The 45,321-nt window shown below is 58.9% G+C and carries 41 protein-coding genes; 27 read left to right on the top strand and 14 right to left on the bottom strand.

Annotated elements, in window-relative coordinates; all coding sequences use genetic code 11:
* The 4 genes from OKB81_RS05000 to OKB81_RS04985 all read right to left on the bottom strand — a co-directional run.
* The coding region (locus OKB81_RS05000; RefSeq protein WP_270805140.1) for a restriction endonuclease subunit S at positions 1–1,111 on the bottom strand (1,111 nt) is incomplete at its 3' end.
* Positions 1,111–2,598 carry an N-6 DNA methylase gene (locus OKB81_RS04995; protein WP_270805139.1) on the bottom strand — a complete coding sequence of 496 codons (1,488 nt, stop codon included), beginning with the start codon at positions 2,596–2,598 and terminating at the stop codon, positions 1,111–1,113. The genes OKB81_RS05000 and OKB81_RS04995, both read right to left, overlap by 1 nt.
* Before the next feature lie 120 nt (positions 2,599–2,718).
* Positions 2,719–5,184 (bottom strand): EcoAI/FtnUII family type I restriction enzme subunit R, encoded by a 2,466-nt coding sequence (gene hsdR, locus OKB81_RS04990; protein WP_270805138.1) that lies wholly within the window; start codon positions 5,182–5,184, stop codon positions 2,719–2,721.
* Positions 5,185–5,969: 785 nt separating this feature from the next.
* Positions 5,970–6,593, bottom strand: coding sequence for a recombinase family protein (locus tag OKB81_RS04985; RefSeq protein ID WP_158198436.1), 624 nt, complete (start codon positions 6,591–6,593; stop codon positions 5,970–5,972).
* A 446-nt stretch (positions 6,594–7,039) separates the two neighbouring features.
* On the opposite strand from OKB81_RS04985, the gene mntA reads away from it, so the two are divergent.
* The 4 genes from mntA (at position 7,040) to OKB81_RS04965 (ending at position 9,654) form a co-directional block, all read left to right on the top strand.
* Positions 7,040–7,489, top strand: a complete 450-nt coding sequence (mntA, locus tag OKB81_RS04980; RefSeq protein ID WP_103243990.1) for a type VII toxin-antitoxin system MntA family adenylyltransferase antitoxin — start codon at positions 7,040–7,042, stop codon at positions 7,487–7,489.
* Entirely contained in the window at positions 7,482–7,910 is a 429-nt protein-coding gene (gene hepT, locus OKB81_RS04975; RefSeq protein WP_075112289.1) for a type VII toxin-antitoxin system HepT family RNase toxin, read from the top strand. The genes mntA and hepT overlap by 8 nt, the downstream gene beginning before the upstream one ends.
* Positions 7,911–8,080: 170 nt before the next feature.
* Entirely contained in the window at positions 8,081–8,335 is a 255-nt protein-coding gene (locus tag OKB81_RS04970) for a helix-turn-helix domain-containing protein (RefSeq protein WP_017410478.1), read from the top strand.
* Positions 8,335–9,654 carry a type II toxin-antitoxin system HipA family toxin gene (locus tag OKB81_RS04965; RefSeq protein ID WP_017410477.1) on the top strand — a complete coding sequence of 440 codons (1,320 nt, stop codon included), beginning with the start codon at positions 8,335–8,337 and terminating at the stop codon, positions 9,652–9,654. Before OKB81_RS04970 ends, OKB81_RS04965 begins: the two co-directional genes overlap by 1 nt.
* A 420-nt stretch (positions 9,655–10,074) precedes the next feature.
* Here OKB81_RS04965 and fhuB read toward each other — a convergent pair whose 3' ends face one another.
* The 5 genes from fhuB to OKB81_RS04940 are packed head-to-tail and all read right to left on the bottom strand — an operon-like array spanning position 10,075 to position 17,605.
* Positions 10,075–12,057, bottom strand: coding sequence for a Fe(3+)-hydroxamate ABC transporter permease FhuB (fhuB, locus tag OKB81_RS04960; RefSeq protein WP_053288930.1), 1,983 nt, complete (start codon positions 12,055–12,057; stop codon positions 10,075–10,077).
* The gene (locus tag OKB81_RS04955; RefSeq protein WP_053288975.1) at positions 12,054–12,947 is read right to left on the bottom strand and encodes an ABC transporter substrate-binding protein; all 894 of its coding nucleotides are present in this window, start codon (positions 12,945–12,947) and stop codon (positions 12,054–12,056) included. Before OKB81_RS04955 ends, fhuB begins: the two co-directional genes overlap by 4 nt.
* Before the next feature lie 31 nt (positions 12,948–12,978).
* Positions 12,979–13,743 carry an ATP-binding cassette domain-containing protein gene (locus tag OKB81_RS04950; RefSeq protein ID WP_010672275.1) on the bottom strand — a complete coding sequence of 255 codons (765 nt, stop codon included), beginning with the start codon at positions 13,741–13,743 and terminating at the stop codon, positions 12,979–12,981.
* Between the two features lie 46 nt (positions 13,744–13,789).
* Positions 13,790–15,436: a multidrug ABC transporter permease/ATP-binding protein gene (locus OKB81_RS04945; protein ID WP_053288929.1), complete on the bottom strand. Its 1,647-nt coding sequence runs from the start codon at positions 15,434–15,436 to the stop codon at positions 13,790–13,792.
* 60 nt (positions 15,437–15,496) lie between these two features.
* Positions 15,497–17,605, bottom strand: a complete 2,109-nt coding sequence (locus OKB81_RS04940) for a TonB-dependent siderophore receptor (RefSeq protein WP_029313364.1) — start codon at positions 17,603–17,605, stop codon at positions 15,497–15,499.
* A gap of 371 nt (positions 17,606–17,976) precedes the next feature.
* Here OKB81_RS04940 and mioC point away from each other — a divergent pair, with 371 nt between their 5' ends.
* From mioC to glmU, 15 genes are all read left to right on the top strand, one after another.
* Positions 17,977–18,426 carry an FMN-binding protein MioC gene (gene mioC / locus OKB81_RS04935; RefSeq protein WP_039040628.1) on the top strand — a complete coding sequence of 150 codons (450 nt, stop codon included), beginning with the start codon at positions 17,977–17,979 and terminating at the stop codon, positions 18,424–18,426.
* A 508-nt stretch (positions 18,427–18,934) separates the two neighbouring features.
* Positions 18,935–20,824, top strand: coding sequence for a tRNA uridine-5-carboxymethylaminomethyl(34) synthesis enzyme MnmG (gene mnmG / locus OKB81_RS04930; RefSeq protein ID WP_010672271.1), 1,890 nt, complete (start codon positions 18,935–18,937; stop codon positions 20,822–20,824).
* 20 nt (positions 20,825–20,844) lie between these two features.
* Entirely contained in the window at positions 20,845–21,471 is a 627-nt protein-coding gene (rsmG, locus tag OKB81_RS04925; RefSeq protein ID WP_053288974.1) for a 16S rRNA (guanine(527)-N(7))-methyltransferase RsmG, read from the top strand.
* A gap of 27 nt (positions 21,472–21,498) precedes the next feature.
* Positions 21,499–22,302 (top strand): ParA family protein, encoded by an 804-nt coding sequence (locus OKB81_RS04920; RefSeq protein WP_029313362.1) that lies wholly within the window; start codon positions 21,499–21,501, stop codon positions 22,300–22,302.
* Complete coding sequence (locus OKB81_RS04915; protein ID WP_053288928.1) at positions 22,299–23,207, top strand: ParB/RepB/Spo0J family partition protein; 909 nt, start codon at positions 22,299–22,301, stop codon at positions 23,205–23,207. The genes OKB81_RS04920 and OKB81_RS04915 overlap by 4 nt, the downstream gene beginning before the upstream one ends.
* A gap of 190 nt (positions 23,208–23,397) precedes the next feature.
* A complete protein-coding gene (locus OKB81_RS04910; protein WP_048209371.1) occupies positions 23,398–23,808 on the top strand; it encodes an ATP synthase subunit I in 411 nt (136 codons plus the stop codon).
* An 8-nt stretch (positions 23,809–23,816) separates the two neighbouring features.
* A complete protein-coding gene (gene atpB, locus OKB81_RS04905; protein ID WP_010672266.1) occupies positions 23,817–24,599 on the top strand; it encodes a F0F1 ATP synthase subunit A in 783 nt (260 codons plus the stop codon).
* A 58-nt stretch (positions 24,600–24,657) separates the two neighbouring features.
* Positions 24,658–24,897, top strand: coding sequence for a F0F1 ATP synthase subunit C (atpE, locus tag OKB81_RS04900; RefSeq protein WP_010672265.1), 240 nt, complete (start codon positions 24,658–24,660; stop codon positions 24,895–24,897).
* Between the two features lie 51 nt (positions 24,898–24,948).
* Entirely contained in the window at positions 24,949–25,419 is a 471-nt protein-coding gene (gene atpF, locus OKB81_RS04895; protein WP_010672264.1) for a F0F1 ATP synthase subunit B, read from the top strand.
* Between the two features lie 13 nt (positions 25,420–25,432).
* Positions 25,433–25,966, top strand: a complete 534-nt coding sequence (gene atpH / locus OKB81_RS04890; protein WP_010672263.1) for a F0F1 ATP synthase subunit delta — start codon at positions 25,433–25,435, stop codon at positions 25,964–25,966.
* Positions 25,967–25,981: 15 nt separating this feature from the next.
* Positions 25,982–27,523 (top strand): F0F1 ATP synthase subunit alpha, encoded by a 1,542-nt coding sequence (gene atpA / locus OKB81_RS04885; protein WP_010672262.1) that lies wholly within the window; start codon positions 25,982–25,984, stop codon positions 27,521–27,523.
* 42 nt (positions 27,524–27,565) lie between these two features.
* Entirely contained in the window at positions 27,566–28,432 is an 867-nt protein-coding gene (gene atpG, locus OKB81_RS04880; RefSeq protein ID WP_010672261.1) for a F0F1 ATP synthase subunit gamma, read from the top strand.
* Positions 28,433–28,465: 33 nt separating this feature from the next.
* On the top strand, positions 28,466–29,854 hold the full coding sequence (gene atpD / locus OKB81_RS04875) for a F0F1 ATP synthase subunit beta (RefSeq protein WP_010672260.1): 1,389 nt from the start codon (positions 28,466–28,468) through the stop codon (positions 29,852–29,854).
* 18 nt (positions 29,855–29,872) lie between these two features.
* Positions 29,873–30,301, top strand: coding sequence for a F0F1 ATP synthase subunit epsilon (locus OKB81_RS04870; RefSeq protein WP_010672259.1), 429 nt, complete (start codon positions 29,873–29,875; stop codon positions 30,299–30,301).
* A gap of 93 nt (positions 30,302–30,394) precedes the next feature.
* On the top strand, positions 30,395–31,756 hold the full coding sequence (glmU, locus tag OKB81_RS04865) for a bifunctional UDP-N-acetylglucosamine diphosphorylase/glucosamine-1-phosphate N-acetyltransferase GlmU (RefSeq protein ID WP_053288927.1): 1,362 nt from the start codon (positions 30,395–30,397) through the stop codon (positions 31,754–31,756).
* Positions 31,757–31,807: 51 nt separating this feature from the next.
* Here the strand turns inward: glmU and creD are convergent, their stop codons facing one another.
* From creD to blrA, 4 genes are all read right to left on the bottom strand, one after another.
* Complete coding sequence (gene creD / locus OKB81_RS04860; RefSeq protein WP_053288926.1) at positions 31,808–33,199, bottom strand: cell envelope integrity protein CreD; 1,392 nt, start codon at positions 33,197–33,199, stop codon at positions 31,808–31,810.
* A 121-nt stretch (positions 33,200–33,320) separates the two neighbouring features.
* Positions 33,321–34,115, bottom strand: a complete 795-nt coding sequence (gene blaOXA / locus OKB81_RS04855) for a class D beta-lactamase (protein WP_124812916.1) — start codon at positions 34,113–34,115, stop codon at positions 33,321–33,323.
* Between the two features lie 99 nt (positions 34,116–34,214).
* Positions 34,215–35,636 carry a beta-lactam sensor histidine kinase BlrB gene (gene blrB / locus OKB81_RS04850; protein ID WP_069784381.1) on the bottom strand — a complete coding sequence of 474 codons (1,422 nt, stop codon included), beginning with the start codon at positions 35,634–35,636 and terminating at the stop codon, positions 34,215–34,217.
* A 34-nt stretch (positions 35,637–35,670) separates the two neighbouring features.
* The gene (blrA, locus tag OKB81_RS04845) at positions 35,671–36,345 is read right to left on the bottom strand and encodes a beta-lactam response regulator transcription factor BlrA (protein WP_010672254.1); all 675 of its coding nucleotides are present in this window, start codon (positions 36,343–36,345) and stop codon (positions 35,671–35,673) included.
* Positions 36,346–36,467: 122 nt separating this feature from the next.
* Between blrA and OKB81_RS04840 the strand changes: the two genes are divergently transcribed.
* Both OKB81_RS04840 and glmS read left to right on the top strand, forming a co-directional pair.
* Positions 36,468–37,241, top strand: coding sequence for a DeoR/GlpR family DNA-binding transcription regulator (locus tag OKB81_RS04840; protein WP_010672253.1), 774 nt, complete (start codon positions 36,468–36,470; stop codon positions 37,239–37,241).
* A 55-nt stretch (positions 37,242–37,296) separates the two neighbouring features.
* Entirely contained in the window at positions 37,297–39,129 is a 1,833-nt protein-coding gene (glmS, locus tag OKB81_RS04835) for a glutamine--fructose-6-phosphate transaminase (isomerizing) (RefSeq protein ID WP_270805136.1), read from the top strand.
* A gap of 60 nt (positions 39,130–39,189) precedes the next feature.
* On the opposite strand, the gene OKB81_RS04830 is transcribed toward glmS, so the two are convergent.
* The gene (locus OKB81_RS04830) at positions 39,190–39,966 is read right to left on the bottom strand and encodes a LuxR family transcriptional regulator (protein ID WP_010672236.1); all 777 of its coding nucleotides are present in this window, start codon (positions 39,964–39,966) and stop codon (positions 39,190–39,192) included.
* A gap of 211 nt (positions 39,967–40,177) precedes the next feature.
* Between OKB81_RS04830 and OKB81_RS04825 the strand changes: the two genes are divergently transcribed.
* Genes OKB81_RS04825 through OKB81_RS04800 form a run of 6 tightly spaced genes read left to right on the top strand, consistent with a single transcriptional unit; the run spans position 40,178 to position 45,008 of the window.
* Positions 40,178–40,939: a DUF3450 domain-containing protein gene (locus OKB81_RS04825; RefSeq protein ID WP_053288923.1), complete on the top strand. Its 762-nt coding sequence runs from the start codon at positions 40,178–40,180 to the stop codon at positions 40,937–40,939.
* The gene (locus tag OKB81_RS04820; RefSeq protein WP_270805135.1) at positions 40,936–42,243 is read left to right on the top strand and encodes a MotA/TolQ/ExbB proton channel family protein; all 1,308 of its coding nucleotides are present in this window, start codon (positions 40,936–40,938) and stop codon (positions 42,241–42,243) included. The genes OKB81_RS04825 and OKB81_RS04820 overlap by 4 nt, the downstream gene beginning before the upstream one ends.
* Complete coding sequence (locus OKB81_RS04815) at positions 42,240–42,770, top strand: MotA/TolQ/ExbB proton channel family protein (protein WP_010672233.1); 531 nt, start codon at positions 42,240–42,242, stop codon at positions 42,768–42,770. The genes OKB81_RS04820 and OKB81_RS04815 overlap by 4 nt, the downstream gene beginning before the upstream one ends.
* Complete coding sequence (locus OKB81_RS04810; protein WP_010672232.1) at positions 42,767–43,168, top strand: ExbD/TolR family protein; 402 nt, start codon at positions 42,767–42,769, stop codon at positions 43,166–43,168. Before OKB81_RS04815 ends, OKB81_RS04810 begins: the two co-directional genes overlap by 4 nt.
* Positions 43,165–43,827, top strand: coding sequence for an energy transducer TonB (locus OKB81_RS04805; protein WP_053288921.1), 663 nt, complete (start codon positions 43,165–43,167; stop codon positions 43,825–43,827). The genes OKB81_RS04810 and OKB81_RS04805 overlap by 4 nt, the downstream gene beginning before the upstream one ends.
* Before the next feature lie 2 nt (positions 43,828–43,829).
* Positions 43,830–45,008, top strand: coding sequence for a hypothetical protein (locus OKB81_RS04800; RefSeq protein WP_053288920.1), 1,179 nt, complete (start codon positions 43,830–43,832; stop codon positions 45,006–45,008).
* Positions 45,009–45,321 lie beyond the last annotated feature (313 nt).

Here is a 45,321-nt window from a genome sequence, read left to right as displayed (position 1 = left end):
CCACAGGTGGTTTTTGACGAACTTCTGAAAGCAGCCTGATTTTTAATCGGGAATTGCACTTCGAAGTTGAATTCGCGACCAGCTTACCCATTACTGCCAGTTGCAGGATGGTCTGTTTCAAGGCGTCGATGCTGGCCTCAGTGGTAAAGAGGGTATCGAAATGAGTGCTTAGCCGCGCCCAGTTTTGCGCCAACTCGTCGGCATCGCTGGAATCGGTCAGGGTCGCGAGTAGCGTATCCACCAGCGTCTGATGGGCCGCCAACTGCGATTCGCTGCACTGCTCCAACTGGTCGCAGAGGGCCATAAGCTCATCCACTTTGGCAACGATGCGGTGCTGTTCTGCAAATGGCGGAATTGGCAATGGATAAAATGAGAAAAAGTCCTTGGCAAGTCGCTTTTGACCTGCGGTTCCGGTCATTCCTGCCTCACCTTTTTTGAGATATATAGGCGATTTTATATTTAATAATATAAAGAATGCTGAAACATAATCTGTATATGGTCTAGCTATATGAAGCTCTGTCGTTCCTGCGCCTATTCCATTAATTAAACCACGAAAAACTGCAGCCTTACTATTCTCAAAACATGGTGTTATTTTTGCTATGCCAATATCCCCATTAGCAAAATGGGTAAAACCTTTCTTTATCTCGCCCCACTTCCTTGCTTCAAATTCATGCTGCCCGTTATATGCGGTGCTGATTAAAGACATGGGTACAAATGATGCGTCAAAAGCATCATCGCTTTCATTACGTGGATTGATCTCTGCGATCTCTGCAAGCATTGACCACTCCCACCCATCCGGTAATTCAAACGGCTTCTCTTCCTCGCTAATTTCCGGCAAGGCCTTGGGCTTTTTAATTTTCCCCTCTTTCACCAACCGCGCCTTTTCGGCGGCAATCCGTTCCAACAGCACGGAGGCCGGTTCATCGCTGGGGTCTTGCGGCACCAATTTGCCGCGCACGGCCAGCTCCAGGATCAGCTCGCGCAGCTTTTTGATGCCGGTGAGTTCCAGCTTGCTGCTGCTACCGCGCCCGGCACTGCTTTTGGGGCGCACCGCCGCAGTCCAGAGATCCAGATGGTCGGTAATCAGATTTTCTATTTTCAGAGCCGCCATTATGCCTGCCCCCCTTGCTTGGCCGCACCTTTGCCCAAAGCGTCGCCTAGAATGGCTTTTAGCTGGTTACGCAGGTTCTGAATTTCAGCCTGTTCTTTGGCATAGCGCGCCAGCAGCTCGTCCGGATCGTGGCTTATCTGCTCACCGACATGGGGGTTTTTGATATCGAGGTTAAAGTTGCGCTCGATAATGGTCTCGATGCTGACCTTCCAGGCTTGCTCGGTCTCTACCCGGGCGGCAAAGCCGTCCGCCTCATAGCCCCACCAGGCGATCTCGGCTTCGAACTCCTCGAACTTCATCGGTTTGGTCTTGCTGTAGTTCTTCACCCCAGCCGGATAGGGGTGCTCATAGAACCAGACATCCTTGGTGGGCTGGCCCTTGGTAAAGAAGAGGATATTGGTCTTGATGCCGGTATAGGGGGCAAACACGCCGTTGGGCAGCCGCACTATGGTGTGCAGGTTGCACTCAGCAGTGAGCAGTTGCTTGATCTTGGTTTTGACCCCTTCGCCAAACAGAGTTCCATCAGGCAGCACCACGGCGGCGCGACCACCCTTTTTCAGAACTTCGATGATGAGCTGCAGGAACAGGTCGGCGGTTTCGCGGGTGCGCAGGTCGGCGGGGAAGTTCTGCTCGATGCCATCTTCTTCGGTGCCACCAAAGGGCGGGTTGGTGAGGATCACGTCGATATCGCTATCCCAGCTCGACAGCGGTTTGTCGAGGGTGTTGCCGTGGCGGATCTGCACCGGCACCTCGATACCGTGCAGCAGCATATTGGTAGTGCAAAGGAGGTGCGGCAGCTGCTTCTTCTCGACCCCCAGGATCTGCTGCTGCAGGGTCTGATGGTCGGCTGAGGTCTCGACATAGTGCTCTTTGACATGATCAAAGGCGCAGGCGAGAAAGCCGCCGGTACCGCAGGCCGGGTCCATGATCCGCTCGCCGAGTTTGGGGTCGATGCGGTTGACCATAAAGCGCGTGACGGCGCGGGGGGTGTAGAACTCGCCCGCGTTACCGGCGCTTTGCAGGTCACGCAGGATCTGCTCGTAGATGTCACCAAACAGGTGGCGTTCGCTGCTGTCGGTAAAGTCGATCTCGTTGAGCTTGTTGATCACCTGCTTGAGCAGGGTGCCGTTCTTCATGTAGTTGAAGGCATCGCTGAATGCCTCTTTCACCACATAGCCACGAGGGTTGAGACTGATATTGGCTGGCTGGTTTTTCAGGCTGTCGAACAGATCGTTGTTGACGAAATCGAGCAGGGCATCGCCGGTCAGCCCTTCGCTATCGGCCGCCCACTTGCGCCACAGGAAGCGTTCGGGGATGGGGCAGCGGTAGTTATCCTGCTCAAACTCCAGCTCCTCTTCCTGGGCGTCGAACACTTTCAAAAACAGCAGCCAGGAGAGCTGACCGAGGCGTTGGGCATCACCGTCAATACCGGCGTCCTTGCGCATGATGTCCTGAATGGATTTGATGACTGAGCTGATGGATGACATGGAATTCTCTGCTTTTTACAAAAATGGTGACGAATACAGGGGCGAATGCGTCAGGAGTATCGATAAAACAAGCGGCCATCATTGGAATGGCCGCATGGTAGTTCAGAAGCCGTCAGGTCGTCAGGCGCTCTGCTGCTCACGGTAAATTTCTTGCTCCAGTTCGGTGATGGCCTGCTCGAACTGTTTGGGGCCACCAAAACCCTTCTTGGCCAACTCCAGCGGGCGCCCCAACTCGGTAAAGGGGGCGACCTTTAGCGCATCCTTGGTCTCAATCTCGGTCACCCCCTGATCGGCATACTTGTCGAGCAGGCGGGTTAATACCTGCTGGGCGGTGTCGTTGTACTTGGTGAAGTAGTTGCGCTTTTTGACGTTGTTGGCCCGCTCGCGGCGGGTCAGTGGCGGCTGATCGTATACCACGTGGCAGATAAGGTCGAACGGGTCGAGCTCCTTGCCCACTTCCTGCTCCAACACCTCCCACAGCACGCCCGCCTGAGCCAATTCATCCATGATGGCTTGCTTGCGCTGCGCGCCTTGCCAACGTTTGGTGAAGGCATCGAGGGTGGCAAACTCTTTGAGCAGGGTCTTCTTGGTGTAGTCCTTGAAGGATTCGGTCACCAACTTGCCATCGGCATCGTAATACTGCACCCGCTCGGCGATGACGCTGACCGCCACGCCGTTGACATAATACTTGCTGACCCCGGGCTCGGGGCCACCCAGCGGACCTGTGCCCTGGCCACCAGCGCCACTCTGACCACCATCACTACCGGTTGTGTAAGTGTTGGGCTCTTCATCGACCCCGGTGGCAAACAGATCGTCATTGTCGCCGGGTTCATCGGTTGGCAGCAGATCGGCATCGCCGATGATATCGCCCAAGCCTTCATCCGGATTGTTGATGTCTGCCGGTTTGATCACCATGACGCGCTCCGGCTCGCCGTCGAAACGGGGATCGGCAAACAGTTCGGTGGCCTTCTTGAAGTCGAGAATGGTGAACCAGAGCTTGCCGTACTTGTCGTCGATACGGGTGCCACGGCCGATGATCTGTTTGAACTTGGTCATGGACTGGATGTTTTGGTCCAGCACCACCAACTTGCAGGTTTTGGCATCGACGCCGGTGGTCATCAGCTCGGAGGTAGTAGCGATGACCGGATAGGGCTTTTTCGGGTTGATGAAGTTGTCGAGCTGGGCTTTGCCAAGGTCATCGTCGCCGGTGATTTTCATCACATAGCGCTCATCCTTGGCCATCTGTTCCGGGTTGAGGTTGACCAGCGCCCGTCGCATCCGGTCGGCATGATCGATGTCGTTGCAGAACACGATGGTCTTGGCCATCGGGTCGGTTTTCTTGAGGTAGTTGGTGATGGTCTCGGCCACTAGCTGGGTACGCTCGTCGATCACCAGGGTGCGGTCGAAATCCTTCTGGTTATAGATGCGGTCTTCAATCAGGTTGCCCTGTTTGTCCATCTGCCCTTTGGTGGGACGCCACCCCTGCAAATCCACATCGATATCAACCCGCACCACCTTGTAGGGGGCAAGAAAGCCATCTTCGATCCCCTCTTTGAGGGAGTAGGTATAAACAGGGTCACCGAAGTAATCTGTGCTGGAGACGGTTTCGGTCTCTTTGGGCGTAGCGGTGAGACCAATCTGGGTGGCCGATGAAAAGTATTCGAGGATCTCGCGCCAGGCGCTGTCTTCGGCGGCGCTGCCCCGATGGCACTCATCCACCACGATCAGGTCGAAGAAGTCGGGGGAGACCTGCTTGAAGGCTTTCTGCGACTCTTCCGGCCCGGTGAGCGCCTGATAGAGGGCAAGGTGGATCTCATAGGCAGGATCGATCGTACGTCCGGTGACCTTGGTCATGGCCGAGCCAAAGGGCTGAAAGTCATTGATCTTGGTCTGATCTACCAGAATGTTGCGATCGGCCAGAAACAGGATTCGCTTCTTGGCGCCCGCCTTCCACAAACGCCAGATGATCTGGAATGCAGTGTAGGTCTTGCCGGTGCCGGTGGCCATCACCAGCAATACCCGATCCTCACCTTTTGAGATGGCTTCTACGGTCTTGTTGATGGCCTGCAGCTGGTAATAGCGGGGAGATTTGCCGCTGCCATCCGAGTAATAGTCCTGGCTGATGACAGGCAACTGTGCCTGGGTGTAACCCTTCCAGGTACAGAGTTTGTCCCAAAGCTGACCCGGGCTGGGGAAATCCTCCAGCGCAATCTCGGATTCCAGCTTGGCCGGATTGGTCTTGTCATGAAATACGAAGCCATCGCCGTTGCTGGCAAATACGAACGGCACATCCAGCAGACGGGCATAATCGAGCCCCTGCTGCATCCCCTTGCCAATCTCATGCTTGTTGGCTTTGGCCTCGATCACCGCCAGTGGCAAGCCCATCTTGTGATAGAGCACGATATCGGCCGATTTGACCTTTTTGCGGGCCGCCATCTGGCCGCGAACCACCACCTTGCCATCCCGCAGCTTCACCTCTTGGCGAACCTGGGTCAGGTCATCCCACCCCGCCGCCTTGATGGCAGGCAGCAGGTATTTGGAGATGATGTCGGCTTCAGTGAGGGTTGCTTTGTTGATCTCGGCCATGAGCACTCTTCCGGTCGGGGACAATATTGCTCAAGATTCTCTCATAAAATCAGCCGAGTTTTGTTGATTTCAGACTCATAAAGCAACATGGGAGGCTGCTCTTGATAGCGTACCTTCTGGCCAAGGATACGTCAGGCAATGGCATAACTAGGTCGTAGTGAATGCTTGTTGAAGGGCATCGCTTGAGTTAGTCCCATAGCCAGTCAGCCGGCTTGGCTCCCGCTGAATGCACAGGCCAAGATTCCAGATAGATAGGAATCCGCCCCATCAATTCCAGCTCACCAAGGTCCATCATCCCTTCAAACAAGATGACCAATATTCCAAAGAGAAAAACGGCACGAAATTTCCAGATAGATAGGAAGTCTTCGATCAGGATTCCACATAACTCGTTCTGAACTGGCATTCCACTATGTGGAAAATTCGCACCACTTTTCCAGATAGATAGTTATGTGGAAAGAAACTGGACGGGAATTGGCTGGGGATGACAAGGCTCATTTCATGGCCCCACATCCTGCGTGATTCCACACAATCATGTTTGTCGCGAGCGAACAAACTTCAATACTTTCAGCGCGTTGTTGATTTTTTCCTGAGCAGAGTCCATGGTGATATGGAGTTTGGTCACACGATCACCTGATTGCATCCTTTATCCGCTACACCTGAGGCCATCACCATGAACAGCATCGTCATCCTGACCCTCCTGTTTTCATTCCTGATAGGGTTTGGCGCCTTTGCAGCGTGGCTGTATATCGAGAAGCGTCGCATGGGTGCCTCGGATAAATGACCCGCTATTTTGCTGAACGGACCTCTTTTGCCACGCACGAAATCAGATGGCGGGAGCAGCCCAACATTTCCTGGATCACCGAGTAGCTGTGTCCGGTGCTCAACAACTGTGCGATGTGCTGACGCTTCTTTTCATCTTTCTGGCGACCGCGATATTTCCCCTCATCCCTAGCCTTGGCAATACCCTGCTGTTGCCTGCGTCGGCGATCTTCATAATCCTTGCGAGCGACGGCTGCGAGCATATCCAGCAGCATGCCATTTACAGCCTGCAAGATGGCGCAGGTGAACTCGGAGCGGCTGTCCCCCTGTAACGCTACCCAGGAAGTCGGAAGCTCCGGAGAAACGATTGAGAGCTGTTTCTGAGCCAGCAACTGCTTCAATGTTTGCCAATCCGTCTGATTGAGGCGGGCCAGACGATCAATCTGCTCTACCAGCACAATGTCACGATCTGCAGCATCGCGGATCAGCCGCATAAGCTCAGGCCTGTCCAACGTCGCACCAGACTCATTCTCCACATAGAAACTGGCTATCTGATTGCCATGCTCTGCAGCAAAACCAATCAGCAGCTCTCGTGCCCGCTCAGCATCCTGCTCCACTGTCGATGCACGTAAATACGCCCGTATGAACACTGAAACCTCCATCGGTCTGTTTAAACTGGTTCTGAATTTTCGGTTCAATATAAGTGGTTTCAATATTGTTTTCGAGAGGGTATTGAGTGGTTTTAATGGGGTATACCTTTTTAGAACCACCACATGACGATCGAAACACAACCTTTCGATAGCCTTTTGATCTGACAGCACAAACTTTAAGTGTGATCCGTCATCACAAAGTCGCTTTTGAGTTGTATTTGGGTATTTAAGCGACGTTGCTCACCATTCCTGATCTGCTGAATGGGATGCCAAAGGAGGAAATCTACAGAAGCTGGGCTTTGAGGTGAGTCATTTTTTCGACTCACCGAACAAGCCAGCAGCCAAGCGCAGCGCGGCAGGCTACTGGAAGTTACGTACAAAAGCCCAACCATGTGGCACCATACTAACCAGAACTCTGTCTCAAGCGACCAAATGGCCGTACCAATATGAAACCCGACAGCGATGTTATTCACCAGCTGATTACCCTAGCCAACAGCAACCCCCAGGTGCAGGTGCTTTGGCTTTACGGCTCCCGTGCCAAGGGGACTGCAGGTCCTGCCAGCGACTGGGATCTGGCGGTGGCCTTTGATCCAATCAAACAGAATGGACCACTGGGTACTGCACTGGAAAACCGCTTGCGCCCTGAACTGCTCGCGCTGGAGTGGCAACGTGCCATGGGGTTGGCAGAGGGGAAACTTTCGGTCGTCGATATCAATCAGGCCCCGATTCCGTTGGCTTTTGCGGTAGTAGATGCAAATCGTCCTCTCTATAGCCGTGATGAGGGGCGGCGTTTGCAAGAGGAGGCGCGGATAATGTCGCAGATGGAACTTGGTTATCACCATCGCCAAGCCTATATCAGCAAACATCATTCTGAGGAGTGGAGTAAAGATGAGTGATAACGCCTATATAGGAGCTTTACGCATCAGCCTGTCGCGCTATAAGGCCGAGTTGTCAGAGATACGGGCTATTCTGGCGCTGCGTGCACTTTCCAATCTGGAGTACCGCGCAGCTGAGCGAACTCTACAAGTGTCTATCGAAGCGTGTATTGGCGTGGCAAAGCACTGGGCTAAAGCATTGGCAAGTCATACCCCACAGGATGCCTATCAGGCATTCGAAATCCTGGCCCAGCGTGGTGAGCTATCCCCCGACACCTTAATCGGCTGGCGCAAGATTATTGGCCTTCGCAATGCGCTGGTGCACGACTATCTGAATATTGACCCCGAGATCATCCGTAGCGTCATTGCTCAAGGCTATAGCGACCAGCTGTTCACGTTTGCAGATCAAGGTCTCGACTGGTTGGCTGCCCACATTGATTGAAACTTCGACGTCATATCTCCGCTTACCGTTCTCTTACCCGCTATGGGGGATAAATGTTTAATACCGGCTATAGCGTGTGAGTTATATTATACCTCCTATAACAGGTAAACATTGATATACCTGCCACAGCGTGTAAATTGGAAGAAGGCACGCTACCAGGTTGTCGAATCATGAAAGTAACCAGCGCCAAGCAGCTGAGCGCCTGTATCAAGGATGCCAGGCTTTCTCAAAAGCTCTCTCAAGGCAAAGTGGCCGAGAAAGTGGGGATTAGGCAAGACACAGTCTCCAGCTTCGAGCTCAATCCTGAGTCCACCAAGCTGGAAACCCTGTTCAAGATCCTCGCAGCACTCGAATTGTCAGTGGATATCAAACCCCGCAATGAGTCATCCGAGAGTCCGGCATCGGGCTGGAAGGAGGAGTGGTAATGGCCAATCTGGCTGTCTACATGAACGGCTATCGGGTAGGCACATTCACCAAAACTACCAGCGGTGCCCATCAGTTTCAGTACCATGAGTCATGGCTAGCACAACCGGGCAGTCGTCCGATCTCACTCTCCATGCCATTGCGCCATCAGGCCTACCGGGGCGATGAAGCCTATAACTTCTTCGACAACCTGCTGCCAGATAATACGGAGGTGAGAAACAGGGTTGTAGCACGCTATCAAGCGGCATCAACCCAGCCCTTCGATCTGCTCAGTTGCATTGGCCAGGATAGCGTAGGGGCATTACAGCTGGTTACCGAAGGGCACGATGTTCCAGATGTCAGGCGAATCGACTACAAGGCACTTTCCGATGACGAGCTCGAGCAGATCCTGACCAGCTACAAATCAGGAATCCCTTTGGGGATGGTCAGGGAGCAAGAGGAGTTCCGGATCTCTATCGCCGGGGCGCAAGAAAAGACTGCGCTGCTCTATATCGATGGCCGTTGGTACTTGCCACTCAAAGCAACGCCGACAACCCACATTATCAAACTCCCTATCGGCAAGATTGAAAGCCACTCCTACTCGATAGACCTCTCCCAGAGCGTAGAAAACGAATATCTCTGCACTCTGATTGCCAAGGAGTTTGGTCTACCCGTACCTCACTGCTTCATGATGCAGGTTGGCCAGGTCAAAGCACTGGCTGTGGAACGCTTCGACAGACGTTACGCTGCCGATCGCAGTTGGATCATGCGCCTTCCCCAAGAGGATTTCTGTCAGGTATTGAATGTTCCGTCAGCACGGAAATACGAGAGCCATGGAGGACCAGGGATCACTGACATCATGAAAACCTTGCTGGGCTCTGCGACACCAGAACAGGATCGCTACCTGTTCATGAAATCTCAGGTCCTGTTCTGGCTGCTGGCGGCCACCGATGGTCATGCAAAAAATTTCTCGGTCTTTATTGAACCGGAAGGGCGTTTTCGCCTGACCCCTTTTTACGACATCCTATCTGTCTATCCAGTGTTTGGCGGCCGAGGCCTCAACCGAAGGGACGCCAAGCTCGCTATGGGCCTAGCAAGCAGCAAGGGAAAGAAGTACGCCATTGAGCAGATATTCCCGCGTCATTTCTTCCAAACGGCGAAAACTGTGGGATTTGAGCGTTCTGCTATGGAAGAGATCCTGACAGAACTGGCCAACTCCGTTGATGATGTTATTGAGCTCGTTACCCAGCAATTGCCAGCAGACTTCCCCGATACCATCAGCAGCACCATTCTAGAGGGCCTAAAAGCCCGCTCAGCCAGGCTGATAAAGGGCTGGGATTAAATTGGCGGTATGTGGGATGATTGCACGGTTAGCCAAACTACCTATTGGAAGCTTGCACGGTTCGAAGAGTAAAAGCGGCTTTCCAAGTACCAAGCGATGCTATAGTCGGTTCAAAATACGCTCAAAACTCACCTAAAAGGCGGCTTTGACTGCATGTGGGGGCCTCGCATTGATTCATATGGGGAGGCTGCACGATTGAGAATGGACTATGTGGGAACGCTGCACGATAGCAGAAACCCGTGAGCGGCCTCTCAATATGCTGTTTTAGTTACTTTTACCCCAAACGGCCCCCGAAAAGTCACTAACATATTGAAGATAATAGATTATTTACATTCTGCATCGGCAAGTAAGTCCGCAGAACAGGCAATGATAAGCCCGGGTTCATCCCGGGCTTTTTTTGTGCGCTTTTCATCCATCAACCTAGAGACGGCGCAGGCACCACATGAAGTAAGCGCCCCCTAACAGGGTGGAGACCAGACCGACGGGCACCTCCTGGGGAAAGAGGATCTGCTGGCCGATCCAGTCCGCCGACACCATCAGCAAAGCACCACAGCCTGCGGCGCCGAGCAGGTGCCAGCGCGCCCTCACCAGCCCCATCAATCTGGCCAGGTGCGGCGCCAGCAGACCGGCAAAGGAGAGCGGGCCTATCACCATGGTGGCACTGGCGGTGAGCACGGCCACCAGCAGCAGGATGGTGAGCTGGGCACGGCCGAGATGGATCCCCAGAGCCGTCGCTACCGCCGGCCCCATGGGCATGAGATCGAGCCAGCGGCTCACCAGCAGGCAGGCTGCCAGCATCAGCAGCGCCAACACCACCAGGGCAAGGGCCACCGGCTGGGTGACGTAATAGGTGGAGCCGGACATCCAGGAGAGCAGTTGCTGCACCCACAGGTCGCCGTTGGCCAGGGCGATGGCCTGCAACGGCTCGAACAGCGCCGTGATGGCGATGCCAGACAGCAGTATCCGCTCCGGCTGGAAGCCGTTGCGCCGGTTGATAAGCACCAGCAGCAACAGGCAGGCGAAGGCGCCCACCAGCCCCCCCAGCAGCATCATGGGCAGCGGCAAGGCGGGCAGCAACAGGGCCGCCGCAATCACCCCCATGAAGGTGCCACCGCTCACCCCCAGCAGTTCGGGGCTCGCCATAGGGTTGTTGCTGACTCGCTGCAACAGGGTGCCTGCCAGCGCCAGCAACACGCCTGCGGCACCCGCTGCCAGCGTGCGCGGCAAGCGCCACTCCAGCTGGACCTGCCACCGCAGCCAGCTCGGCCAGCCCCAGCCGCCCATTCCCTGCCCAAACAACAGGGAGGCGATCACCGCCGCAGCCAGCCCCAACACCATCAGGCCGACAAGGCGAGTTGGCGCCGGATGGCGGGCCAACTGCAGGGAGGAGTTCGCCTTAGGCGCACTCTGCTTGATACCAAGACGCGGGATCAGCCAGAGCAGCAGCGGCGCCCCCAACAGGGCCGTCATGGCGCCGGTCGGGATCAGCACAGGCCAGAACCGGCTCAGGGTCTGCAGCAGCAGATCGGTGGCCGCCAGCAACAGGGCGCCGAGGATGGGCGCCCACAGCAGCCGCTGGGCCAGTTTTCTGACCCCCAGCAGCCGCACCATGGCGGGCGCCGCCAGCCCGATAAAACCGATCAGCCCCACCACGCTCACCACGCAGGCGGTGATGAAGACCGCGAGGCCGAGGCCGGCGAATCTCAGGTGCTTGAGAGAGACCCCCAGGCTGCGAGCGCTGGCATCGTCCAGCTCCAGCACTGCCAGCGGGCGCACCAGCACCGCCGCCAGCATCGCGGCCAACAGCAACCGTGGCAGCAGATAGCCGACGCCGCTCCAGCTGTTCTGGGCCAGAGATCCGCTCCCCCACACCAGCAACCCTTTGAGCTCCTCCTGGAAGAACAGCAGCAATCCCATGCTGATGGCGGCCAGATAGAGGTTTATCACCAGCCCTGCAAAAACGATGACCACGGGATTGAGCTGACGGCGCCAAGCCAGGGCGAAGACCAGCCCCATGGCCAGGCTTCCCCCGGCCATGGCGATCCACTCCCGCCCGATCAGCAGCCAGGAGGGGGCGAGCAGGGTCACCATCATCAGCGCCAGCTGGGCGCCAGAGGCCACCCCCAGGGTGGTGGGCGAGGCCAGGGGATTGCGCAGCACCTGCTGCATCAGGGTACCGGTGAGCCCGAGGGCGGCACCGGCCAGCAGGCAGATGGCAAGGCGCGGCAGCCAGCTGAAATGGACTACCGCCTGGCGGGCATCGTCCAGCTCGGGGGAGAACAGGGCCTGCCACCAGAGCGCCCCCGGCAGTTGACGCGACAGCTCGGCGCAAGCCAGCCCCAGTGTCAGCACCAACAGGCAGAGACCCGGGCGCAGCAGGGGCGAAGAAAGAGAAGAGCTCATTGATTTGATCCCCCGGTTGCTCTGTGGACAGCCTGCTCCCGCAAGGCACCGTCCAGCAGGGTGGCGAAGCGGCGGGCCGCCAATATGCCACCAAAACTCCATGTCGCAGGCAGATGGATCACTGGATTGTTCTGTACCAGCGGGAGATGCTGCCACAATCCAGGCTCCTGAAGTTTTTCACCAACTCCTACGGGCACGGGGTCCACCACCACCAGCCTGGCATCCGGCATCCCGAGAAACTGCTCCAGGCTCGCGACCGAGAATCCCCATGCATTGGTCTCTCCCTGCCAGGCGTTGCGAAGACCGAGGCGCTGCATCACAGCCTCGAACAGGCTGCCATGGCCAAACACCCGCACATGGCGCTCATCGATGAATTGCACCACCAGCAAGGGGGGCATATCGGCGGGCTGCGCCGCCTGCATCTGTGCCAGATCCTGCTCCAGCGCGGCGAGCTGGCGTTCGGCCTCCGCGGTCTTGCCCACCAGGGCGGCGATGGTCAGGGTCGCTTCCCGCAGTCGCTGCCACAGATCGGTGCCCGGTTCATACAGAGCGATGGAGTGCACCGGCGCGATGCGGGAGAGGGTCGGCGCCAGGGGGGCCGCCAGCGGCGAGATGAGAATAAGATCCGGTTTGAGCTCCGCCAGCAGTTCCCGGTTGGGTTGGGCACGCAGCCCGATATCGATCACCCCGGCAGGAAGCTGGGGTTCACCGACCCAGGCGCGATAGGGGGCCACATCCCCCACCGCCATCGGTGTCACTCCGAGCGCCAGCAGGGTTTCGGCTATGGTCCAGTCCACGGTGGCGATGCGGGGCGTGGCGCTGGTGACGGTGACAAGCTGCCCGGCCTCCCCTGCCAGGGGCAGCAGCAGACTGAGCAAACAGGGCGCCATCTTCAATAAACGGTTCAAGAGCGGCCCCCGGTCAGACGATGGCGATGGCGTGGTCATGGGCCGGATGGCGAATGACCTCCATGGGGATGCCATAGATGGCGTTCAGGGTCTCCCCTGTCATGATCTGTTCGGGCTCGCCGTGGGTCAGCAGACGGCCGGAGTGCAGCGCCACCAGCCGATCGCAGAAACGGGAGGCCATGTTGATGTCGTGAATGACGATGATGACCCCGAGGTTGAGCTGGCGGCTGAGCTGCTTGACGAGCGTGAGCACCTCCACCTGATGGGCCACGTCCAGGGCGGCCAGCGGCTCGTCCAGCAGGATGAAACGGCTCTCCTGAGCCAGCAGCATGGCGAGCCAGACTCGCCCCCGCTCACCGCCGGAGAGGGTATCCACCAGCCGATCGGCAAAGCGTTCGGTGTGGGTCAGGGCGATGGCACGCTCCACCTGACGGTGATCTTCCGCTCCCATCCGGCCCAGCAGTCCGCGCCAGGGGTAGCGCCCCATCTCCACCAGCTCGCGGCCGAGCAGGTTTTCGGCACTCGGCAGGTGCTGGGGCAGATAGGCCACCTGACGGGCAAACTCCCGGTTGCCCCAGGCAGACAACGGCTGGTCATCGAACAGGATCTCCCCGCCGCTGTGGGGTTGCTGGCGCGCCAGCAGCTTGATCAGGGTCGATTTTCCCGACCCGTTGTGGCCGATGAGGCCATAGACCCGACCTTGCTCGAAGCGAAGGCTGGTGGGGTGCAGCAGCGTGCGGTCATTGACCGCGAAGCTGGCGGATTTCATCTCGAACATAAGCAATTCCTGTGCTGGCTTGCTGCCAGTCTCATCGGTGCCAGCATCAGGTCGGCACCTTGCCATCCAGATGGGCGACCGCATCCCGGCTCACCTGCTCGCGCTGCTCGCCGGTCAGTTCGGTGAGGCGGCCCTGGCGCATCTCCAGCAGGCGATCGGCCAGAGAGAAGTAGTGATCGTCGTGGCTGATGGCGATCACCGTCTTGCCCATCTCCTTGAGACGCGGCAACAGCACCTGATAGAAGATGCGGCGGAACTGGGGATCCTGATCCGCGGCCCACTCGTCGAACAGCATGATCTCGCGCTGCTCTGCCAGGGCCAGCAGCAGGGCGACCCGCTTGCGCTGGCCCTGGGAGAGGTCGATATCGGCGATGAAGCCATCCTCGATGGCAAGCTTGCTGCCCATCTGCAACCGCTCAAGCCACTCGGCGACCAGCGCCTCTTTCGGCTCGGGCCCCAGCAAATGCTGGAACAGGTGGTAGTCGGTGAAGATGGCGGAGAAGAGCCCCAGATAGCCGTTGCGATCGGTGACCGGCTCCCCATCCAGCAGGATCCGGCCAGAGACCGGTTGATAGAGCCCGGTCAGCAGCATGGCCACGGTCGACTTGCCGGAGCCATTGCCACCGATGAGGAATATCTGCTCCCCCCGCTCGATCACCAGATTGATGGGGCCCACGGAGAAACCGCCCTCCCCCTGGTAGTGAAAGCTCACCTGATCCAGCTCGATGCGCTGCCAGGGGCGAGGCGCAGGCGGCAACGGGAACGCCTCGTCCGGCTCTGCCAGATTGAGGGCAGCTATCTTGTCGAACGCCACCTGGGCGGCGATCAGGGTCGGCAGGGCTCCGATGCCTTGCAGCAAGGGAGTGCGCAGGAACAACAGGGTCAGGGCGAAGGTGGCGGCCACATTGGTGTTGGCCCAGCCCAACCCGTTGGCCAGGAAGAAGACCAGGCCGATGGCACCCAGCATCATGATGTTCGACCAGTTCACCGCGCTCAGGTGGTAGGTATCGGCGCGGATGATCTGCTCCCGGTAGTCCCGGGCATTCTGCTCATAGAGCTGGTGGTAGACGAAGTGGGCACGCTCGCGGTTGAGCGCCAGCTCCTTGCACCCGGCGATGATGGACTGGTAGTTCTGGTAGAGCCTGTCTTCGGCCTGGCGCATGTGCGCCAGGTGGCGATAGACCCGGTTCACCAGCAGCCAGCCCACCACCATGGTCACGGTGACCCAGAGGGCGGTAACACCGAGCAAGGCGGGAGAGAGCAGGCCAAGGTAGATGATGGAGCCCAGGGTGAGCACCAGACCCTGTACCAGTTCCGGCAGGCGCACGAAGGCGATGGTGATCTGACCGATGTCGCTGGAAAGGGAGGCCAGGAGCGGCCCCTGCCCTATTTGACGCAGACGGGCGACGTCGGTATCCAGCAGTTGCTTGAGCAGGCGGCCACGCAACCGGTAGACGAAATGGTGACCCAGGGTGGTCAGGGCCAGTTGGGATCCGAGCGTGATCACCAGCAGCAGCAAGACCAGGCCGACAAGCTGACCCAGGATCGGCAGCGGATCCCCGACTGATTCGATAAGTGATTGATTGATGAAGGCAATGACGCCTATCCCGCTGACAGCACTCAGCAGGCTGAGCAGGGTAATGGCGATGAAGGGCCAACGGTATTGGCGATAAACCAGTGACAAGAGTTCCATGACAGGCCTGTAGATGAATGGAAGGAGGGCGGGAGCCTTCGCCCCCGCCCGGCCTGTCGCTTACCAGCGGTAGTTGACGGTGCCGACTATGCTGCGCGGCTCGCCGTAGTAGCAGTAGTAGTCGCAGCTCGCCACATAGGTGTCGTTCAGCAGGTTGTTGACGTTGATCTGGGCACGCCAGTTCTTGGCAAAGTCATACCCGATCATCGCATCCCATACGGTGTGTGCCGGTACCTGGGCGGAACCATAGATGGGGGTGTAGTCCGCATTCACCGCGCCGATGCCGACGCTGGAACCCACATAGCGCACGCCGGAACCCAGCTCAAGACCGGATACCGGGCCCTGCTGCACCTTGTAGTTGCCCCAGAAGGAGGCCTGGTGGCGCGGGATCAGGCTCGCACGACGATCGCCGTTGCCGGTGTCGTTGGTCTTGGCATCGGTATAGGTATATGCAGCGGTCAGGCGCAACGCCTCGGTGGCCTGCACGCTCCCTTCCAGCTCGACCCCCTGAGAGGTCACTTCACCGGCCTGGGTCTGCTGGCCGGAGCCGGTAGAGACCAGGGAGTTGGTCTGCTCCAGATCGAACAGCGCCAGGTTGATGTAGCCATCGAGGAAGCTGGGTGCGTACTTGACCCCGGTCTCGTAGAGCTTGCCTTCCAGCGGCTTGTAGGAGTTGCCGGTGTTGGGGTCTATCCCCGGCAGCACTTCGAAGGATTCCGCATAGGCGAAGTAAGGGGAGAGACCGTTGTCGGCCAGGTACATCAGGCTGCCGGAGAGAGAGAGGTTGTCGTCGTACTGTTTCTCGTTCTTGCTCTTGGCTTCGCTGATGTTGTGGGTTTCCACGTAATCGAAACGACCGCCCGCGGTCAGCAGCCAGCGATCATCCCAGCGGATCTGGTGCTGGGCATAGAGGCCGCTCTGACCCTTGGTGCTCTTCTGGTGGGTCGCGGTGGATTCATCAAAACCGGGGAAACCGCTGTAATCCGGGTTCATGGTGTTGATGGCGCCCATGCCATAGTTGTCGGCTTCCTGACCTTCATTTACATGGCGCTGCAGATCCACCCCCAGCAGCAGGGTCTGCTCCGTGCTGTCGGTGTTCCAGTAACCCACCATCTGGTTGTCCATGGTGGCGCTCTTGGTATCCCCATCCCGGTAGACCAGGCCGCGGTAGGCGGTGGTGCCTTCATAGGTCGGAAAGATATAGGTCTGGCGCAGCAGCAGATCGTTGTAATTGAAGCGAACGTTCTGCTTGAACTCCCAGGTCTGGTTGAGCTGGTGGGCCAGCTCGTACCCGGCGGAGATCTGGGTATTGCGATTGCGATCGTAATCCGGCTGGCTCAGGTTGGTGGAGGGATCGATCTGGCCGCCGGAGGTATTCAGGGTGCCATAGACCGGGAAGAAGCCGTTGGTCGGCACCCCTTCATCGTGCTTGAAGCTGGAGAGCAGCGTCAGCGTGGTGCGATCCGAAATATCCAGGGTCACGCTCGGCGCCAGATAGGCGCGCTCGTTGTAGGTGCCGTCCAGCACGCCGTCCCGCTCGTTGTAGAGGGCCACCAGACGATACCGGCTGTTGTCGGTAAGGGTGTCGGAGACATCCACCCCGACCTGGCGCAGATCCCGGTTGCCCAGTTGCAGGTTCACCAGTCCCTGCGGGGTCGCGGTCGGACGCTTGCTGATGGCGTTGATGACGCCTCCGGGAGGGGCTTCGCCATACAGAATGGAGGCCGGGCCTTTGAGCACTTCCACGCTCTCAAGGCCGAAGGGCTCCGGGGTCCAGACATAGTAACCGGTGCTGAACAGGCGGTTGCCATCCAGGTAAGAAGCCGCATCGAAGCCGCGCACCTTGAACCAGTCAGCATCCGTGTCCGAACCATAGGACTGGGACAGGACGCCGGAGCGATAGCGCAGGGACTCGTCTAGCTTGAGTACGGCGTGCTGGTCCAGCTCTTCGCGATTGACCACGGAAACGGCACGGGGGGTCTCTGCCATGGGGACCTCGACCTTCATGGCGGTCCCGGTCACGACCATGGTTTCGCCCGCCTTGGGCAACTCTTTATCCGCCTGTTCCGCCGCCAACACGGGCAGGGACGCCAGCAGACAGGAGAGCGGCAGCAGCTGTGCGCCTCTCTTTCGCATCACGGCATTCGGGGTATTTTTTTGCGCAATCATATAAGTGTCTCAAATATCAATAAGTTATGTTTGATTTCTTATTATGGGTGCCCAATTGGACCGGTCAGCCCGGCGCCTCAGGCGAATAAAGCAGCGCCATGCTACTACAGGTGCTGTGATCGAATCGATTCAATAATTGCTAATCATTTGCATCTGCATTGTTAATTGATGTTTTGAAGTGTCGTCTGACAACGAAAGGTGCGATGAGGTCGCAACAGGCGGAAAGAAGGCGCCACGACGGCCACGAGACCGGTTTTGGCTGCAAAAAAGTGGACAGGATCCTTATCCCCAAGCTTTATCCATATTTATCCACATGCTTTGGCGGTAAGATCCCCCCTCTTCACTTTTTCGATGACATCAGGATCCATTCCATGGCCAAACTCAACCTCGTCGTCGGCTCCATGCTGGGGGCCTCCGAATATGTCGCAGATCATGTGGTCGGCCTGCTTGAACAGGCGGGCCACCAGGCGGAGATCCACAACCCCGCCAGCCTGGCCAGGATCCTGACCGAGCCAGAAGCCATCGTGCTGGTGGTCACTTCCACCCATGGTGCGGGGGATGTACCCGACAATCTGCAGCCCTTTGCCCGGGATCTTGCCGAGCAGCAGCCGGATCTCGCCGCCTTCAAGTACGGAGTGATCGCCCTGGGGGATCGCAGTTATGACACCTTCTGCCAGGGCGGCAAGACGCTGGATCGGCTGCTGGCCGGGTGCGGTGCCAGCCGACTGGGGGATCTCCTGGAAATAGACGTGACCCAGCACGAGATCCCCGAAGATGCCGCAGAAACCTGGATCCACGACTGGATGACCTTGATCGGCTGATCAGGGCCAGGGAGATCCGGTCACGACCCCCGATCTCCCTGGTTATCCCCAGATCCCTATCCACCAGGTTATTAACAGGGGGATCCGGATAAGTTTTTCCCGAGAGCTCCCCACATGAGCTCGGATAATTGTGTATAACTTAGGTGCTAAGCTCTGCAAAACCTATAGTTATTCATGTATTAGATCTTGAAGACCATGTGTCTGTGTATAAAAACCCATGTTATCCCCCCGTTCGCCCCCTCTGGATCCAAGCTTTTCCACAAGCAGCGATCGACCTTAACCGAATGATCTTTATGATCAAAAATGCCTTATCAACAGAAGTCTCGGATCCTAATAAAAGATCCAATAAAAGATCGATCTAAAGATCCTTAAGATCTATTTAACCGATCCCTGATCCATACTGATCCTGAAGTAGACGTTCCCCTCCGGATGCTAAACAGATAGAATGATCCGCCCTTCAGACCAGGCAAACAAAGATCTTCAGGCGTGCAGATCAAGGTGATCCCCAATGCAATACCATGAACAATTTGATGTGATCGTCGTCGGTGGCGGTCATGCAGGAACCGAAGCAGCAACAGCGGCAGCCCGAATGGGTCTCAATACCCTGTTGCTCACCCACAACATAGATACGCTGGGGCATATGTCCTGCAATCCGGCGATCGGCGGGATCGGCAAGGGACACCTGGTCAAGGAAGTCGACGCCCTTGGCGGGATCATGGCGCAGGCCATCGATCTCGGCGGGATCCAGTTCCGCACGCTCAACTCTTCCAAGGGCCCTGCGGTGCGGGCTACTCGTGCCCAGGCTGATCGCCTGCTGTACAAGGCTGTGGTGCGTCAGACCCTGGAGAACTACCCGAACCTGAAGATCTTCCAGCAGGCCTGTGACGATCTGGTCATGGACGGGGATCGCGTCGCCGGGGTCGTTACCCAGAGCGGGATCCGCATCAGCGGCAAGACGGTCGTACTGACCGTTGGCACTTTCCTCAATGGTCTGATCCACATCGGCATGGAGAACTACAAAGGGGGCCGCGCCGGGGATCCTCCCTCAATTGCCCTCGCCCAGCGCCTGCGTGAAATGCCGCTGCGCATCGATCGCCTCAAAACGGGCACGCCACCACGCATCGATGCACGCACCGTCGATTTTTCTGTGATGCAGCAGCAACATGGTGACGATCCTCGCCCGGTCTTCTCCTTCATTGGCAACGCCAGCCAGCATCCGCGCCAGATGCCTTGCTACGTGACCCATACCAATGAGCAAACCCACGAGGTGATCCGCAACAACCTGGATCGCAGCCCCATGTACGCCGGGGTGATCGAGGGGATAGGTCCGCGCTACTGTCCGTCGATCGAGGACAAGATCACCCGCTTTGCCGACAAGACGGCGCACCAGATCTTTGTGGAACCGGAAGGCCTGACCACCCACGAGCTCTACCCGAACGGGATCTCCACCAGCCTGCCGTTCGACGTGCAGGTGCAGATCGTCCGCTCGATCCGTGGCTTCGAGAATGCCCATATCACTCGCCCTGGCTACGCCATCGAGTACGATTTCTTCGATCCGCGGGATCTCAAGGCCAACATGGAGAGCAAGTGCATCGAGAACCTCTTCTTCGCCGGCCAGATCAACGGCACCACCGGCTATGAAGAGGCCGCTGCCCAGGGTCTGATGGCCGGTCTGAACGCGGGCTTGCGCGCCCAGGGCAAGGAAGCCTGGCACCCACGCCGGGATCAAGCCTACATGGGCGTGATGATGGACGATCTCTCCACACTGGGGACCCGCGAACCCTATCGCATGTTCACCAGCCGTGCCGAATATCGCCTGCTGCTGCGGGAAGACAACGCGGATCTGCGCCTGACCGCCATCGGCCGCGAGCTGGGTCTGGTGGACGATCATCGCTGGAGCCTGTTCAATGCCAAGGTGGAACAGGTGGAGCAGGAACGTCAGCGCATGCGCTCGACCTGGATCCATCCACAGCATCCGTCTCTGGAGGCCGTCAACGCCCTGGTCAACACTCCCCTGACCCGGGAGCAGAGCCTGGAAGAGCTGTTGCGTCGCCCCGAGGTGACCTACGATGCCCTGATGGCCATCGAGGGTGTGGGGCCTGCATTGACCGATGCGGCTGCCGCGGATCAGGTGGAGATCCAGATCAAGTACGCCGGTTATATCGAGCGTCAGCACGACGAGGTGGAGAAACAGCTGCGCAACGAAAACACCCTGCTGCCGTTGGATATGAACTACCGCGACGTGAACGGTCTCTCCAACGAGGTGATCGCCAAGCTCAACGATGCCAAGCCAGAGACCATTGGTCAGGCGTCCCGCATCTCCGGCATCACCCCTGCCGCCATCTCCATCTTGCTGGTGCACTTGAAGAAACACGGCCTGCTGCGTAAAACCGCCTGAGGAATTCCCCGTTGGACAACATGCTGCAAAGATTGAACGGCCTGCTCATGCAGGCCGGAATTGTTATCACCGAAACCCAGAAGACCCAGTTGGTGCAGTTGGTCGAGTTGCTGCACAAGTGGAACAAGGCTTACAATCTCACCTCGGTGCGAGATCCGGACGCCATGCTGGTCAAGCATATCCTCGACAGCCTGGTGGTGAGTCCTCACCTGCACGGTGAACGCTTCATCGATGTGGGAACGGGTCCGGGTCTGCCCGGACTGCCGCTGGCCATCATCAATCCGGACAAACAGTTCGTGCTGCTCGACAGCCTGGGCAAGCGGATCAACTTCATCCGCCAGGTGATCCTGGAGCTGGGGTTGACCAATGTGACCCCCGTCAAATCCCGGGTGGAGGAGTATCAACCCGAGACCGGATTTGATGGTGTACTGAGCCGGGCTTTCGCCTCCCTGGAGGACATGCTGAGCTGGTGTCATCATCTGCCGTCACCCGAGGGCAGCTTCTTGGCGCTCAAGGGACAATACCCCGAGCAGGAACTGGCACAGTTGCCTGCCAGCATTCGCCTGGTTGCCACCCACAAGCTGGTGGTGCCGGAACTGGAAGGCGAACGCCATCTGCTGGAGTTTAAAGCCATCCAGCCCGAATAGGGCCGCCGCATTCATTTAGGGGACAGTGTGGGAAAAGTCATTGCCATAGCCAACCAGAAGGGTGGAGTGGGTAAAACCACCACCTGTGTGAATCTGGCCGCCTCCATGGCCGCTACCCGGCGCAAGGTGCTGGTGATCGATCTGGATCCGCAGGGCAATGCCACCATGGGCAGTGGCGTCGACAAGTACGATGTCGAACGCACCGCCTATGAACTGCTGATCGAAGATGCCCCTATCGGCGAGGTGATCATCCCCGAAACCTCGGGAGGCTATCACCTGATCGCCGCCAATGCCGACGTGACCGCGGCAGAAATCCGCCTGATGGAGTTTTTTGCCCGCGAGATCCGCCTGCGCAACGCCCTGGCCTCGGTCAGGGACAAGTACGACTACGTCTTCATCGACTGCCCGCCTTCTCTCAACATGCTGACGGTGAACGCCATGGCCGCCGCCGACTCCGTGCTGGTGCCCATGCAGTGCGAATACTATGCGCTGGAAGGGCTGACCGCCCTGGTGGACACCATCAGCAAGCTGGCAGCCGTGGTCAATCCGGAGCTGAAGATTGAAGGGGTGCTGCGCACCATGTTCGATCATCGCAACCGGCTGGCCAATGATGTGTCCGATCAGCTGAAACAGCATTTCGGGGACAAGGTCTATCGCACCATCATTCCCCGCAACGTAAGACTGGCGGAGGCGCCGAGCTTTGGCGCGCCAGCCATGCACTATGACAAATCATCGGTGGGGGCCAAGGCCTATCTGGCCCTGGCTGGCGAGATCCTGCGCCGCCAGGAACAGGAGTCCCAGCCGCTCACCGCAGATCGAGAGAGCATATGACGCCGAAGAAACGTGGGCTGGGCAAGGGGCTGGACGCCCTGCTCAGCACCAGCACGGCCGCCCGCCAGAAACAGGTGATGAGCGACCAGCGCACCGAACAGGCCATGGCCCCGACCAATCAGGGGGAATTGCGCAAGCTGCCGGTGGAGTGGTTGCAGTCCGGCAAATACCAGCCGCGCAAGGATATGTCCCAGGATGCGCTGGAGGAGCTGGCCAACTCCATCCGTGCACAAGGGGTGATCCAGCCCATCGTGGTTCGCTCCATCGGTGAAAACCATTTCGAAATCATTGCTGGTGAACGCCGCTGGCGTGCCTCCCAGCTGGCCCGTCTCGAAGTGGTGCCCTGCCTGGTCAAGGATGTCGCCGACGAGGCGGCCGTCGCCATCGCACTTATCGAGAACATCCAGCGTGAAGATCTCAACGCCATCGAGGAGGCCGTCGCCCTCCAGCGCCTGCTGACGGAGTTCGAACTGACTCACCAGCAGGTTGCCGAGGCGGTAGGCAAGTCCCGCACCACGGTCACGAACCTGCTGCGTCTCAACCAGCTCAACGAGGACGTGAAGCGCTTCGTGGAGCACGGCGACCTCGACATGGGGCATGCCCGTGCCCTGCTGGCCCTGAGCGGCCAGGCCCAGTCAGAGCTGGCCAAACTGGTGGCCCAGAAGGGGCTGACAGTGCGAGATACCGAGAAGCTGGTGCAAAAAGCACTGGAACCGGCAAAAACCAGGGTTGAACCCGTCCGCGATCCGCAGTTTGGTTATCTCGAGCGCCAGATTTCTGAAAAAATTGGCAATCAGGTGCAACTTCAGCCGGGCAAGAAAGATAGCGGCAAGTTAGTAATAAGTTACGATAACTTGGCAGATTTGGACCGGGTATTGGGCTATTTTGGCCTGTCAGAATCGTGATTTTTACGCTTTTTGTAGTAATAAAACATCCATTACTTTCGATATGAACATAACCTTAATTTCGCGCGGAAAGCCGCAAAAATTAAGGATTTTTGCCATGTTGCAATAGCCGTCTTCACGGGTATAATTTGACCGGCTTTTCGAGCTGTGAACCTGGGGTCTTCGGATCCCGATTTTTTACAGTTCTGTAATGTTCAGGGGTAGGTTGGTGAAGCAGAAAATAGCCTTGGAAGGTTTGACGCTGGCCTTGGCTATGCTCGTTTGTCAGCTGGTCCTGATCCTGGCGATCGCCACCGTCTGGTTTTATCAGGCGGGAAAGTTCGCCGGACAATCCTCTCTCTACGGAGGGGGGATGTACTGGGTTCCTCAAGCCCTGTTCACGCTCTGGGTTCTACGCCGCAAGGTGACGAAAGAGAGCGTAGGCCTGGTTTTGCGGGACTTTTATGGTGGGGCAGGGATTAAGCTCATTACTACAACAGGACTTTTCGCCCTGCTGTTTGGCGCCGGGATTGAGGTCGACACCGCCTCGTTCTTCGCCACTTATATCCTCGCCCTCGTTGTACAGTGGATAGTTTCATTCACGCTTAACAACCACTATTAGGAAAACTCATGTCTGCAACCGGAGAAGTCCTGACTCCTCAGGGATATATCTCCCACCACCTGACCCACCTGCAGGTAGGGTCCGGGTTCTGGACGGTGAATATCGATTCCATGATATTTTCCGTCGTGCTAGGCGCCCTGTTTATCTGGTTGTTCCGCAAGGTTGCCGTCAAGGCCACCAGCGGTGTGCCCGGTAAGCTGCAGTGCTTTGTGGAGATGCTGGTCGAGTTTGTGAATGGTAACGTCAAGGACATCTTTCATGGTCGCAACAAGGTCATCGCACCTTTGGCCCTGACGGTGTTCGTGTGGATCTTCCTGATGAACTTCATGGACCTGATCCCCGTTGACTTTATCCCTCACGCTGCACAGTTGATGGGTGTTCCCTATCTGCGTGTGGTTCCCTCTGCTGACGTTAACATCACCATGTCCATGGCTTTGGGCGTGTTCTTCTTGATCCTGTACTACAGCATCAAGGTCAAGGGTATCAGCGGGTTCGTGAAGGAGCTGACGCTTCAGCCTTTCAATCACCCTGCTGCCATCCCGGTTAACTTCATCCTTGAAACCGTCACGTTGATTTCCAAGCCTGTTTCATTGGGTCTGCGACTGTTCGGCAACATGTATGCTGGCGAACTGATCTTCATCCTGATTGCGGGTTTGTTACCCTGGTGGTCACAGTGGATCCTGTCCGTGCCTTGGGCAATCTTCCACATCCTGATCATCACTTTGCAGGCGTTTATCTTCATGGTTCTGACCATCGTCTATCTGTCGATGGCGCAGGAAGACCATGGTTGATGCAACTCAAATAATCCTTTTTATACAATCAATTACATCTAAATAAATGGAGATCCTCATGGAAAACTTGAACATGGACCTGCTGTACATCGCTGCTGCAATGATGATGGGTCTGGCGGCTATCGGCGCCTCCATCGGTATCGGTATCCTGGGTGGCAAGTTCCTGGAAGGTGCAGCCCGTCAACCTGACCTGATCCCTGTTCTGCGTACCCAGTTCTTCATCGTGATGGGTCTGGTGGATGCGATCCCGATGATCGCCGTTGGTCTGGGTCTGTATGTGATGTTTGCGGTTGCCTAAGTCATTACGACTCACGCAGAACCCATTAACTAACTAAAGAGGACATCGGCTGTGAATATCAACGCCACCCTCCTCGGCCAAGCAGTTGCTTTTTTCATCTTCGTAGTGTTTTGCATGAAGTACGTATGGCCGCCGCTGATGGCTGCCATCGAAGCCCGTCAGAAAGAAATCGCTGACGGCCTCTCTTCTGCAGAGCGTGCCAAGAAAGATCTGGAGCTGGCCAAGGCCAACGCCACCGATCAGCTGAAAGAAGCCAAGCTTCAGGCTGCTGAAATCATCGATCAGGCCAACAAACGCAAGGCCCAGATCATTGATGAGGCCGCTGTCGGAGCCCAAGCTGAGCGGGAGAAAATCCTGGCTCAGGGCCGTGCAGAGATCGAAGCTGAACGTCATCGTGCCAAAGAAGAACTGCGCAAGCAGGTTGCTGCTCTTGCCATCGCGGGTGCAGAGAAGATCCTGGCACGCCAAATCGACCAGGCTGCCAACAGCGACATCGTCGACAAACTGGTAGCAGAACTGTAACGGGAACGGGGCTATGTCTGAACTGACTACAATCGCTCGCCCCTACGCCAAGGCTGCTTTCGAGTTTGCCGTTGAGCACAAGGCGGTTGACCAATGGCTGGAGATGCTCGATTTCGCCGCTCAGGTGGCAGAAAACGAGACCATGCACAGCCTGGTAAACGGCTCCGTTGCTGCCGAAGAACTGGCAAAGCTGTTTGTCGGTGTCTGCGGTGAGCAGCTCAACGAGCACGGTCAGAACCTGATCCGGGTGATGGCCGAGAATGGTCGCTTGGGTGTGCTGCCGGCGGTCGTTGCCGAATTCGTCGCGCTCAAGGCTGAACTGGACAAAGAAGTTCAGGCTGACGTGATTTCGGCGATCGAACTGACCGACCAGCAGAAAGCCAATATTCAGGCTTCTCTGGAACAACGTCTCGCGCGCAAAGTGAAGCTGAATTGCAGCACAGATGCGTCCTTGATGGCCGGGGTGCTCATCAAGGCCGGTGATCTCGTTATCGACGGCACGGTCCGCGGTAAGCTGGATCGCATGGCCGATGCGCTGCAATCTTGATTGGGGTATTAGAGCATGCAACTGAATTCCACTGAAATCGCCGAGCTGATCAAGCAGCGCATTGCGCAGTTTGATGTCAAAAGCGAAGCGCGTAACGAAGGTACCATCGTTTCTGTAAGCGACGGTATCATTCGTATCCACGGTCTGGCCGATGCCATGCAGGGTGAGATGATCGAGCTGCCGGGCAACCGCTTCGCTCTGGCATTGAACCTGGAGCGTGACTCCGTTGGTGCCGTAGTAATGGGTCCCTATGCCGATCTGGCCGAAGGGATGAAGGTAAAGGGTACCGGCCGCATTCTGGAAGTGCCGGTCGGTCGTGGTCTGTTGGGCCGGGTGGTCAACACCCTGGGTCAGCCGATCGACGGTAAGGGTCCGGTAGACAACGACGGCTTCTCGCCGATCGAAGTGATCGCCCCGGGCGTTATCGAGCGTAAGTCTGTTGACCAGCCAGTCCAGACCGGTCTGAAAGCCATCGATGCCATGATCCCTATCGGTCGTGGCCAGCGTGAGCTGATCATCGGTGACCGCCAGGTTGGTAAGACCGCCATCGCCATCGACACCATCATCAACCAGAAAGATTCCGGCATTAAGTGCGTCTACGTTGCGATCGGCCAGAAGGCCTCCACCATCGCCAACGTGGTGCGCAAGCTGGAAGAGCACGGCGCCCTGGCCAACACCATCGTGGTCGTGGCTTCTGCCTCCGAAGCGGCTGCTCTGCAGTATCTGGCTCCCTACGCCGGTTGCTCCATGGGCGAGTACTTCCGTGACCGCGGCGAAGACGCACTGATCATCTATGATGACCTGTCCAAGCAGGCCGTTGCCTATCGCCAGATCTCCCTGCTGCTGCGCCGTCCGCCTGGACGTGAAGCTTACCCGGGTGACGTCTTCTATCTGCACTCCCGTCTGCTGGAGCGTGCTGCTCGCGTCAACGCCGAGTACGTAGAGAAGTTCACCAATGGTGCCGTGAAAGGCCAGACCGGTTCCCTGACCGCCCTGCCGATCATCGAAACCCAGGCCGGTGACGTCTCCGCGTTCGTTCCGACCAACGTGATCTCCATCACCGATGGCCAGATCTTCCTGACCTCCCAGCTGTTCAACTCCGGTATTCGTCCGGCGGTTGACCCGGGTATCTCCGTATCCCGTGTGGGCGGTGCTGCTCAGACCAAGATCGTCAAGAAGCTGTCCGGTGGTATCCGTACCGCGCTGGCCCAGTACCGCGAACTGGCGGCATTTGCCCAGTTCTCTTCCGACCTGGACGATGCTACTCGCAAGCAGCTGGATCACGGTCAGAAAGTCACCGAGCTGATGAAGCAGAAGCAGTACTCTCCGATGAGCGTGGCCCAGCAATCCCTGGTGCTGTTCGCCGCCGAGAAGGGTTATCTCGCCGATGTCGAACTGAGCAAGATCGTCGACTTCGAAGCCGCTCTGCTCTCTTACGCCAATACCCAGCATGCCGAGCTGATGGCTGAAATCAATGCCAAGGCCGACTACAACGACGCGATCGTTGGCAAGCTGACTGCGTTGCTGGATGACTTCAAGGCAACCCAGACCTGGTAAGCGTGTGTGGCAGCGCAAGCTGCCACCTGATGGAGAGAAGAGATGGCCGGCGCAAAAGAGATACGTAACAAGATCGGGAGTGTGAAGAACACTCAGAAGATCACCAGCGCTATGGAAATGGTGGCAGCGAGCAAGATGCGCCGTGCGCAGGAACGCATGTCTGCCAGCCGTCCGTACGCTGAAACCATGCGCAAGGTGATCGGCCATATCGCTCAGGGGAACTTGGAATACAAGCACCCCTACCTCATCGAACGTGAGGTGAAGCGAGTGGGTTACATCGTCGTCTCCACCGACCGTGGCCTGTGTGGTGGTCTGAACATCAACCTGTTCAAGGCTGCCCTCAATGATATGAAGCAATGGAGCGCGAAAGGTGCCAAGGTTGACCTGGCATTGATCGGTAACAAGGCCTCCAACTTCTTTGAACGGCACGGCGCCAAGGTGAAAGCCCACGTCTCCGGACTGGGTGACAACCCGAGCGTCAATGACCTGATCGGTTCAGTGAAGGTCATGCTGAAGGCTTACGACAACGGTGAGATTGACAGGCTGTATCTGGTGTACAACAAGTTCGTCAACACCATGGTTCAGCAACCAAAAGTCGATCAACTGCTGCCTTTGCCCGTAACAGAAGACAGCAAGCTCGCCAAGAAGCACCACTGGGACTACCTCTATGAGCCGGATCCCAAGCAACTGCTGGATACCCTGCTGATTCGCTACGTCGAATCCCAGGTCTACCAGGGTGTGGTAGAAAACTTGGCAAGTGAACAGGCAGCCCGAATGGTTGCCATGCAAGCCGCGACTGACAACGCCGGCAACCTGATTAACGATCTGCAACTGGTATACAACAAGGCCCGTCAGGCCAGTATTACCCAGGAGCTCACAGAGATCGTTTCCGGTGCTGCTGCGGTGTAAGGCAAGGGTTATCAAAGGTTTAGAGGATTTGACATGAGTAACGGTTTCATCGTCCAAATCATCGGCGCTGTGGTGGACATCGAGTTCCCGCAGAATGCCGTGCCCCAGGTGTACGATGCACTGAAGGTTGTCAGCGAAGGCCAAGGCCAGGGTCTGGTACTGGAAGTTCAGCAACAGATCGGCGGCGGCGTCGTGCGTTGCATCACCATGGGTTCCTCCGACGGTCTGCGTCGTGGGTTGGAAGTAGTTAACAGCGGCAAGGCCATCCAGGTACCGGTCGGTACCTCGACCCTGGGCCGTATCATGAACGTACTGGGCGACCCCATCGACGAGAAGGGTCCGATCGGCGAAGAAGAGCGTTGGTCCATCCACCGCGAAGCCCCCAGCTACGAAGATCAGTCCAACAGCACCGAGCTGCTGGAGACCGGCATCAAGGTTATCGACCTGGTATGTCCGTTCGCCAAGGGTGGTAAGGTTGGTCTGTTCGGCGGCGCCGGTGTAGGCAAGACCGTCAACATGATGGAGCTGATCCGTAACATCGCGATCGAGCACAGCGGTTACTCCGTGTTCGCCGGTGTAGGTGAGCGTACCCGTGAGGGTAACGACTTCTACCACGAGATGATGGAGTCCAACGTACTGGACAAAGTATCTCTGGTTTACGGTCAGATGAACGAGCCGCCCGGAAACCGTCTGCGCGTGGCGCTGACCGGCCTGACCATGGCCGAGAAGTTCCGTGACGAAGGTCGTGACGTGCTGTTCTTCGTGGACAACATCTACCGTTACACCCTGGCCGGTACCGAAGTATCCGCACTGCTGGGCCGTATGCCCTCCGCAGTAGGTTACCAGCCGACCCTGGCCGAGGAGATGGGTGTTCTGCAAGAGCGCATCACCTCCACCAAGACCGGTTCCATCACCTCCGTCCAGGCCGTTTACGTGCCTGCGGATGACTTGACCGACCCGTCTCCGGCGACCACCTTCGCCCACCTGGATGCGACCGTCGTACTGTCCCGTCAGATCGCGGCTCTGGGTATCTACCCGGCCGTTGACCCGCTGGACTCCACCTCCCGTCAGCTGGATCCGCTGGTGGTTGGCAAGGAGCACTACGAGACCGCTCGTGGCGTTCAGACCGTACTGCAGCGCTACAAGGAGCTGAAGGACATCATCGCCATCCTGGGTATGGATGAACTGTCAGAAGAAGACAAACTGACCGTAGCCCGTGCCCGTAAGATCGAGCGTTTCCTGTCCCAGCCGTTCTTCGTGGCAGAAGTGTTTACCGGTTCTCCGGGCAAATACGTGCCGCTGAAGGAAACCATCCGTGGCTTCCAGGGCATCCTGAAGGGCGAGTATGACGATCTGCCGGAGCAGGCGTTCTACATGGTTGGCGGCATCGACGAAGTCGTCGAGAAGTCCAAGAAACTGTAAGCCTCGATAGGAGGGCCCATGGCTGAGATGATCTCCTTTCACCTGGATGTGGTGAGCGCCGAAGGAAAACTGTTTTCCGGTCGCGTGCAATCCGCCCAGGTATCAGGCTCCGAAGGTGAGCTGGGTCTCCGCCACGGTCATGCTCCGTTGCTGACTGCCATCAAGCCGGGCCTGGTCCGCTTGATCAAGCAAAATGGTAGCGAAGAGGTGCTGTACATCTCCGGCGGCATGCTGGAAGTACAACCCGAAGCCGTGACCGTGCTGGCCGATACCGCCATTCGCGCAGACGATCTGGATGAGGCGAAAGCCCAGGAAGCCAAGCGTCGTGCCGAAGAGCGGATCAACAGCTCCCATGGTGATATCGACTATGCTCAGGCGTCTGCCGAGCTGGCCAAAGCGATGGCCCAGCTGCGGGTTATCGATATCGTCAAAAAGAATTACCGCTAATCACGGTGATGCAAAAAGCGACCTTCGGGTCGCTTTTTTTTTGCCCGTTGGATAGACTCCGCCCAGTATTTCCACCTGTTTCAAAGGCTAGCTATGTCTCTCAATGTCGTGATCCTGGCTGCGGGTAAAGGTACTCGTATGCGTTCTGTTCTCCCCAAGGTGCTGCACCCCGTGGCCAACAAGCCCATGGTCTCCCATGTGATCGATACCGCTCGCCAGATTGGTGCCGAACAGTTGCACCTGGTCTATGGCCACGGTGCCGAGCTGCTCAAGGAGCGGATCGTCGCGGAAGATGTGAACTGGGTACTGCAGGCCCAGCAGCTGGGAACCGGCCACGCGGTGGCCCAGGCCATCCCGTTCTGGAACGACGAAGACGACGTGCTGGTGCTCTACGGCGATACCCCGCTGATCCAGCCGGAGACCCTGCAACGGCTGCTGGCCGCCAAGGCAAGCGATGGCATGGCCCTGCTAACCGTGGTGCTGGACAACCCGACCGGCTATGGCCGCATCGTGCGCGACAATGGCCAGGTGGTCGGCATCGTCGAGCAGAAGGATGCCAACGCCGAGCAGCTCGCCATCCGCGAGGTGAACACTGGCGTGCTGGTGGCCAACGGCGGCCAGCTGCGCAGCTGGCTGTCGCGTCTGGACAACAAGAATGCCCAGGGCGAGTTCTATCTGACCGACGTCATTGCCATGGCCCACGGTGACAACTGCCCCATCGCTGCAGTCCATCCGGACAGCGCCATGGAAGTGGAAGGAGCTAACAACCGGGTGCAGTTGGCTGCGCTTGAGCGCAGCTACCAGCAGATGCAGGCCGAGAAGCTGATGATCGCCGGCGCCACCCTGATCGACCCGGCCCGCTTCGATCTGCGCGGCACCCTGGAAATCGGGGAGGAGGTGGTGATCGACGTCAACGTCATCATCGAAGGCAAGGTGGTGCTGGGCAATCACGTGCGCATCGGTGCCGGCAGCGTATTGAAGGATTGCGTGATCGGCGACCACACCGAGGTGAAACCCTACTCCGTCATCGAAGGTGCGCAAATTGCTGACCAGTGCTCGGTCGGGCCCTTTACCCGCCTGCGCCCGGGTGCCGTGCTGGAGCAGGATGCCCATGTCGGCAACTTCGTCGAGATGAAGAAGGCCCGGCTGGGTGTGGGCTCGAAGTGCGGTCATCTGACCTATCTGGGGGATGCGGACGTCGGCGCCAAGGTGAACATCGGTGCCGGCACCATCACCTGCAATTACGACGGGGTGAACAAGTTCCAGACCATCATCGAGGACGATGTCTTCGTCGGCTCCGATACCCAGCTGGTGGCGCCGGTGCGGATCGGCAAGGGGGCGACCCTGGGGGCGGGTTCCACCATCACCAAGGATGTGGCGGAAAACGAGCTGGTGATCACCCGGGTGCCCCAGCGCCACATTCCGAACTGGGCTCGCCCGGTCAAGAAGAAGTGATGCCCGATCAATGAAATGCAAACCGGCGCCCGAGGGCGCCGGTTTTTTTGCTTATGGCTGATGGCTGGTGTCATTGGTCGATGGCTGGGGGGCCGCCCATGCGGTGGCGGAGGGACTGTTCTCCATCACCTGATACCAGTCGAGCTTGCGAGTCAGCCCCATGACCAGCGCCAGGGTGGCGAACAGCAGCAGGGCGCCAAGCAACAGGGCTGTCTCCTCGGCCTGCAGCAGCCCGAACAGGATGGCGTAGACCAGCCCCAGCAGGGCGGCGAATCCCATGCCCTGTTTCGGGCCGCCCAGCACATGGCTCAGGTAGAAGCCGTTGAGGGCCACACTGGCCAGGGCGGCAATGAGATAGGCCCAGGCAAAGCCGAGATGCTCGGTCAGCGCCAGCAGCACCAGATAGAAGATGGCCAGCCCCATGCCCACCAGCGCGTACTGGATGGGGTGTACCCGCAGCCCCTTGAGCAGCTCGAACATGAAGAAGCTGATGAAGGTGAGGCCGATGAACAGCAGGGCATATTTGGCGGCCCGCTCGTTCAGCTGATAGTGATCCACCGGTTGCACCAGGCTGACGCTGAATGACGGCAGTTTGGTGCCCGCTCCCTTCATCATGCGGTTGAAGCGACTCTCCATGTCGGTGGCGAACCAGCTGGTCTGCCAGCTTGCCTCGAACCCTTGATCCGCAAGGGTGCGTTCACCGGGCAGAAAGTCGCCGAGAAAATTGGGATGGGGCCAGTTGCCGCTCAGGTGAAACCGGCTGTCCTGTCCGAGCGGCAACACTTCCAGCGCGTTCATGCCCTGCAGATCCAGCTCGATGTGAAAGCGGCCATCTTCGTCTGGCAAGGCGTCGAGCGGGGCATGGATCCCCACTCGCCCGTCCCCCAGCTGGGCACCAGGGGCAAACGGGATGCGTTTCTCCCCCCATTGCAGTTCGGGTACGCGGCTGATGCCCCGGGCATCGGAGAGGATCAGGCTGAGATAGGGTTTGCCCGGCACCAGGGCGGGATCCGCCGGGTCGAAGCTCAGGTTCGGGTTGCCGGCCACCAGCCCCTTGTCAGCCAGGCTGGTGGGCATCAGGCCGGAGAGGGAGAGCCGACTGTGATAAATCTGGGCCTGATAGATACCGAGCTTGCGCGGGGTCACCTCCATGCTGGCCCGCACGTCCAGCCTCTGGGGCAGCAGGTAGCGATAGACCTGCTCCTTGCGAACGAAATGTTTGCCATCCTGCTCGACGGTGACGGTCCGGGTATAGGGCTGTACCAGTACGGGCCCCATCAGGCGCTGGGGCCCGCTGTGGCTGGCCATGATGCTGTGAATGGCCTGACTGCGATAGGCCTGGCGCTCCCGATTCAGCTCCATGATGGCGTGAACCGGGATCATCATCAGCAGGCAGAGCAACAGCAGCAGGGCGATCTTGTGGGTGAAAATCTGTTTGACCATGACACGTCTCCTTGTTGTTGAACGGGAGTGTGCCGGGGTCGCGTGAAGGGAGGATGGGGCAGTGTGAAGTAGTGGTGAAGGGGGATAAAAAAACCGGCGCGAGGCGCCGGTGTTGCTGGCATCAGAGTGTCTTCAACCGGGCCGGCAGGGCGGCGAACACATCCTCCCTGGCCCTGAGGGAAGCGAACTGCTTGCCCGGCGTCTGGATGACGGTGTGGACGAAGATGAGCGTCTTGTCCTGTTTGCTGGCCCAGCCGACGAACCAGCCGATCTGCTGCTCCCTGTCCAAGCTGCCATCCAGCAGCTTGGGGTAACCCATGCCGGTCTTGCCGTGGATCTGCCAACCGTCGATGTCGGGCTGACGCATCAGGTTGGCGGTATGGCGCAGGGTCTGGGCGGAGACCGGCAGCTTGCCGCTCACCATCTTGCCAAGGAAGCGGGCTTGCTCCTGGGGGCTGATGGCGAGGCTGGCGCTGAGCCAGGCCTGGGTCAGACCGTCGTGCTTGCCCGGGTTGCCTTCGAGATCCCGGTTGCCGTAGTCGAAGCTGTCCACGTAGTGCTGGAAGCGAGCCTCTCCCAGCCACTCGGTGAGGCGCTGCGAGTACCAGATGACCGAGAATTGCATCCAGCTGCTCGGGGTGGTGGTCTGTTTCCACTCCGGCAGGAAATCAGGATCACCGGCCTTGAACGGCAGGGCAGGCAGTTGTTCATCCACCAGGAAGCCGCTGTCATAGCCCATCAGTGCCAGCGGGATCTTGAAGGTGGAGGCCGGGGTCAACTGGGCGGCACAGTCCCCCTGGGTGCTGACGGGTTTGCCGGTGCCGTCGGCAAACAGCATGCAGCCAGAAGCGGCGCTGGCAGGCAGTGCACAGAAGAGGCCAGCAGCAAGCAGACTGGACAACAGCATACGGGGCATATCTATCTCCTTGATTAATATGAATGCGCATCGACGGGGAAGGTCGTCATCGAGGAGGTGCAGCTTAGCCCGGCTCTGTGTGCTTGGTGTGAAGTGTCCTCAGTTGCCGGGCAGCCAGAGTGTGGCCAGCACCCCCCCGTCCGGCTGATTGGCAAGAGCAAGATGGCCGCCATGCTGGCGTGCCACCTCCATGGCAAAACTGAGCCCTAGGCCGCTGCTTTTTCCCTTGTCTGGCCTTGGCAGGGAGTAGAAACGCTCGAAAATCCTGGGCAGCGCAAAGTCGGGAATGCCTGGCCCCTGATCTCGCACCCGGAAGCAATACCCCCCTTCCTCCATGGCGCCGCTCAGCACCAGGGTACTGCCGACGGGGGCAAAATCGAGGGCGTTGTCCAGCAGGTTGCCAAGGGCCTGCTCCACCAGCAGGGGATCCCACTTCTGCTTCTGACCTTCCCCCAGCTCGGCGTGCAGGGATATCTGGCGGCGCTGGGCCTGGATCTGGCGGGCGTCGAGCACCCGTCTGCCCAGCCTGGCCGGCTCGACGGATTGTCTGTCCAGCCCCTGCCCTGATTCGAGGCGAGCGAGTTGCAGCATGCGCTCGATCAGCTGCTGCATGCGGGCCGTCTCCAGATTGATGTTGCCGATAAAGCGCTTTGCGATGTCCGGCGGCGGCGCCTCGGCCAGAATCTCCCCCGCCCCGCGAATGGCCGCCAGCGGGCTTTTGAGCTCGTGGGTCAGGCTGTGGACATAGGCCTCGATATAGGCCTTGCCGTCCAGTTGGCGGCGCATGGTTTCCAGGGAGTGGCCTAGCCTGTCCAGTTCGGGGCTGTAGAGGCGCGGCAGGCTGGCGGGCTGACCCTGGCTGATTGCATCTGCATAGTGCACCAGCTTGCCGATGGCGCGGTTGAGCCACCACACCAGCAAGGCGCCGATGAGCAGCGAGATGAACAGCAGCAGGGCCGCCCCTTTCAGCAACTGGTGTTCGCTGCGCTCTATCATGGGCTGCAGGGTGCTGTTGGGCTTGGCGACGGTGAGGGAGCCGAGGATGTCATCCCCTTCCCGCAGCGGGGCGGCCACGTGCATCACCGAGCTGGCGGGATCGTCGGGGTCGCTGCGGGTGCTGCGGGCGCCATATTCGCCGCGCAGGGTCAGGTAGACGTCGTTCCAGCGCGAGTAGTCCTTGCCCAGATCCACCCCGTCCGAGTCGTAGACCACCCTGCCTTTTGCGTCGGTCACATAGATGCGGTACTCCGCCTGCTGCTTGAGGTGGCCATCGATGAGTGCATTGATGGGACTCTGGTTGAGGCGGGCGAAGGCGCTGGCCAGCCGGCCATTCGCCATCTTTCCTTCCTGCATGTCGTCCAGGGCCAGGGGGGCCAGCATCTGCGCCATGTCTACCAGGGTATCTTCGGTGGCGCTGCGTACCCCGGGCTTGATCTCCTCGACGAAGATCTCCAGCACGAACCAGGCGGCCAGGGCGAAGATCAGCACCAGGCCGCACAGCAGTTGCAATCCGATTCTCATCTCATCCCCCTGCCGATGCCCGGCCACCCCGAGTTCATGCCAGCTCCAGACTGTAGCCCAGCCCGCGGTGGGTCAGGATCAGGTTGGCGTCAGGGTCCCGCTCCCGCAGCTTGGCCCGCAGAGTCTTGATGTGGGTGTCGACGGTGCGATCCAGACTCTCTTCCGCATCCTGCCACACCAGATCCATCAGCTGCTGGCGGGAGTAGACCCGACCCGGCGCCAGCATCAGGGTCTTGAGCAGCAGGTACTCATAACGGGTGAGCGTCAGGGGCTGGCCCAGGAAGCAGATGCGTGCCCGCTCCTCGTCCAGGGCGAGTGGCTGTATCGGCTGGGAGGGGGCGGGCTGGCTGCGGCGCAGGATGACCCGCACCCGGGCGCACACCTCACGGGGCGAGAAGGGTTTGGCCACATAGTCGTCTGCCCCTATCTCCAGCCCGATCAGCCTGTCTATCTCCTCGCTGCGGGCGGTGAGAAACATCAGGGGAATATCGGTCAGTGCCCGTACCCGCTTGCACAGTTCGAAACCGCTGATATCCGGCAGCCCCACATCCAGGATCAAAAAATCCGGTCGCGTCTGTTCCAGTCGCGCCAGCAACGGCTGACCGAGGGGGAACCACTCCACCTCGAAACCATCGGTCTGCAGGGCATAGATCAGGGTATCGGCAATGCTGGCTTCATCTTCCACCAGCCAGATGAGTCGTTTTTGCATGGCGTCCTCGTCGCAAATCGGCTCCTCATTCTGGCATCGAACCAAATCGGATCCTATTTGCCGTTTGATTTTTCCCGAAAAGGCATTAATATTTCGCCATTCTTTCGAATCGAAACTTATAGATGACCAAACGCAACACACAGCAGCGCCGTCACACCATAGTGAGTCTGGTGCAGGAGCAGGGGGAAGTCAGCGTCGATGCCCTGGCCAAACACTTCGCCACTTCCGAGGTGACCATCCGCAAAGATCTGGCGGTGCTGGAGACCGGTGGCCTGTTGCTGCGTCGCTACGGCGGTGCCGTTCCCCTCCCCAGCGAGATGGTGGTGGACAGCAACCCGGAACAAGTTTCGAATCGAAAGCTGGCCATTGCCCGCGCTGCCGCCGAGCGGATCCGCGATCACAACCGCGTCATCATCGACAGCGGCAGCACCACCAGCGCCATGATCCCCATGCTGGGCAACAAGCGCGGCCTCATTGTGATGACCAACTCCCTCAATGTGGCCGGTGCCCTGCGCGAGCTGGAAAACGAGCCCACCCTGCTGATGACTGGCGGGACCTGGGATCCCCATTCCGAATCCTTCCAGGGGCAGGTGGCGGAGCAGGTGCTGCGCTCCTATGACTTCGACCAGCTCTTCATCGGTGCCGATGGCATCGACCCGGAGCGGGGCACCACCACCTTCAACGAGCTGGTGGGCCTCTCCCGGGTCATGGCCGAGGTGTCGCGGGAGGTCATCGTCATGGTGGAGTCGGAGAAGATCGGCCGCAAGATCCCCAATCTCGAGCTGCCCTGGTCCGGCATCCATACCCTGGTGACCGACGAGGGGCTGAGCAATGCGGCCAGAGAACAGATTCAGGCCAGGGGGATCACGCTGATTTGCGCCCCAGTGGCCGTGTGACCTGAACAAACCATTATCCAACCGAATTAACGTCTTACGTTTCAAGGAGAAGTCTATGTGTGGCATCGTCGGGGCCGTCGCCCAACGTGATGTGGCTGAAATCCTGGTAGAGGGCCTGCGCCGTCTGGAATACCGTGGCTACGATTCGGCCGGTGTCGCCGTGTTCAGCGCCAACCAGCCGCTGCAGCGGGTGCGTCGCCTCGGCAAGGTGGCCGAACTGGCCAAGGCTCTGGAGGAGCAGTCCGTCCACGGTGGTACCGGCATTGCCCACACCCGCTGGGCTACCCATGGCGAGCCGTCCGAGCGCAATGCTCACCCCCATGTCTCCGAGCATATCGTGGTAGTGCACAACGGTATCATCGAGAACCACGAAGAGCTGCGGGAAGAGTTGAAGGCGCTGGGCTATGTGTTCAGCTCCGACACCGACACCGAAGTGATCGCCCACCTGGTGCACCACGAGCTGAAATCCGCCCCCAGCCTGCTGGCGGCCATGCAGGTCGCGGTGAAGCAACTGCGCGGCGCCTACGGCACCGTGGTGATGGACAGCCGTGACGACAGCCGCGTGGTGGTGGCCCGTTCCGGCTCCCCCCTGGTGATCGGCCGCGGCATCGGCGAGAACTTCATCGCCTCCGACCAGATGGCCCTGCTGCCGGTGACCCGCCGCTTCATCTTCCTGGAAGAGGGCGATGTGGCCGAAGTGACCCGCCGCGACGTGCACATCTTCGATACCCACGGCGAGGCCGTGGTGCGCGAGGAGTTGGAGTCCGAGTTGTCCCACGATGCCGGTGACAAGGGTGAATACCGCCACTACATGCTCAAGGAGATCTACGAGCAGCCCAAGGCCATCACCAATACCCTGGAAGGCCGCCTGGGCAGCGATCACGTGGTGGTCGAGTCCTTCGGCAACGGCGCCCGTGCCATTTTCGACAAGGTCGAGCACGTCCAGATCGTCGCCTGCGGCACCTCCTACAACTCCGGCATGGTGGCGCGCTACTGGTTCGAAGAGATCGCCGGCGTCTCCTGCGACGTGGAGATCGCCTCCGAGTTCCGCTATCGCAAGTCGGTGGTGCGTCCCAACAGCCTGCTGGTGACCCTCTCCCAGAGCGGCGAGACTGCCGATACCCTGGCAGCCCTGCGTCTGGCCAAGGAGTCTGGTTACATGAGCTCCCTGGCCATCTGCAACGTACCAGGCTCCTCCCTGGTGCGCGAATCCGACCTGGCCTTCATGACCCGGGCTGGTGCCGAGATCGGGGTGGCGTCCACCAAAGCGTTCACCACCCAGCTGGCTGGCCTGCTGATGCTGGTGGCCTCCGTCGGTCACTGCCGTGGTAACCTGAGCGCCGCCGCCGAGGCCGAACTGGTCAAGGCGCTGCAAGCCCTGCCTGTACGCATCAAGGAGAGCCTGGCCCTGGCCAAGCAGATCGAGACACTGGCCGAAGAGTTTGCCGACAAGCACCATAGCCTGTTCCTCGGTCGTGGCAGCCAGTACCCCATCGCCATGGAGGGGGCGCTCAAGCTCAAGGAGATCTCCTACATCCACGCCGAGGCCTATGCCGCCGGTGAGTTGAAGCATGGCCCGCTGGCGCTGATCGATGCCGAGATGCCCATCATAGTGGTGGCGCCGAACAACGATCTGCTGGAGAAGCTCAAGTCCAACGTGGAAGAGGTGCGTGCCCGTGGCGGTATCCTCTACGTCTTCGCCGATGCCGATACCGGCTTCAAGAGCGACGAGACCATGCGGGTGATGAGCCTGAACCACGTGGAAGAGGTGATCGCGCCGATCGTCTATACTGTGCCGCTGCAGCTGCTCTCCTACCATGTTGCCCTCATCAAGGGTACCGACGTGGATCAGCCGCGCAACCTGGCAAAATCCGTGACGGTGGAATAAGCCGTCGCCGGAAATGAAAAAAGAGCCGCATTGCGGCTCTTTTTGTTTTGGCAAAACAGGCTATGACAGCCGCAGGTTGGTGATGGTGACGTCGTCCAGGGAAGGCACAATGATGCCGCTGGAGATGCTCTTGGCAATCGCCTGGTTGCGGTTGCGCGAGTCCGTCTTGTTGGTGACCTGATTGAGGTGGAAGTTCACGGTTCGCTCGCTGATGCCGAGGATGGTGGCGATCTCCCAGGAGGTCTTGCCCTCGCTGGCCCAGAACAGGCACTCCTTCTCCCGATCCGACAGCTCGGCCAGGTATTTCATCAGGTCTGGCCTGGCCTTGATGAGGGTCAGGGCCGAGTTGAAGATGTAGCTGGCACAGAATGACAGCAGGGGAACGTTTTCAAACATCAGATCGGAATTGGACTTCTCCTTGCTGATGAAAGAGAGGATGCCGTGTTCCCCCTGCGGCGTGTGCAGCGGGAAGGAGACGCCGTTCCTCACCCCGAAGTCGGCGGCGAGGTTCATTACTTCCCTGCTGGCGCTGGGCAACCAGGGGGCATCACAATCGAGCTTGTTCCAGAAGATGGGCTGGGTCTGCTTCAGTCCCAGGAAGACGACCGGATCCTGGGTCAGGTAGTGCCGTTCCGAATAGGCATCAAACCAGCTGGTGGGGCAGTTGTTGAACAAGGCCACATGGGATTTCTGCATACTGATGGGGAAAATAATCAGCAAACGGAAGTAATCAAACCCCATCTGATGACTGAAGCGCTCCAGTTGTTGCTGGATCTCGCTGGTCTTCTTCGCCTTGGTGAACCGATCTATGTGTTCCCAGATCGCATCGTTAAACATGTAAGTCTCCTTTTTCGATCACTTATCTTGCTGATCGAAAAGACATTTTTTAGTTATTTAAAATGGTGTTGCGACTACCAACGCCAGTTATTCCCGTACTTGTCTAAAAAGTATCCTGTTTTTTCGGCCAGAGGCCAAGAAAATCATCTGATTGCCAGTGACCCTACTCTTTGAGACAATGAGAATAGTTATCATTGTTAAGATTTATATCATGAACAAGTTTTGGGGTCTGACCTTGTTACCCATGGCCGTTCATTGCGTCGTGTCCGCCGACGAAGTGGTTGCGCCAGCATTGAAGAACAGTATCGCCGACGGGAAAGCCTCCCAGCTGCGTGTGGAGAAAGCCGCCGATGGAGCCGTCGCCGCCAGGATTGAGCTGCAAAATGCCCAACTGCAACTGCGGGATCTGGAAGCCTACAACCGCTACATGCAGTCTCTGGTGGCCGATCAGCAAAACGAGCTGGGCAAGCTGAGCCAGCAGTTGGAAGCGGTACAGGAGACCAGGCAGGGGCTTGTCCCCCTGATGCTGCAGATGCAAGCCGATCTGGAACAGCTGGTACAGGATGACATCCCGCTGCGCAGGGAGGATCGTCTGGCGCGGGTTGCTGCCTTGAAAGCGACGCTGGCCAGAGCCGATGTGAGCGAGGCGGAGAAGTTCCGCCAGCTATTGCAGGCCTATCAGATTGAAGCCGAATACGGCAGCAGGCTGGACCATTATTCCGCCGAGCTGGTGCTGGATGGCGCACCGCGCCGGGTCGATGTGCTGGCTCTGGGTCGGGTCTCCCTGCTGGCGATGACCGCCGATCGCTCCCAGGCGTGGCGTTGGTCTGCCGAGCACAAGCAGTGGCAAGCCCTCGACGGCCAGTGGCTCTCCCCCATCGCCGAGGCGTTGGAAATGGCTGCCGACAAGAAAGTTCCCCAGTTGTTGAATGTCCCCCTTTCCGTCAGCCGTGGTCAGGAGGCCCAGTCATGAGCGTCAGCATGAAGTGGTTACCCCTTGCCCTCGCCCTCTCTCTGGGCACCACAGCCGCCGTGGCCGAGGAAGCCTGGCAGCAGCAGGAACAGGCCCGTGAGCAGAAGGCTCAGCAGGATCTGGCGTCTGTCTCCAGGGAGCTGAGCAGTGCCCGTGCCAAGCTGGCCGAGGCCCAGCGCCTGAGCAAGGAGCTGGCCAGCCAGTTCGCGGCCAATGAAAAGCAGCTGGTGGATCTCAATACCCAGTGGGAGCAGGCCTCCGGCGACATGAACGAGATCTTTGCGGTCACCCGTCAGGGCGCCAGCGATGCGGTCAAGTTGCTGAGCGAATCCGCCGTCGAGGGCCAGTATCCTGATCGTCTCGCCCCGCTGAAAACCATGGCACAGGATAAACAGGTGCCTGATCGCGCCGCCCTTGCCCTGCTGCCAGCCACCTTGCTGCAGGAGATCCGCGAATCGGGCCGGGTTGCCCAGTTCAACGGCAAGGTGCTCGATGCCCAGGGCGTTGCCAGCGAGCAGACGTTGACCCGGATCGGCAGCTTCGCCCTGCTGGGCGATGCGGGTTTCTTGCAACCGGAGGCCGAAGGCCTGAGTCCGGTGCTGGGCCTGCCAGGCAGCGTGCTTTCCGCTGTGGCCGCTTATCAGGGTCAGGAGGGAGAAGCGTTGCCGCTGGATCCCTCCCACGGTGTTCTGCTCGATATGCTGGCCCAGGCGCCCACCTTCTGGCAGCAAGTCCAGCAGGGCGGCCAGGTCGGCGCCATCATCGTGCTGCTGGCAGCCATCGGCCTGGGGATCGCTGGAGTACGGCTGTGGAGCCTCTCTCGCGAACTGGGTCGGGTTCGTCGCCAGCTCAAGAGCGGTGAATATCATGCCGACAACGCCCTCGGCCGGGTGCTGACGGTGGCTGACAAGCATCCAGAACTGAGCATGGAGACCCTCGAACTGCGTCTGGATGAGGCGATCCTGCAGGAGACCCCTCGCCTGGAGCGCGGCATCGGCATGGTTAAGGTGATCGCGGCCATCGCCCCCATGCTGGGTCTGCTCGGGACAGTGACCGGTATGATCGGCACCTTCCAGGCCATCACCCAGTTCGGTACCGGCGATCCCAAGATCATGGCGGGCGGCATCTCCATGGCCCTGGTCACCACGGTGCAGGGTCTGGTGGCGGCCATTCCGCTGATCCTGGCCCACAGCCTGTTGCAGTCCCGTTTCACCGAGCTTTCCAACGTGCTGGAACAGCAGGTGGCCGGGATCCTGGCCGAGCGGGCCGAAAGCAATGGTGACAGGGTGGAGCGGGTAGCATGATGCTCGACATCTGGCAGCAGTTGCAGAGCTTCATGGGCCGTGGCGGCCCGGTGCTCTGGGTCATTCTGGCCTTGCTGGTGCTGATGTGGATTCTGATGATCGAGCGGCTGCTCTACCTCAACCTGGGGTTTGCACCGTTGCAGCGTGAGCTGCTGGGCCGCTGGCAGGCGCGTCGCGAGCGTCACAGCTGGCACGCTCGCGCGATTCGCGGGCGCTGGCTGGCAGAAGTGGAGCTGGCGCTCAACCGTCATCTGATCTTCATCCGCACCCTGGTGGTGCTCTGCCCCATGCTGGGGTTGCTGGGTACAGTGACCGGCATGATAGGCGTATTCGATGCGCTGGCTGCGGCCAACCGCTTTAACCCGGAGAGCATGGCGGGCGGGATCTCCCGCGCCACCATCCCCACCATGGCAGGCATGGTGGTGGCCCTCTCCGGCGTGTTGTTACTTAGCCGGCTCGAGAGTCAGGCCAAGCGTGCGCTGGCCAAGACCCGGGACGGCCTGCGAGAAGAGAAGGTAATGCAATGAGACGGCAATCCAAACGCCAGCGCGATGAAGTGCAGATCGACATGACCCCCATGCTGGATATCGTCTTCATCATGCTGATCTTCTTCATCGTGACCACCTCCTTCGTGCGCGAAGCCGGGCTTGAGGTACACAGACCCCAGGCCAGCCAGGCCAAGGCGCAGAAATCGTCCAGCATCATGCTGGCGATCGGCGCTCAGGGGCAGATCTTCCTCGACCGCAAACAGGTGGATGTGGAGCGGGTACAGGCCACCCTCGCCCGACTGTTGGCGGAGCAGCCCGAGGCAAGCCTGGTGATCCAGGCCGATGAACGGGTACCCCACGGCAAGGTGGTGCGGGTGATGGATGAAGCCAAGGCGGCAGGCATCGCCAACATCGCCGTGGCGGTGGCACCGAAATGAAACACAAGTTGATGAGCCTGGGACTGGGGATCGCCCTCAGTCTGGGCATCCTGTTGTTCATGGCCACCCTGGTGGAGCCGCCCGGAGGGGAGAAGGCGACCACAGAGCAGAAATCCATCGTCATCAACATGCAGAACGAGGTGACCGAGGTACAGGTGCGTGAGCGGCCGGTACCCCAGGAGCCGGAACCCCTGCCGGAGCCGCCTGCCGCGCTGGCCTCGACACCGATGCCCATGCCGGCGGCGGCCCCGTTGCCTTCGGTACAACCGAGCCTGGATCTGGTCTCGACCCTGAGTGCGGTACAGGTCTTTGCCCCTGGCGTGGCGACCAGTCCCACTCCGGTCGCGAGCGGCAATTTCCATGGTCAGCAGCAGGGCGCTGGAATCGGTGCCGGTGACCTCTTGATGCCACTGCAACGGGTTGAGCCTGTTTATCCCTACCGGGCCCAGCAGGCCGGCATCGAGGGGTCCGTGACCTTGCGTTTCAGCGTCGATGCCGATGGGCGGGTACAGGATGTGGAGGTGGTCGAGGCCAAGCCGAAGCGTCAGTTCGAGCGAGCGGCCATTCAGGCGATCAACAAGTGGCGCTATCAGCCGAGGCCGGGCGCCACCGACAAGCTGGTGCAAGTCATCACGCTCAAATTCAAATTGGAGTCATAACCATGTTGCGGATCTGGATCTGTCTGCTGGCCCTGGTCAGCCAAGCCTGTCTGGCGATGGAGGTGAGCCCTCATTTCTCCCGCCAGCTGGAGCCCGTGATGAAGCTCTATCAATCCGGCCAGTGGCAACAGGCCCAGAGCAAGGCGGCTGTGCTCAAACCCGGTTCCGAGGCTGAGCACGCCTGGCTGGCGCAGTTACAGGCCTCTCTGGCCGCCAATCTGCAGCAGACCGCACAGGCGAGTCGCTACGTGGAGCAGGCTCTTGCCTATAAAGAGTGGCCAGAGCAGCAACGACTTCAGTTGTTGCGTCTGCGCGGGGATATCCAGGCCCAGCAATCCAAGTGGTCCGGCGCCATCGCCAGCTACAAGGCCGCATTGGCCATCAAGGCTGACGATACCTTGCGTCTGCGCTTGGCTGGCCTCTATTACCACAACAAGCAGTACGGCGAGGCAGCCAGCCAGAGTGAACAACTGTTGAAGAAAAGCTGGCAGAAGCAGGCAGCCATCATCCGCCTCTCCTCCCTCACTGCATTGCAGCGTTACGGCGTGGCTGCGGATCAGGCCGAAGAGTTGATCCGCCGCGAGCCGAAAGAGAGCAAGTGGTGGCAGCAGGCTGTGTCGCTCAATATCTCCGCCAAGCGTGGTGATCGAGCGCTTGCACTGCTGCAAACCGCCATCGACCGTCAACTGATGGATGATGCCGCCGCCCGCAACCAGCTGATCCGCCTGTATGCCTGGCAGGGACTGCCCTATCGCGGTGCGCGTCTGCTGGAGTCTGCCATGGCCAAGGGACAGATGAAGCAGAGCGCAGAGAATCGCCAATTGCTGGCCCAGTTGTGGGAAGGGGCACGTGAGTGGCCGAAGGCTGTGGACAGCTGGCAACTGCTTGCCCGGGAACATGCTCACCCCAAGGCCGCCATGCGTGCCGCCGAACTGCTGCTGCAACAGGGCAAGACGGATGCCGCCATGATCCAGCTCTCGGCCATCAAGTCAGTGAAAGGAGAGCAGGGCAACAGAGCCAAGGCCCTGCTGGTGCAGGCACACCTCAATAAAGAACAATATGCTCAGGCGCTGGTGTTGGCTCGCGAGCTGCAACAGCAGAACAACTGGCAAGACAGGGCGACCAGCTGGGTCAACTACATTCAGGCCCAGACTGACGGTATGAACAAAAAATCGGCATGAAACTGGGGTAAACTCTCATTTCATGGGGTTTAGCCTGCTTTTTCAGCAAACGAGCGCATTTTTACAAAAAGCCCTTGTCATCGCGGCGCGGCTCCCTATAATGCGCCCCTACCAGCACGGCGGACCACGCCGAACTGATGAGCTAGCTTCCTCGTGAAGCCAGCGCCGAAAGAAAAGCGAAAACAACCGCTTGACTTTCGAAGTGAGGGGCGTAAGATGCGCCTCCTCAACGCGATAAGCGTGACGCTCTTTAACAATTTGAATCAAGCAATCTGTGTGGGCACTCACAGCATCGAGCATCAAAAACAATTTT

The organism is Aeromonas sp. QDB56, assembly GCF_027705505.1.
Lineage (GTDB): Bacteria > Pseudomonadota > Gammaproteobacteria > Enterobacterales > Aeromonadaceae > Aeromonas > Aeromonas caviae.
This window is presented reverse-complemented; position numbering and strand designations above follow the sequence as displayed.

Excerpts from the sequence above, each read along its gene's own strand:
- OKB81_RS04995 (WP_270805139.1), bottom strand. The coding sequence starts at position 2,598 with ATGTCATCCATCAGCTCAGTCATCAAATCCATTCAGGACATCATGCGC.
- hsdR (WP_270805138.1), bottom strand. The coding sequence starts at position 5,184 with ATGGCCGAGATCAACAAAGCAACCCTCACTGAAGCCGACATCATCTCC.
- mntA (WP_103243990.1), top strand. The coding sequence starts at position 7,040 with ATGAAACCCGACAGCGATGTTATTCACCAGCTGATTACCCTAGCCAAC.
- hepT (WP_075112289.1), top strand. The coding sequence starts at position 7,482 with ATGAGTGATAACGCCTATATAGGAGCTTTACGCATCAGCCTGTCGCGC.
- OKB81_RS04970 (WP_017410478.1), top strand. The coding sequence starts at position 8,081 with ATGAAAGTAACCAGCGCCAAGCAGCTGAGCGCCTGTATCAAGGATGCC.
- OKB81_RS04965 (WP_017410477.1), top strand. The coding sequence starts at position 8,335 with ATGGCCAATCTGGCTGTCTACATGAACGGCTATCGGGTAGGCACATTC.
- fhuB (WP_053288930.1), bottom strand. The coding sequence starts at position 12,057 with ATGAGCTCTTCTCTTTCTTCGCCCCTGCTGCGCCCGGGTCTCTGCCTG.
- OKB81_RS04955 (WP_053288975.1), bottom strand. The coding sequence starts at position 12,947 with ATGGCGCCCTGTTTGCTCAGTCTGCTGCTGCCCCTGGCAGGGGAGGCC.
- OKB81_RS04950 (WP_010672275.1), bottom strand. The coding sequence starts at position 13,743 with ATGTTCGAGATGAAATCCGCCAGCTTCGCGGTCAATGACCGCACGCTG.
- OKB81_RS04945 (WP_053288929.1), bottom strand. The coding sequence starts at position 15,436 with ATGGAACTCTTGTCACTGGTTTATCGCCAATACCGTTGGCCCTTCATC.
- OKB81_RS04940 (WP_029313364.1), bottom strand. The coding sequence starts at position 17,605 with ATGATTGCGCAAAAAAATACCCCGAATGCCGTGATGCGAAAGAGAGGC.
- mioC (WP_039040628.1), top strand. The coding sequence starts at position 17,977 with ATGGCCAAACTCAACCTCGTCGTCGGCTCCATGCTGGGGGCCTCCGAA.
- mnmG (WP_010672271.1), top strand. The coding sequence starts at position 18,935 with ATGCAATACCATGAACAATTTGATGTGATCGTCGTCGGTGGCGGTCAT.
- rsmG (WP_053288974.1), top strand. The coding sequence starts at position 20,845 with ATGCTGCAAAGATTGAACGGCCTGCTCATGCAGGCCGGAATTGTTATC.
- OKB81_RS04915 (WP_053288928.1), top strand. The coding sequence starts at position 22,299 with ATGACGCCGAAGAAACGTGGGCTGGGCAAGGGGCTGGACGCCCTGCTC.
- OKB81_RS04910 (WP_048209371.1), top strand. The coding sequence starts at position 23,398 with ATGTTCAGGGGTAGGTTGGTGAAGCAGAAAATAGCCTTGGAAGGTTTG.
- atpB (WP_010672266.1), top strand. The coding sequence starts at position 23,817 with ATGTCTGCAACCGGAGAAGTCCTGACTCCTCAGGGATATATCTCCCAC.
- atpE (WP_010672265.1), top strand. The coding sequence starts at position 24,658 with ATGGAAAACTTGAACATGGACCTGCTGTACATCGCTGCTGCAATGATG.
- atpH (WP_010672263.1), top strand. The coding sequence starts at position 25,433 with ATGTCTGAACTGACTACAATCGCTCGCCCCTACGCCAAGGCTGCTTTC.
- atpA (WP_010672262.1), top strand. The coding sequence starts at position 25,982 with ATGCAACTGAATTCCACTGAAATCGCCGAGCTGATCAAGCAGCGCATT.
- atpG (WP_010672261.1), top strand. The coding sequence starts at position 27,566 with ATGGCCGGCGCAAAAGAGATACGTAACAAGATCGGGAGTGTGAAGAAC.
- atpD (WP_010672260.1), top strand. The coding sequence starts at position 28,466 with ATGAGTAACGGTTTCATCGTCCAAATCATCGGCGCTGTGGTGGACATC.
- OKB81_RS04870 (WP_010672259.1), top strand. The coding sequence starts at position 29,873 with ATGGCTGAGATGATCTCCTTTCACCTGGATGTGGTGAGCGCCGAAGGA.
- glmU (WP_053288927.1), top strand. The coding sequence starts at position 30,395 with ATGTCTCTCAATGTCGTGATCCTGGCTGCGGGTAAAGGTACTCGTATG.
- creD (WP_053288926.1), bottom strand. The coding sequence starts at position 33,199 with ATGGTCAAACAGATTTTCACCCACAAGATCGCCCTGCTGCTGTTGCTC.
- blaOXA (WP_124812916.1), bottom strand. The coding sequence starts at position 34,115 with ATGCCCCGTATGCTGTTGTCCAGTCTGCTTGCTGCTGGCCTCTTCTGT.
- blrB (WP_069784381.1), bottom strand. The coding sequence starts at position 35,636 with ATGAGAATCGGATTGCAACTGCTGTGCGGCCTGGTGCTGATCTTCGCC.
- blrA (WP_010672254.1), bottom strand. The coding sequence starts at position 36,345 with ATGCAAAAACGACTCATCTGGCTGGTGGAAGATGAAGCCAGCATTGCC.
- OKB81_RS04840 (WP_010672253.1), top strand. The coding sequence starts at position 36,468 with ATGACCAAACGCAACACACAGCAGCGCCGTCACACCATAGTGAGTCTG.
- glmS (WP_270805136.1), top strand. The coding sequence starts at position 37,297 with ATGTGTGGCATCGTCGGGGCCGTCGCCCAACGTGATGTGGCTGAAATC.
- OKB81_RS04830 (WP_010672236.1), bottom strand. The coding sequence starts at position 39,966 with ATGTTTAACGATGCGATCTGGGAACACATAGATCGGTTCACCAAGGCG.
- OKB81_RS04825 (WP_053288923.1), top strand. The coding sequence starts at position 40,178 with ATGAACAAGTTTTGGGGTCTGACCTTGTTACCCATGGCCGTTCATTGC.
- OKB81_RS04820 (WP_270805135.1), top strand. The coding sequence starts at position 40,936 with ATGAGCGTCAGCATGAAGTGGTTACCCCTTGCCCTCGCCCTCTCTCTG.
- OKB81_RS04815 (WP_010672233.1), top strand. The coding sequence starts at position 42,240 with ATGATGCTCGACATCTGGCAGCAGTTGCAGAGCTTCATGGGCCGTGGC.
- OKB81_RS04810 (WP_010672232.1), top strand. The coding sequence starts at position 42,767 with ATGAGACGGCAATCCAAACGCCAGCGCGATGAAGTGCAGATCGACATG.
- OKB81_RS04805 (WP_053288921.1), top strand. The coding sequence starts at position 43,165 with ATGAAACACAAGTTGATGAGCCTGGGACTGGGGATCGCCCTCAGTCTG.
- OKB81_RS04800 (WP_053288920.1), top strand. The coding sequence starts at position 43,830 with ATGTTGCGGATCTGGATCTGTCTGCTGGCCCTGGTCAGCCAAGCCTGT.